This is a genomic window from Kitasatospora sp. NPDC001119 (genome assembly GCF_053598475.1).
Genome location: NZ_JBSFKI010000010.1, coordinates 1 through 55463 on the forward strand (window position 1 = coordinate 1; position 55463 = coordinate 55463).

Consider the following 55463-nt stretch of genomic DNA (forward strand, 5'->3'; position numbering starts at 1 on the left):
ACTGCAGGACCGTGACCATCGCCAGCAGGGCCGGCGAGATCCCGGGCCGTCCCAGGTCCGCGTACATCTCCTCGAACTCACCCGTGGTGAAGTCCACGTCACTGAACAACGGACCCAGCGCGTCCCGAACCCGCATCTCGTCCGTCCCCCGCGGATGGACCCGGCGAGCCAGCGCCACCGTCTCCGCCGGAATCCCCGACACACCACCAGGACGCAACACGACCCACCCCCACAGACAGCCAATCCGCCCCGACCAGCAGACACTTACTGTCCCACGCCCAACCCAACCGACTTCGCCAGCAGAGTCACCTGACGACTTCCTGCGCAGCCGGACGCAGTGCCCCCTGCCACCTCGCCTCCTGAGCCGCACCCCCGCACGGCCTGCCCCGCACCCCCCTTGCCCCCTTGCCGCCTGACCTGCGTCACTGACCCGGACCCCGTACCGCGCGTAGGAAGTCGGCCCGCCCGACTTCCTGCGCAGTTGCACACGACACCCCTTCTGCGGAGAAATCTGTAGACCGGTCGCCATATTCGCCACACGGGAACCGGGGGTGGCCCGCGCGAGAAGTCGGCCCGGCCGACTTCCTGTGCGCGATCGGGCCAGCCAGGTCGAGGTTCACCAGGTGCTGCATAGGAAGTCGGCGGAGTCGACTTCTCGTGCGCAGAGGGGCGAGGCCGGCGGCGATCTATGTAGTCCGACCGTCATATCCCTCGCGCGTGCATTGGACTGGCTCGCATGAGAAGTCGGCTGGGCCGACTTCTTGCGCGTTTACGAGCGGGTGGGCCTGGCTGTGCCCAGAACTATGTAGACCGGCCGTCATATTTTCCCAGGTCCTGCACAGGAAGTCGGCGGGGCCGACTTTTCGTGCGCAGGGTGGGGTGCGGGTCGGCAGGATCTGTAGACCGGTCTGCATATTTCTCCCAGGGGTGCATGGAAGGTCGGGCTGATCGACTTCTCGTGCGCGGAGGGGCGGGGGCGGCGGCAGGCTATGTGGCCTGGTCTTCGCCCGCGTTGGAGGAGCTCGCGTGAGAAGTCGGCTGGGCCGACTTCCTGTGCGCTTTCGGGCTGGCCGGCCCTGGGTGTACCTGGGGCCAGGTAGGCCGGCCGTCGCATTTATCCGGGTTCTGCATAGGAAGTCGGCGGGGGCGACTTTTCGTGCGCGGGGGAGGTGTGGGGCGTCCCCCAGGGGTGCATGGAAGGTCGGGCTGATCGACTTCTCGTGCGCAGAGGGGTGGGGTCGGCGGCAGAGGGAGCTACGCCAGAAGTCGGCGGGGTCGACTTTTCGTGCAGGGGTGTGGGTCAGCAAGGGTGTGCAGGCCGGTCGTCGCATTCATCGCAGGGGGAGGCGCAGGAAGTCGGCCGGGCCGACTTCCTGTGCGGGGCGGGCGGCAGGGGCGGGGGCGTAGGGTCGCGGGTCGGGCAGGGTCGGGGTCGGGGAGGGCCGGATGATTTCGCGGGCGCAGGCGGTGGAGGCGGGGCAGCGGTGGATCAACGGGGATCTGCCGCAGGGGGCCGGAGTGGTGCGGCGGGTGTGCACCCATGAGTTCGAGCTCGGCTGGGTGGTGTGGGCGGAGCCCGCCCGGGTGGTGGTCGACCCGCGGACGGGGGAGCGGCGGGCGCCCGAGGAGGTGGGGGCGGCCTGCGCCGTGGTGGACCGGGAGAGCGGGCGGTTCACGGTGTGGCCCTCGGTGCCGGTGGACGAAGTGGTGGGGCTGTACCGGGACTTCGTCGGCGCGGGCGGCTACGACCCGACGCTCCCGCCGGCGACCGGCCGGGGCGCCAGGGCCGAGCTGACCTACCGGGACGGCACCGGCGAGGAGCGGTCGCTGGCCCTGCGGTCCGCGGCGGGCCTGCCGCACCCGGCACTGCGCGGCTGGTGGTGGCTGCGCGAGCAGGGCGTCGCCGCCGAGGACGTGCTGGCCGTCCGGACCGACCTGCGGCCGAGCGCCCTGCCCGGCGGCTACTGGTCGTACGCGCTGGCCGCCGAACTGCCGGACGTCCGGGTCGACTTCGAGCTTCCGTACGGCCCGCGCTTCGACCACCGGGCGGCCGCCGTACGGGCGCTGCCCGCGCCGCCGGACGGTCCGGCCCGCAACCGGGTGCCCTTTCCCCGCGCGGTGCGCGACGCGTCCGGCGGTCCCGGCACATCCGGCGAGCCCGACGCCGTGCTCGCCGCCCGGCTCGCGGAGCGGTTCGGCCCGGCGGGTGTCCAGCGCTTCGAGCCGGCCGACGTCGCCCGCGCCGAACTGCCCGGGGACGCGGCCGCGCTGCTGCTGGCGGTGGGCGTCCCGGTGGCCGTGCCGGGGTTCTTCGCGCTGCACCACCCGGGCGCGGAGGCGATCGCCGACGGCACCCGCCAGGGCACCGTCCTGCCCCCGCTCGCCGCGCACCTGGCCGGACTCGGCCGCGGCACCCGGGTGGCCGAGCGGGAGCGCCTGGCGCTCGCCGGGCAGCTGGTGCTGGGGACGGACGGCTGGGCGCTGCTGGCCCTCGACCCGGTGGACGGCGCCGTCCGGGCGGTGGACCCGGACTACGCGACCGCCCGCCACTGCAACGCGGACCTGCGCGCCTTCGTCCGCTGCCTGGAGGTGTTCGCCGGCTGGTGGCCGGCTCTGCGCGGGCTCGACCCGGTGGCCGCGGGCGGGGCGGTGGACGCCCTGCAGCACGCGCTGGCGGCCGTGGACGGCACGGTCTTCACCGACCCGGAGAACTGGTGGGCCGTCATCGTCGAGCAGCTGTGGGACGGCCTCCTCTGACGGACGGCGGGCCGCCGGAAGACCGGCCCGCCCACCGGCCCGCCCACCGGCCCACCCACCGGCCCGCGGACCGGTTCCGGACCGGCGCGAATACCGCCGCACCCCCTCTCACCAGGGCCCGGATCGCGTAGCGTGGAGAGTTATGCGACTCGGTGTGCTCGACGTAGGTTCCAACACGGTCCACTTCCTCGTGGTGGACGCCCATCCGGGCGCTGCTCCGCTGCCCGCGTACTCGCACAAGGCCGAGCTGCGTCTGGCGGAGCTGCTGGACGAGGACGGTGCGATAAGCGAGGCCGGGGTCGAGCGGCTGGTCGGCCACGTCGCGTCCTCGCTGCGGGTCGCCGAGGACAAGGGCGTCGTCGACATCCTCCCGTTCGCGACCTCCGCCGTGCGCGAGGCCGCCAACGGGGAGGAGGTGCTGCGTCGGGTGGCCGCCGAGACCGGCGTCGAGCTGCGCGTGCTCTCCGGGCAGGACGAGGCCCGGCTCACCTTCCTGGCCGTCCGCCGCTGGTTCGGCTGGTCCTCGGGCCGGCTGCTCAACCTGGACATCGGCGGCGGTTCGCTGGAGATCGCCTGCGGCCTGGACGAGCAGCCGGACGTCGCCTGCTCGCTGCCGCTGGGCGCCGGCCGGCTGACCGCCCGCTGGCTGCCGGGGGACGTCGCCGATCCGGAGGGGCTGCGCGAGCTGAGACGCCACATCCGGGCCGAGCTCGCCACCGTGGTCGGCGAGATCACCCGGCTCGGCCCGGCCCGGCACGCGGTCGCCACCTCCAAGACCTTCAAGCAGCTGGCCCGGATGACCGGCGCCGCCCCCGCCGACGCCGGTCCGTACACCGACCGCCGGCTCACCCGCAGCGGGCTGGCCGCCTGGCTGCCCCGGCTGTCGGCGATGACCGTCGCCGAGCGCGCCCGGATCCCGGGCGTCTCCGAGGGCCGGGCCAAGCAGCTGCTGGCCGGCGCGCTGGTCGCCGACGCCGCGATGGACCTGTTCGGGCTGGAGGAGCTGGACGTCTGCCCGTGGGCGCTGCGCGAGGGCATCATCCTGCGCCGCCTGGACACCATGGACAGCCCGGCCGACCGCCGCCGCCCGGCGCTCACCCCGTAAGCCGGGCGCGGACCCCGGGGCGCGCACGCGGGCGGCCGCCCGGACAGTCGTCCGGACCCGTCCCGACCGACCGCCGACCGACCGCCCCGGGGCAACGTGCCGATGGTCACTGCGCCGGTCATCCCGCCCCGTTCGCCGCGTGCTCCGCATACGCTGTCTCCCGTGGTGCAACCAGCGGGCGAGGACGGAACGCAGGAGGACCGCACTCCCGGGAGCGGGCAGTCGCGGCCGGACGGCCCGCGCCGCAGGCTCGGCAAGGCGGTCACGGGCGCCACCGCCGCCCAGGCCGCCAAGCAGGCCTCGAAGGCGGTCAAGGCCGCCCAGCGCACCGCGAAGACCGCCGCGGCGAAGACCAGCGCGGCGAAGACGGCGCGAACGGCGAAGACGGCGAAGACGCCCACCGCGAAGCAGCCCGCCCCGGAGACGAAGCAGCCCGCCGCCAAGGCCGCCCCGAAGGAGACCCGCACCGCCCGGGCCGCCGGCGCCGCCAAGGCCGCCGTCCAGTCCGTCCGCTCGGTCAAGGCCGCCAAGCGGGACGCCGCCCGCCCGCCGCTGCTGCGCACCACCGACCGGCTGGTGCTGCCCCGGCACCCGGCCCTGCACATCCCGGACACCAAGGTGGCGCTGTCCACCGCCTCGGTGTACCCGGCGAGCACCGCCGTCGCCTTCGAGCTGGCCGCCAAGCTCGGCTACGACGGGGTCGAGGTGATGGTCTGGAACGACCCGGTCAGCCAGGACATCGACGCCCTGCGCCGGCTCTCCGACGCCCACCGGCTGCCCATCCTGGCCGTGCACGCGCCCTGCCTGCTGATCACCCAGCGGGTGTGGAGCACCGACCCGTGGACCAAGCTGGTCCGGGCCCGGGCGGCGGCCGAGAAGCTCGGCGCGAGCGCCGTGGTCGTCCACCCGCCGTTCCGCTGGCAGCGCCAGTACGCCCGGGAGTTCGTCGAGGGGATTCACCGGATGGCGGGCGAGACCGACGTCCGCTTCGCCGTCGAGAACATGTACCCGTGGCGCTACCGCGACCGCGAGATGCTCGCGTACGCCCCCGGCTGGGACGTCACCGACGAGGAGTACCGGCACTTCACCATCGACCTCTCGCACGCGGCCACCTCCCGGATCGACACCTTCGCCATGGTCGAGCGGATGGGCGACCGGCTCGCCCACGTCCACCTGGCCGACGGCAGCGGCTCCGGCAAGGACGAGCACCTGATCCCCGGCCGCGGCAAGCAGCCCTGCGCCGAGCTGCTGGAGCACCTCGCCCGGACCGGCTTCGACGGCCACGTGGTGCTGGAGGTCAACACCCGCCGCTCGGCCTCCCCCGCCGAACGCGAGGCCGACCTGGCCGAGGCCCTCGCTTTTACCCGCTTGCACCTGGCCACCCCCTCGCGCGTACGCTGAGCCGTCCGGTCCGCCCGGGCGTCAACTGCCGTACGAAGGGGGACGCATGACGGAGAGTCGGAACTACCGCGAGGCCGCCGCGAGCTTCGGCGGGGTCGCCGCCGAGTACGAGCAGGGCCGCCCCGGCTATCCCGACGAGCTGTTCGACGCGCTGGAGCGGCTCTGGGGCCGCGGCCTCGCCGGTGCCCGGGTCCTGGACGTCGGCGCCGGGACGGGCATCGCCACCCGGCTGCTGGCCGCGCGCGGCGCGGAGGTCGTCGCCGTCGAGCCCAGCCCCGGCATGGCCGCCCGGTTCCTGGCCTCCTCGCCGGGCCTGCCGCTGGTCCGGGGCACCGGTGACGACCTGCCCTTCCACGACGGGTCCGTCGACCTGGTCGCCTACGCCCAGGCCTTCCACTGGACGTACCCCGAGAAGTCCGTCCCCGAGGCGGTCCGGGTGCTGCGGCCCGGGGGCGCCGTCGCCGCCTGGTGGAACGTGTACGACGAGACCGTGCCGTGGATCCGGGCCAGGAGCGAGCGGATGGCCGCCGCCCTCCCCGGCCGCTTCCACGGCTACGGCGGGATCAGCGGCCACGTCGGGCACTTCGCCCCGGCCGGCCTCGTGGTCGAACGGACGGCACTGCGCTGGGAGCGGCGGGTCACCGTCGAGCACGTGCTCACCGACCTCACCTCCCGCTCCTACCTGGCCTCGCTCAGCCCCGAGGAGCGCGCGCCGGTGCTGGCCGCCGAACGGGAGGCCATGGTCGCCGCGTTCCCGGACGGCGTCGTGGTCGAGCCGTTCAGTCTGGACCTCACTGTGGCCGTCAAGCCCGGCTGACGCCCGGACCCCGCCGCCTGCCCGCACCGCCGTCCGCCAGTGCCTCCGCCTGCCCGCATCGCGGACGGACCGTCCGCCGGCCGGACGGCGGGCGTAGGCTCGGTACCCACAGCGGCCCCCGAACCCTCCCAGCAGCGGGGTGCCCGCGAGAGCCCCGAAGGAGTGGAGCACAGTGCCCGAGCTGAGGTCCCGTACGGTCACCCACGGTCGCAACATGGCAGGCGCCCGGGCGCTTCTCCGGGCGGCCGGCGTAGCCCGCGAGGACTTCGGCAAGCCGATCATCGCGGTGGCCAACTCCTTCACCGAGTTCGTCCCCGGGCACACCCACCTCCAGCCGGTCGGCCGGATCGTCTCCGAGGCGATCAAGCAGGCGGGCGGCATCCCGCGCGAGTTCAACACCATCGCCGTGGACGACGGCATCGCGATGGGCCACGGCGGCATGCTCTACTCGCTGCCCTCGCGCGACCTGATCGCCGACTCGGTCGAGTACATGGTCAACGCGCACTGCGCCGACGCCCTGATCTGCATCTCCAACTGCGACAAGATCACCCCGGGCATGCTGATGGCCGCGCTGCGCCTCAACATCCCGACCGTCTTCGTCTCCGGCGGCCCGATGGAGGCCGGCAAGGCCACCCTGGTCGACGGCACCGTGCGCAAGCTCGACCTGGTCGACGCGATCTCCCAGGCGGTCAACGAGAACGTCTCCGACGAGGACATCGCGATCATCGAGGAGAACGCCTGTCCCACCTGCGGCTCGTGCTCCGGCATGTTCACCGCCAACTCGATGAACTGCCTGACCGAGGCGATCGGCCTCTCGCTGCCGGGCAACGGCTCGGTGCTCGCCACCCACACCGCCCGCCGGGCCCTGTACGAGCGGGCCGGGCAGAACGTCGTCGAGATCGCGAACCGCTACTACGGCGGTGACGACGCCTCGGTGCTGCCCCGGGCGATCGCCACCCGCGCCGCCTTCGAGAACGCCATGGCCCTGGACATCGCCATGGGCGGCTCGACCAACACCATCCTGCACCTGCTCGCCGCCGCCCAGGAGGCCGAGCTGGACTTCGACATGCGGGCCATCGACGCGATCTCCCGCAAGGTGCCCTGCCTGTCCAAGGTCGCGCCGAACGGCTCGTACTACATGGAGGACGTGCACCGGGCCGGCGGCATCCCGGCCATCCTCGGCGAGCTGTACCGGGCCGGGCTGCTCAACGAGGACGTCCACACCGTGCACGCCGACTCGCTCGCCGAGTGGCTCAAGACCTGGGACGTGCGCGGCGGTTCGCCGTCCGCCGAGGCCGTCGAGCTGTGGCACGCCGCCCCCGGCTGCGTCCGCTCCGCCGAGGCCTTCTCGCAGTCCGAGCGCTGGGAGTCGCTGGACACCGACTCGGCCAAGGGCTGCATCCGCAGCGCCGAGCACGCCTACTCGGTCGAGGGCGGCCTGGCCGTGCTGTACGGCAACCTCGCCGAGGACGGCTGCATCGTGAAGACCGCCGGCGTGGACGAGTCGATCTGGACCTTCAGCGGCCCGGCCGTCGTGGTCGAGTCCCAGGAGGACGCGGTCGAGGCGATCCTCGCCAAGCGGGTCAAGGAGGGCGACGTCGTCGTCATCCGCTACGAGGGCCCCAGGGGCGGCCCGGGCATGCAGGAGATGCTCTACCCGACCTCCTTCCTGAAGGGCCGGGGCCTGGGCAAGGCCTGCGCGCTGGTCACCGACGGCCGCTTCTCCGGCGGCACCTCGGGCCTGTCCATCGGCCACGCCTCCCCGGAGGCGGCCTCCGGCGGCACCATCGCGCTGGTCGAGGACGGCGACACCATCGCCATCGACATCCCCGGCCGCCGGATCTCCCTGGAGGTCCCGGACGAGGTGCTGGCCGAGCGCCGCCGCGTCCTGGAGGCCACGGGCGGCTACCGGCCGAAGAACCGCGAGCGCCAGGTCAGCCAGGCCCTGCGGGCCTACGCCGCGATGGCCACCTCCGCCGACAAGGGCGCCGTCCGCGACGTGTCCAAGCTCGGCTGAGCCCGAGGCGAACACCGGGCCCGTACGGAAACGGAACGCCGGGCCCGCACCGAACCGGAACACCGGGCCGTACGGAACCGGAACGCCGGGCCCGCACCGAACGAGGAGGAGCCGTCCCACCGGCCGGGACGGCTCCTCCGCCGTGTGCGGCGGTCGGGTGATAATCGACGGCGTGAGCGAGCAGCCCCCCACCCCCGCCCCCACTCCCGCCGGCGCCCCCGAGCCGGAGCCGATCCGCTTCTTCGGCACGTCCTGGCTCAACCGGGACAACGGCTACTGGCCGCGCCGGGTCGGTGTCTCGGTCGGTGCCCTGGCCGCGACCGCCGCCGCCGTGCTGGTGCTGCGCTTCGGCATCGAGGGCATCGCGCTCTCCGAGGACGGCACCTTCCTCAACGGGCTGCTGACCGCCGCCATCGCGGTCTGCTCGATGATGGCCGTACGGCGCACCTGGAAGGTGCTCACCGAGGGCCGGGACCAGCTGACCGGCTGGATGGCCGAGGACAAGTCGCTCGGCGCGGTCTGGCTGATCGGCGGGGCCGGCAGCCTGGCCGCCTACTTCGTCCGCAGCCTGGTCGAGGCTCCCGGCGAGGCGGTCCGGCGGGCCGCCCACGAGCGGGCCGTCGCCCAGTACGAGAAGCGCCAGGCGGGCCGCGGCCGCCGGCCCGACACCAAGGCGCCGGGCCGGGCCAAGCGCAAGCGCTGACGTCGGTCAGGTCCGGCTGGCGGAGCCGCAGTTCCCGGTGCCCGGCGGCACCCGGTCCCGGTCGTACGGGTCCGCGGTCGGCCCGGTCGGTACCGGGCCGGGCCGGGTGGACCGGTCGAACTCCGGGTGCAGGAAGCCGTCGTAGCGGCCGCAGGTGCTGTTGCCGAAGCTCTCCACGGTCTCGTCGATCGCGAGCTTCCCCGGATCGACCTGGTACTTGGCCGGGTCGTAGAAGTGGAAGGTGTCCACCTGCCGGACGATGGTCCGGACCGTCTCCGCGAGGTCCGCGGAGCCGTTCGCCGAGGCCGCCTGGTCGGCCGTCTTCGGGCCGGGGCGCAGCGCGTACACGTAGCTGACGTCGGCCCGCATCAGGACGCCGTTCTCCCCGTCGGCCGTGACGTCGATCCGGCCCCGCACCTTGACCACGTCGGTGACCGGGACGGCCTCCCGCGGGTCGAAGCGGGTGAACCAGGCGGTGGGGTCACTGGTCGCCGAGGGGTGGTCCAGCGACGCGGCCGCGGCCTCCCGGGTGCGGCCGTCGAGCATCGCCAGCGCGGCGTCCGGGCGGCCGCCGGACACCACCTTCGGGTCCAGGTGGGCCGCCGCCAGGTAGGCCCGCACCGACTGCAGCCGGGCGGCCACCTCGTCGGCACCGAACGCGCCGGTGGCCCGGGGGGTCTTCGGCAGCTCGATCCCGTCCGTGCCGGCGGCCCAGTCCTCGGCGGGGGAGCCGGCCCACGGGTGGTCGGGGGTCGGCTGCCGTCCGTCGCGCTCCGCCGCCGGGCTCGCGGAGACCGGGTGGTCGGAGGCGTAGCCGAAGTGGGTGGAGTACCAGAACTTCAGCCCGTCGATGTTCAGTGCCACGAGCAGCACGGCGACGGTCAGCAGGACGTAGAGCGGCGTGCGCCACTCCAGGCGGCGGCGCGGACGCGGGTCGCCCCACGCGTCGACCGCCCGCGCCGGGCGGACGGGCTTGCGGCGGAAGCGGCGCCCGCGCGCCGCGGGGCCGTCGTTGACCGAGCGGCGGCCGCCCGGATCGACCGGCGGGGTGTGCTTCCAGCGGGCGGACAGCATGCGGGTGCGCCCGCTCTGCTCCTTGACGGTGGCGCTGCGGACGAACTCCTCGTCCAGGACGAGGTCGGCGAACGGGTCCTTCCGGCCCGCCCCGGACGGGTCGGACCCGTTCGGCTCGTCGCCCCCGGCGGGGCGCGGTTCCGGTTCTTCGGCGATCGGCATCGCGCCAGTATGCCGACGGGGTCTGACGATCCGTCGATCGGGGGCACATCGTGTGGTGAACACCTGTGCGTCGTCCGCGGGACCGGTGCCGTTCGTCCGGAAGCGCGCCGGTGCGGGCGCCCGCTCAGTCCTTGCCGCGGGCCTGCTTGACCGAGCCGACCACCCCGGCGATCGCCAGGAGCAGGCCGGCCGGCAGCAGCGAGATGAAGAAGGCGCCGAACAGGCCTTCGTCGCCGAGGAACAGCTGGGCCAGCGTGTTCAGGACCAGCAGCCCGCCGGCGGCCGGGAGCGCCGACTGCCAGGGGTGCTCGTTCGCCCAGCGGCGCAGCCTCCGGTCGGTGGTGTCGCGCCGCAGCCGGCCGCCGACGGTGCCGACCAGGAAGAAGAAGAACAGGCCCCAGCCGGCCGGTGAGGCCAGCATGCTCAGCGACCAGTCCCCGGTGATCGCATCGATCCCCAGGGCCGTCGCCCCCACCACCGCACCGACCCCCGCGGCGGTCCGCCACGGGCCCACGGTCGCCGAGGCGACGGCGAGTTGCCGGTTCTCACGTCGGGACATTTCGTCGTGTGCCATGGCTCCACGGTGCGCCCGCGGGAGCCGGGAGGCCATAGGGGAAACCCCCGAGATTTCTCCCTAGGGGCCTGTCCTCCGCCAGGCGGCCGCGCGGGCGGCGACCACGGAGCCGATGGTCCCCGCGCGGGCCGCGACCACGGAGCGGACGGTCCCCGCGCGGGCCGCCGGGCGGTGCGAGGATGGCGGCAGTACCGAGGCAAGGAGCGGGAGCGGACCATGGGCAGCAGCGGAGCACACGGACAGAAGATCGCCTTCCTGGGCACCGGCAAGATCGGCGAGGCCCTGCTCTCCGGTCTGCTGCGGGCCGGCAAGGACCCGGCCGACGTCCTGGTGACCGCCCGCCGTCCCGAGCGGGCGGCCGAACTCGCCGACCGCTACGGCGTGGTGGCCGTCTCCAACGCCGAGGCCGCCAAGCTCGCCGACACCCTGATCCTCGCGGTCAAGCCGCAGGACATGGGCGCCCTGCTGGAGGAGCTGGCCCCGCACGTCGGCGCGGACCGGCTGGTGATCTCGGCCGCGGCCGGCGTTCCCACCGCCTGGTTCGAGGAGCGGCTCGCGGCGGGCACCCCGGTGGTCCGGGTGATGCCCAACACCCCGGTCCTGGTGGACGAGGGGATGAGCGTCATCTCGGCGGGCTCGCACGCGGGCGAGGAGCACCTGGCGCGGGCCGAGGAGATCTTCAGCTCGGTCGGCAAGGCGCTGCGGCTGCCCGAGTCCCAGCAGGACGCGGCCACCGCGCTGTCCGGCTCCGGGCCGGCCTACTTCTACTTCCTGGTGGAGGCGATGACCGACGCCGGCATCCTGCTCGGGTTGCCCCGGCAGGTGGCGCACGACCTGATCGTGCAGTCCGCGATCGGCGCCTCGGTGATGCTGCGGGACTCCGGCGAGCACCCGGTGAAGCTGCGCGAGGCGGTCACCTCCCCGGCCGGCACGACCATCGCGGCGATCCGCGAGCTGGAGAACCACGGGGTGCGGGCCGCCCTGCTCGGCGCCCTGGAGGCGGCCCGGGACCGCTCCCGGGAGCTGGCCTCGGGCGGGAAATGACCGCTGCGCGACCCCTCCCGTAATCGCGGCGCACCCCCTACGCTCTCGCCAACATCGTCCTACCGGCCGGTAGCGCGGTTCGTGTGGAGTCCGCCTGGAGGTCCGCTTGAGTGCCGCCCCGCCCGTGGTCCCGCCCGTTCCGCCCGCCGCGTCGCCGTCCCCGGTGGCGCCCGGTCTGCGCACCGGGCGGGCCGCGCTCGCCGCCGCCTTCCTGCTCCAGGGCGTCACCTTCGCCCTGCTGGTCACCTGCATCCCGGAGATCCAGCACCGGTACGGGCTGAGCGACGGGCTGCTGCCGGTCTTCCTGGCCGCGGTGCCGGTGCTGGCCGGGGCCGGGTCGATCGCCTCCGAGCAGCTGGTGAAGCGCACCGGCGCGCGGGTCGTGCTGCGGGTGGTCCAGCCCGCCGTCTGCCTGAGCCTGGCGGCCGCCGGACTGGGCGGGGCACTGTGGCAACTCGCCCTGGCGCTGGGCGCGTTCGGACTGCTGGTGGGTGCGCTGGACGCCAGTATGAACATGCTCGGGGTGGGGCTCCAGCACCGCTACGGCCGCTCGATCATGATCGGTTTCCATGCCGCGTTCAGCCTCGGCGGCATCCTCGGCGCGGCCCTCGCGGGCCTCGGCTCGCACTACGACCTCGGGCTGCCGCTGCTGTTCGGCACGGCCGCCGCCGTGATCGCCCCGCTCGCCCTGCTGGCCGGCGCCTTCTTCGCCGGTCCGGCCGAACTCGGCGACGCCGTCCGGGAGGCCGCCGAGGCCGCCGCCCGGTCCGTCCCCTGGCGTCCGCTGCTGCCGCTCTGCCTGGCGATGGCCTTCGCGTACATCGCGGACTCCTCGGTCTCCAACTACAGCGTCAAGTACCTCACCGACGGGCTGGGCAGCCGGGAGGACCTCGCCAAGCTCTCCTACCTGGGCTACATGGTCGCGATGCTGCTCGGCCGGGCCCTGGGCGACCGCGCGGTGCAGCGCTTCGGCGCCGTCCCGGTGGTCCGCGTCGGTGCCGCGCTGGCGGCGCTCGGTTTCGGCCTCGCCGCGGTCGCGCCCGCCGCCTGGGCGGGCATCGCCGGCTTCACCGTGCTGGGCTTCGGCATCTGCGCGATCATCCCGCAGGTGTTCGCGGCCGGCGGCCGGCTCTTCCCGGCCGACTCGGACGCCGCGGTGGCCCGGCTCAACCTCTTCAACTACGTGGGCTTCCTGGTCGGTTCGCCGCTGGTCGGGGCGATCGCGGACGCGAGCTCGTACCGCTGGGCGCTGCTCGCCCCGATGCTGCTGGTGCTCGCCGTCCTGCCGCTGGCCGACCGCTTCGCCCCGGCGCCGGCGCAGGCGCAGGCGGTGGCCCCCGCCGCCGGGTGACGGTCCCGGCCCCCGCCGCCGGGTGACGGCGGGGGCGGTCGGCGGGGCGGGGGTCAGCTGATCACGGTCTGCAGGCCGGGCATGCCGTCGAGGAAGGGGCCGCTCCTGGTCTTGACGACCGGGTAGCCGTACTCGGCGTAGACGTACGGGGCCCAGTTCAGTGTGTACGACCCGGTCCAGGGCGGCGTGGAGGTGATCTTGACGGTGGCCGTGACGGTGCGGGTGGCGCCCGGCGCGATCGGCACCGTGGGATGGAAGTTGACGGAGTTGCCGCCGAACACGCAGTCCACCTGGTCCCCGCCGCAGCCGGTGAAGGTGAACGCGCCGGTCAGCTGGTTGGAGGGGAAGCTCGGCCCGATCCACTCGTACGCGAAGGTGATGGGGGCGGATTCGGTGTTGGTGAGGGAGAGGGTCAGGGTCAGTTCATCGCCCGGTGCCGCCGTCTTCTTGTCGACGGAGGCCGAGACGCCGGTGATCACGCCGTCGTCGCGGGTGGTGGCGGAGGCCGGCTGGGCGGCGAAGATCAGGCCAAGTCCCAGTACCGTGGCGAGAATTACCCCGACGCGTTGCACGCTGAATGGCTTCATGGCGGATGAGAATAGGGAGTTGTGAAGGCCGCGTCTGCGGCTCCTTCACGCCATCTTCAACCGTTGCCGGAAAGCCCTTGCCCCCGCCGTCGGGTGACGGCGGGGGCGTTCGACGGGACGGGGGTCAGCTGATCACGGTCTGGAGCGAGGGCACCCCGAAGGTCCAGGTCTGGTCCTTGGCGGTACCGGTGGTGCCCACCTGGCCGAACTCGTAGTAGACGTACGGCGCCCAGTTCAGCGTGTACGGGGCGGTGCCCCACGCCGGGGTGTCGGTGATCTTGACGGTGAGCGTGACGCTCTTCGTCGCGCCGGGTGCGATCGGCGCGTTGAAGTGGAAGTTGGCGCTGTTCCCGGTGAACGCGCAGTCGGAGGTGTCACCGGTGCAGCCGGTGATGGTGAACGCTCCGGCCTGCGTGTTGGCCGGCCAGGTCGGCTGGACGGCCTCGTAGGCGAAGTAGATGGGACTGTTCTCACTGTTGGTGAGCGACAGCGTCAGGGTCAGCTGGTCTCCCGCCTTCGCCGTCGACTTGTCGACCGCGAAGGTGGTGCCGCTGACCGCGGCGGAGGCCGGCTGGGCGGCAAAGAACACGCCAAAACCCAGTATTGCAGCGAGAATTACCCCAAGGCGTTGCACGCTGAATGGCTTCATGGCGGAGAGGATATGGAGTCGCAAAGCTTTTGTCTGCACCGCCTCAACACCCGCCTCCACAGTCGCCCCACAACTTCCGTAGTTTCATCGCGCACCTGCCGCCCGGCCGTCCCCACGAGCGCCGCCCCGGCGCGCCCTGACGGCGGCCCGGCCACCGTCACCCGCTACGGTGGAGGCCATGCCCGAAGCCGAGCGTGACACCCCCTGCGGCCTGCACCTCTTCTGGGACGAGGCCGTCACCGCCTACGACTTCGGCCCCGGCCACCCGATGGACCCGACCCGGCTGGCCCTCACCATGCGCCTGGTCGAGGCCCTCGGACTGGACACCGGCCCCGGGGTGACCGTCCGCTCCGCTCCGCCCGCCGGCGACTCCACCCTCCGGCTGGTGCACACCCGGGAGTACGTCGAGGCGGTCCGGAACGCCGCCGCCCACCCCGACCGCTCCGACCCGCTGCACGGACTCGGCACCGACGACAACTGGTCCTTCCCGGCGATCCACTCGGCCTCCGCGCTGATCGCCGGCCAGTCGGTGGCCGCCGCCGAGGCGGTCTGGCGCGGCGAGACCCCGCACGCCGTCAACTTCGCCGGCGGACTGCACCACGCGATGCCCGGCAAGGCCTCCGGCTTCTGCGTCTACAACGACCCGGCGCTGGCCATCGCCCGGCTGCTCGAACTCGGCGCCGAGCGGGTCGCCTACGTCGACGTGGACGTCCACCACGGCGACGGCGTCCAGGCGGCCTTCTGGAACGACCCCCGGGTGCTCACCGTCTCGCTGCACGAGCACCCCGCCACGCTCTTCCCGCAGAGCGGCTGGTCGATCGAGACCGGCGGCGAGGACGCCCCCGGCTCCGCCGCCAACCTGCCGCTGCCCGCGGGCACCGGCGACGCGGGCTGGCTGCGCGCCTTCCACGCCCTGGTGCCCGAACTGCTCGACGCCTTCCGGCCGCAGGTCCTGGTCACCCAGCACGGCGCCGACACCCACCTGGAGGACCCGCTCGCCCACCTCGCCGTCACCGTGGACGCCCAGCGGCTGATCGCCGAGGCGCTGCACGACCTCGCCCACCAGCACGCCGGCGGCCGCTGGGTGGCCACCGGCGGGGGCGGCTACGCGGTGGTGGACGTCGTCCCGCGCACCTGGACCCACCTGGTCGCCACCGCCGCCGCCCGGCCCGTCGACCCGGCCACCGAGACCCCCGAGTCCTGGCGCGCCGAGGTCTACCGCCGCACCCGCCGCCCGGCCCCGCTGCGGATGACCGACGGCGCCCGCCCGGCCTGGCGCGACTTCGACTCGGGTTACGATCCGGCCGACCGACTCGATCAGGCCATCCTCGCCACCCGCCGCGCGGTGTTCCCCCACCACGGACTGCTGGCCTGAACCCGCCGTCCCGGAAGTGCCCAGCCCGGGAGGTGCGTACGCCGGGCGGTGCCATCCGCAGAGCGGCGACGTACTGCAACCGTCCTATCTCCCACCGTACGAGGACTGCACTTCCCCTCTTCCCACTGGTACCACCCATAACTACTCTGGGGATACACGTGTGCCGGTGGAGTCACCGGAGGGGAAGCCGGTGCCTTGCACACGGGTAAGGGTCGGGTGATGGTCATGAGTTCCGTCGAGCGCCCCCTTCAGGAAGTCGTCTTCCTGACCGTGGCGGAGGTCGCCGCGGTCATGCGGGTGTCCAAGATGACGGTGTACCGGCTGGTGCACAGCGGAGAGCTGCCGGCCATCCGGGTCGGACGGTCCTTCCGGGTGCCCCAGCAGGCGGTGCACGAGTACCTCAAGGAGTCCTACGTGCGGCTCGAGAGCGCGTAGCGGCGGCGCGCGGGTGCGGGTCCACGACCGTTGGACCCGCCCCCGTTCGCCGTGGATTTCCCGCGAGTTTCCCGGTCCCGGGGAACACGATTACGGCCTTCGCACCATCGACGGTAGGCTAGGCCCTCACGTCAGTCGTATGGACTCCGTCTCTCACGGGCGAGAGTCTCAGTGAGCGAGGGTTGTTCCGTGGGCTCTGTCATCAAGAAGCGTCGCAAGCGTATGGCCAAGAAGAAGCACCGCAAGCTTCTGAAGCGGACTCGCGTTCAGCGTCGTAACAAGAAGTAAGCGGCCCCGGCCGCGCCTAGCGCGCCCAGCGCTTCCACCGCCCGTCCAGGCCCGTCGTGGCCTGGGCGGGCGGTGTCGTTTCACGGCCCCGTGGGGCGGCGCGGTACGGTGCACGCAGGCCGCTCGGGCCGAGGGAACGGGGGTGCAGCACCGTGGGCGTGGTCGTGCTCGTCACCGGCGTGGCGCGCCGGCTCGGTGCCCGCTTCGCCGCCGAGGTCCGCCGCCGGCCGGGCGTCGACCTGGTGGTCGGCGTGGACGTGCAGCCGCCCCGGCTGCCGCCCGAGGAGCCGTCCGGCCCGGCCGCCCCGTACCGCTTCCACCAGCTCGACCTGCGCCGTCCGGCGCTCTCCCGGGTGCTCGCCGAGCACCGGGTGGACACCGTGGTGCACCTCAGCGTCAGCGCCACCGGCCTGGGCTCCACCAACCGCTCCGCGGTGAAGGAGTCCAACGTGATCGGCACCATGCAGCTGCTCGGCGCCTGCCAGAAGGCCCCCGGGGTGCGCCGGCTGGTGGTGAAGTCCACCACCGGCGTCTACGGCTCCGCGCCCCGCGACCCGGCGGTGTTCAGCGAGCGGATGCAGCCCAAGGACCCGCCCGGCGGCGGCTTCGCCAAGGACGCGGCGGAGGTCGAGGGCTACGTCCGCGGCTTCGCCCGGCGCCGCCCGGACGTCGCGGTGACGGTGCTGCGCTTCGCCAACATCGTCGGCCCGAACGCGGACACCCCGCTCAGCGAGTACTTCGCGCTGCCCGTGCTGCCGACCGTGCTCGGCTACGACCCGCGGCTGCAGTTCGTGCACGAGGACGACGCCGTCGCGGTGCTCTGCCGGGCCGCCGACGAGCCCGTGCCGGGCACCGTCAACACCGGGACCTTCAACGTGGCGGGGGAGGGCGTCCTGCTGCTCTCCCAGTGCGCCCGCCGGCTCGGCCGGCCCACCCTGCCGCTGCTGCTGCCCGCGGTCAGCTGGATGGCCGTGCTGGCCCGGCAGACCCGGCTGGTGGACGTCTCGCCCGAGCAGCTGCGGCTGCTCACCCACGGCCGGGTGGTGGACACCGCGCGGCTGCGCGACACCTTCGGCTACCGTCCGGCGTTCAGTACTCCGGAGGCCTTCGCCGACTTCGCCGCCGCCGGAGGGCCGGGCCTGCTGCCGCCCGAGCGGCTGGCCGCCGTCACCGACCGGCTGACCGCCCTGCTCGGCCCGGAAGCCGCCGGGCCCGCCGGGCCGGGCGCCGGTCCGGACGCCGTACCGAACCGCCCCCGCCGACCGAGGAGCTGAACCCGCGATGAGTGCCGCAGCCGAGAACGCGCCGGGCGAGGCCAAGGTCATCCCGATCGAGACGGCCCCCAGCTGGACGTCGCCCGAGGGGCCAAATCCGGCCGACCGGCTCGCCGAGGCCGTCGGCGGGGCGCTGGCCGGCCCGCTCGGCCCGGTCGCCACCCGGCTGTTCGGCAAGGGCTGGGAGGGCCGCGCCGCCGAGCGGCTGGCCTTCCTGCGCCGCCGGGTGACCGGCGACTACGAGGTGGACGAGTTCGGCTTCGACCGGGAGCTCACCGAGGAGGTGCTGCTCTCGCTGCTGCGCCCGCTGGCCGAGAAGTACTTCCGGATCGACGTCCAGGGCGCGGAGCACATCCCGGCCGAGGGCGGCGCGCTGATCGTCGCCAACCACTCCGGGACGATCCCGCTCGACGCCCTGATGACCCAGGTGGCCGTCCACGACCACCACCCCGCCCGGCGGCACCTGCGGATGCTCGCCGCGGACCTGGTCTTCGTGCTGCCCGGCGTCAACGAGCTGGCCCGCAAGGCCGGCCACACCCTGGCCTGCAACGAGGACGCCCAGGCCCTGCTGGAGCGCGGCGAACTGGTCGGGGTCTGGCCGGAGGGCTTCAAGGGCATCGGCAAGCCGTTCTCCGAGCGCTACAAGCTCCAGCGGTTCGGCCGCGGCGGCTTCGTCTCCTCGGCGCTGCGGGCGCGGGTGCCGATCGTGCCCTGCTCGATCGTCGGGGCGGAGGAGACCTACCCGATGATCGGCAACGTGAAGACGCTGGCCCGGCTGCTGGGCCTGCCGTACGTGCCGATCACCCCGACCTTCCCGTGGCTGGGCCCGCTCGGGGCGCTGCCGCTGCCGACCAAGTGGACGATCCGCTTCGGCGAGCCGATCGCCACCGACACCTACCCGGCGGAGGCGGCGGACGACCCGATGCTGGTCTTCGACCTGGCCGACGAGGTGCGCGAGACCATCCAGCACACCCTCTACGAGCTGCTGGTGCAGCGGCGTTCGGTGTTCTTCTAGGAGAACCCGAGGGATCCCGGGGGTTCCCCGGGGACGGCGAGGGCCCGGCGGATATCGCACTCCGCCGGGCCCCCACCGCCCTGCTGTCAGCCGCCCAGGATGCGCAGCCCGGGCAGCAGGTCCGGAAGCAGCGGGGGAACCTCGACGCCCTGCGGCTGGGCCGCGTTCGGGGCGCTGGGCGAGGCCTGCTGCGGTCCCTGCGCCGGGGCCGCGTCGGCGCTCGGCGAGGGCTTGGTGCCGGTGAGCCCGCTGGTGAGACCGCCGACCAGGCCGTTGACGGCGTCCGGGGCGCTGCTGGGCAGGGTGTCCGGCAGGACGCCGCCCTTGCCGCCGTTGCCGGAGGCACCGGCGCCGGGGTAGGCCGGGGCGTGCTCGGTGGCGCCGGGGCGGTTGCCGGCGGCGCCGGAGCCCGGGGCCTGGTCGGTGCCGGCCGAGGTGCCGGAGCCGGCCGCCGGGGAGCCGGCCGGGGAACCACCGGTCGAGTGGGACGAACCGTCGCCCGCTCCGTCGCCGGCCGCGCCACCGCTCTGAGCGGGGGGCAGGACCAGGCGCAGGGGCGCGACGTCCTCGCTTATGTCGTCGAAGAGCCGGTTCACCAGGTCGGCCTGCTGGGTGAGCTGGACGGGCAGCCGGCCCTGCAGCTCGCTCCACCGGCCGTCCTCGTCGTGGGCGAAGCCCGCGAGGGCCCGCATCGGGTCGAGCGAGCCGTTGCTGCGGTAGACCGAGCGCAGCAGCTCGCGGCCCTTGAGGGCGTCGGCGTGCATGTCGTCCAGGGCGCGGCGGACCTGTTCGACGGTGGCCGGGCTGAGCGCGCCGGCCTGGTCGGTGCGGCCGACCAGGGTCTTGGCCTCGCCGAGCCGGGTGGCCGCGTTGTCGAGCAGCATCTCGCCGCGTTCGGAGTCGGAGCCCGCGAAGTCGAGCCGGAGTCCTTCCAAGCCGCGTTTGAGGCCGTACAGACTGTCCCCGGGGAGGGCGTTGGAGCTGGCCGCGGCGACGCCGGCCAGGCTGCCGACGGCGAGCCCGGCGACCAGCCCGCCGATCGCGAACCGGCGGCTCCAGCGGCCGCGCGGCGCTGTCCGGATCGCCCGGTGGCGGCGCTGGCGGGGCACCGGGGTGCCCGTCCCGCCGGCGAAGGCCTGCTCGAACGCGGCCATCAGCTGGGCGCGTTGGACCGTATGGACCTCCCGGTCCAGCACCGGCCCGGGCAGTGCCCCCAGTGCGTCGGCCAGTCCGACCAGCCCGGCCATCGCGGCCGAACCCGCGCCGGTGGCAGCGGTGTTGTCCGATTCGGCGTTGGCCGCAGCGCGTTGCTCCGCCTGGTGGGCCTCCAGCGCCTCGGCGAAGGCCTTCGCCCGCCGGTGCTCAAGCACGTTTGCCGTCACGGGCCACACCTCCCTTCGTCGTTGTCGACAGCCCGGCCCGCCGGACGGTTGCCCCGGCTGGCCAAAGCCACTCCATCGGGTGATAGGCCGCAATTCGACTTGACCGTACGCCTGGTGGGGGCTTGCACGTTGGCCAACGAGCGGTGCGGGCGGTCGGTTACGCACGGCAGATCATCGGACCTACCGTTCACCCTGACGTGTCGGCCGGGCGCGAACGATGACGGCCGGCCGGACCGTACGGTGCCGGACCGCACGGAGCCGGTGCCGTCCTCGGCGCGGCTCATCGCGCGTCGGGCGGGAGCAGCCGGGCCAGGGTGCGGACGGCGCGGTACTGGAGGGTCTTGATGGCGCCCTCGTTCTTGCCCATGATCCGGGCCGTCTCGGCCACCGACAGCCCCTGCAGGAAGCGCAGGGTGACGCACTCCTGCTGCTGCGGGTTGAGCCGGCGCACCGCGTCCAGCAGGGCGGCGTTGGAGAGCGACTCCAGCACCGACTCCTCGGGGCTGCGCTCGCACTCGTTGGAGTCGAGCATCTCGCCGGTGGTGACCTCCAGCCGGAAGCGGCTGGACTTGAAGTGGTCGGCGACCAGGTTGCGGGCGATGGTGACCAGCCAGGCGCCGAAGTCCCGGCCCTGCCAGGTGAAGGTGCCGATCCGGCGCAGGGCGCGCAGGAAGGTCTCGCTGGTGAGGTCCTCGGCGGTGGCCCGGCTGCCGACCCGGTAGTAGATGTAGCGGTAGACGGTGTCCGCGTAGTGGTCGTAGAGCCGGCCGAAGGCCTCGCTCTCGCCGGCCTGGGCCCGTTCGACCAGCTCCATGACCGGGTTGTGCTCGGTCTCGTAGCCGGGGCTGGGCGCGGTCCGGGTGCGGCCCCGGCCGGCGCTGCCGGTGCGGCCGCGCGAGCCGGTGCCGGTCGAGCCGGCGGCGGTGGTGCGCAGTGCCAGGCCGGGCGGCTGCGGCTGCGGCTGGACGAACGGTCCGCCGGCGAGCGCGAGTTGGGGCGTGGCGGCGAACTGGCTGCGGAGCAGGGTGCGCAACAGGGTCAGGCCCGTGGAGATCTGCCGCTCGGCGGTCGGCCGGTCGCGGAGGCCGGTGCGGGGACGCAGGGGCGCGGACGACGGGCGGGAGGGTGCAGGCGCGTCGTTCCGGACGGGTGGGTACACGGGACTCCCAGAGGCAGAACTGTGGACGGATCACCTCCGCCTGCGCGGAGAGCACTCCCCGAAGCGTCCGTTCGAGCGGGACGCGTGGTGACGTGCATCCAGGAGAGAATAACGCTTTGTGCAATGACAGCTACACCGTGTGGTCGAAGTGGTCGTTTGGGATCCATTTGTTGCGCATGTTCGGCTGACATTGACCGGAGCTGTCATCGTTCATCCGGCTTAACGTGATCGAACGGGCGCTCAGGGTGACCAATTTGGCGGCCTGGGGGGCGGTTTCCCAGCCTTGGGGCTCGGCAACCCCTGACTTTCCCGGCCTGGCGAACGATCAGAACCGGTCACCGGGCGACAGGTTCGAGCAGGTGACGCGGACTGCCGTGTGACGGCGGGGAGTTCGCCCGTAAGAGGGGCCAGGTCAGAGGCCTTGTTGACGACCGCTCACCCGTCGGGGCGAGCCCGACCGGGCGGCCTCCGAACGGCCCCGGAGAGCCCCGGAGCGCCTCGGAGAGTCTCCGGAAAGCTTCCGGAAAGCCTCCGGCGGCCCGGACGGCCGTCCGGCACGAGGTTCGGGGCCGGGGTTCCGGGCCGGGGTTCGGGCGGGTGGTTCAGGCCCGGTGGCGGCGCCGGTTCAGCGCCACCCCGGCCGCCGCCGCGCCGGCCAGCACCCCGAGCGCGGCCGCCGCCGGCAGCCCCACCCGGGCCGCCTTGCGCCCGGTCCGGAAGTCCCGCACCCGCCAGCCCTGGGCCCGGGCGTGGCGCCGCAGCGCGCCGTCCGGGTTCACCACGTACGGGTGGCCGACCAGCGAGAGCATCGGGATGTCGTTGGCCGAGTCGCTGTAGGCGGCGCAGCGGTCGAGGTCGAGGCGCTCGCGCCGGGCCAGGGCCCGGACGGCGGCGGCCTTGGCCGGGCCGTGCAGCAGGTCGCCGACCAGTCGGCCGGTGTAGCGGCCGTCCCTGGCCTCGGCGACGGTGCCCAGCGCGCCGGTCATGCCGAGCCGCCGGGCGATGATCCGGGCCACCTCCAGCGGGGCGGCGGTGACCAGCCAGACCCGCTGGCCGGCGTCCAGGTGCATCTGGACCAGGGCGCGGGTGCCCGGCCAGATCTTGTCCGCCACGACCTCCTCGAAGATCTCCTCGCAGATCGCCTCCAGGTCGGCGGTGGGCTTGCCGGCCACGATGCCGAGGGCGGACTGCTTGGCGTCCGAGATGTGGTCCGGGTCCTCGGTGCCGTGCAGCCGGAACCAGGCCTGCTGCCAGGCGAAGCGGGCGATGTCGCGGCGGGTGAGGAAGCCGCGGCGGTAGAGGCCGACGCCGAGGTAGAAGATCGCGGCGCCGCGCAGGATGGTGTTGTCGCAGTCGAAGAAGGCGGCGGCGCGGGGGTCGTCCGGGTCCGGGGTGTGGTTCTCGGCGGGGGCCTTGGGGGTCCGTCCGGGTTTGGCCGCGGCCGGTGCGTCCGGCCCGGCGGCGTCCCCGGGGCCGGTGCTGCCCCCTGGTCCGGCGGTGTCCCGGGGCCCGGCGTCGGGTGCCGGCTCGGCCCGCAGCGCGGCCTCGGCCGCCTCGGCTGCGGCTTCGCCGGCCAGGGCGCTCCGCTCGCTGCTGGAACGCCTTGCCTGGGTGAGCCTTCTGAGCACGGCCATGTCATCGAGGATAGCCAGCCGGGCGCCCGGCGGCCGTGACGCAGCCGTGCCCGCGGGGTGAACAGCTCCACCGGGCGCGGGCCCCGGGGGCGGGTGGGCGCCATGGCGGAGAATGGGGTGGTGAGCCCACTGCTGCGACGTAAGAGCCCCGAGCCCGCGGGCCGGACCGTGACCCTGGTCGGCAAGCCCGGCTGCCACCTGTGCGACGAGGCCCGCGAGGTGATCCTCCGGGTGACGGGGGAGTTGGGCGCGTCCTTCGAGGAGCGGGACATCACCCGGGACGAGGAGCTGTACCGCCGTTACTGGGAGCAGATTCCGGTCACCCTGATCGACGGTCGCCAGCACGACTTCTGGCGGGTCGACGAGCGCCGGCTGCGCACCGCCCTCGGCGGCTGAGCGTGCGGCCGGGCGCGGCCGGGCGGCGGCTGAGCGGGGTCTGACCGCGCGTTCGTCCGCGCACCTGCCCCCCGCCGATCGGCGGGGGCGGTTCGCCGAATCGTTGCCAAAGACACTCCGTTCCGGCTTGGGACGGGGCGGGTTGGTCGGCTTACGATCGAACGCGTTTGCGCCCGTGGGGGGCTGAGCACACGAGGAGTGCGCCATGCTTCCCGGTCCTGTCCCTGGGGCCCCCGGAGCCCCGGAGTTCCGGACGGCCCCCCGGGGCTTCGCCGTGGTGGACGTGGAGGCGACCGGCCGCAGCCCGTGGCGGCACCGGGTGGTCGAGGTCGCGGTGGTGCTGCTCGACGAGCGGCTCCGCGCCGAGGGGGAGTTCGCCACCCTGCTGGACCCGCTGGGCCCGGTCGGCCCGACCCATGTGCACCGGATACGCCAGTGCGACGTCGAGGGCGCCCCGCGCTTCCGCGAGATCGCCCCGTGGCTGCTGGAGCTGCTGGCCGGCCGGGTGCTGGTCGGTCACCACGTCAGCTGTGACCACGCGTTCCTGGATCGCGAGTTCGCCCGGATCGGGGTGCCGCTGCCGCCCGTCCCGCTGCTGTGCACGATGCGGCTGGCCCGCGCCCACCTGCCGGAGGCCCGGAGCCACGGCCTGGCGGCCTGCGTGGAGGCGGCGGACCTCGGCTGGTACCCGGCGCACACCGCGTTGGGCGACGCCCGGGTGACCGCCGAGCTGCTGCGGTACTGCCTGGACGCCCCGTCCTGTCCGTCGGACGACTGGACCGGCCCGCTGCGGGAGGCCGCCCGGCTGCCCTGGCCCCGGCTCGGCCGGGCCCGTTCCCGCCCGTCCGGCGCCGCCGTCCCGCTGCTGCGCCGGGAGGCGTCGTACGGCCCGTGGCTGCCCGATTCCCAGGCCCCGGAGGTCGTGCTGACCCAGGCCGGTGCTATGCGTTCGATGGCGTGATGCGCATCACTGTGCGGGGACAAAACGGACACCATCTTTGTGCACACGTTCACAAACACATAGCCTGGCTGCCTAAGCCCAGCTTCACCCACAGGAGCACCGTGGCAATCGGCCGATCACCACAGAGCAGTTCGCAGACGCCCGACCAGGGCGCCGCGCGCCGACCCTCGCGTGCCCGGGGCATCCCGGAGGCGACGGTCGCCCGCCTGCCCCTCTATCTGCGGGCCCTCACCGCGCTCTCCGAGCGCTCGGTGCCGACCGTCTCCTCCGAGGAGCTGGCCGCCGCCGCCGGCGTGAACTCGGCCAAGCTGCGCAAGGACTTCTCCTACCTCGGCTCCTACGGCACCCGCGGCGTCGGCTACGACGTCGAGTACCTCGTCTACCAGATCTCCCGAGAGCTCGGCCTGACCCAGGACTGGCCGGTCGTCATCGTCGGCATCGGGAACCTCGGCCACGCGCTCGCCAACTACGGCGGGTTCGCCTCCCGCGGCTTCCGGGTGGCCGCCCTGTTGGACGCCGATCCCCACGTGGTCGGTTCCACCGCGGCCGGACTGCCGGTGCGGCACATGGACGAGCTGGAGTCGATCGTCGAGAGCCAGCACGTCTCCATCGGCGTGATCACCACCCCGCCCGGCGCCGCCCAGCAGGTGTGCGACCGGCTGGTGGAGGCCGGCGTCACCAGCATCCTGAACTTCGCCCCGACCGTGCTGTCCGTCCCGGACGGCGTGGACGTGCGCAAGGTGGACCTCTCCATCGAGCTCCAGATCCTGGCCTTCCACGAGCAGCGCAAGGCCGGCGAGGAGCCGGACGACCGCGCCGAGTCGGTGCTGGACCGCGCCCCCGGTCCGGTCCGGGCGGCCGCCGCGAAGCTGCGCCGCGCGGCCGGCGGCAGCGGCAAGGGCCGGGGCGCCGCCGAGCCGGCGGCCAAGGACCAGGCCGAGCAGGCCAAGGGAAAGTCCGCCAAGGGCGGCGACGGGGATCTCTCCGCGGTGATGCCCGCATGAACACCGAGAGCTGTGGGGGGCGGGCATGAGCCTTCTCGTCGTAGGGCTGAGCCATCGCACGGCCCCGGTCGGGGTACTGGAGCGCGCCGCGCTGACCGGTGACGTGCCGACCCGGCTGCTGCACGACGCGGCCGCCACCGCGACGGTCGGCGAGGCCGCGCTGCTGAACACCTGCAACCGGATCGAGCTGTACGCGGACGTGGACAAGTTCCACGCCGGCGTCGCCGAGCTGTCGCTGCTGCTGGCCCACCACAGCGGGGTGGACCTGGAGGAGCTGACCTCCCACCTGTACGTCCACTACGAGGACCGCGCCGTCCACCACCTCTTCTCGGTGGCCTGCGGCCTGGACTCGATGGTCGTCGGCGAGGGCCAGATCCTCGGTCAGCTGCGCGACGCGCTGGCCAAGGCCCAGGAGGAGCACACCGCCGGGCGCGGCCTGAACGAGCTGTTCCAGCAGGCGCTGCGGGTCGGCAAGCGGGCGCACAGCGAGACCGGCATCGACAAGGCCGGCCAGTCGCTGGTCACCTTCGGCCTGGAGCAGGTCGCGGCGGGCGCGGGCGAGATCGCCGGCAAGCGCGCGCTGGTGGTCGGGGCCGGCTCGATGAGCTCGCTGGCCGCCGCCACCCTGGTCCGCTCCGGCGTGACCGACCTGCTGATCGCCAACCGGACCCCGGCCCGGGCCGAGCGGCTGGTCGAGATCCTCGGCCCGGACGTGGCCCGGGTGCTGGACCTCGCCAAGGTGCCGGAGGCGCTCGCCGACGTGGACCTGGTGATCTCCTGCACCGGCGCGGCCGGTGTGGTGGTCCGGGCCGAGGACGTGGCCGCCGCCGTCGCCTCCCGCAGGTCCCCCGAGCCGCTCGCCCTGCTGGACCTGGCCATGCCGCGCGACGTCGACCACGCCGTGCACGAGCTGCCCGGCGCCCTGCTGGTCGACCTGGAGAGCCTCTCCCACGCGCACGCCGCCAGCCCCGGCGCCGGCGACGTCGACCAGGTGACCCGGATCGTCTCCGACGAGGTGACGGCCTTCGGCGCCGCCCAGCGGGCCGCCCGGATCGCGCCGACCGTGGTCGCGCTGCGCTCGATGGCCTCCGACGTGGTCGCCGCCGAGCTCGGCCGGCTGGACTCCCGGCTGCCCGACCTGGACGAGCGCTCGCGCGCCGAGATCACCCAGACCGTCCGCCGCGTCGTCGACAAGCTGCTGCACGCCCCGACCGTCCGGGTGAAGCAGCTGGCCGCCGAGCCCGGCGGCGCCTCCTACGCGGAGGCGCTGCGGGAACTGTTCGACCTCGACCCGGCGGCCGTGCACGCCGTGTCGGGCACGCCCGTCGGCGGCGCGCCCCAGCCCTCGGCCGGGGGCACCAGATGAACCGTCAGCCATCCCACGAGTACCACCGGGACGATCACCTCATGAATGGTCAACCGATCACGGAGCAGCCCTCGGCCACCGCGGCCCTGCGGCTCGGCACCCGGCGCAGCGCCCTCGCCATGGCGCAGTCGGGCATGGTGGCCCGCGAGGTGACCAGGGTCACCGGGCGCCCCGTCGAGCTGGTCGAGATCACCACGTACGGCGACACCTCCCGGGAGTCGCTGGCCCAGATCGGCGGCACCGGCGTGTTCGTCTCCGCGCTGCGCGACGCGCTGCTGGAGGGCCGGATCGACTTCGCCGTGCACTCGCTCAAGGACCTGCCCACCGCCGCCCCCGAGGGCCTGGCGCTGGCCGCCGTCCCCGAGCGCGAGGACGTCCGGGACGCCCTGGTCGCCGCCGAGGGCCTGGCCCTGGAGGAGCTGGTCGAGAAGCTCGCCGGCGCCGGCCGCCCGGCCCGGATCGGCACCGGTTCGCCGCGCCGGATGGCGCAGCTGAACGCCTGGGCCAGGGCCCGCGGCGCCCAGCTGGAGACCGTCGCGATCCGCGGCAACGTGGACACCCGGATCGGCTTCGTGACCAGCGGCGAGCTGGACGCGGTGGTGCTGGCCACGGCCGGCCTGAACCGGCTCGGCCGCAGCGCCGAGATATCCCAGCACCTCGACACCGAGGTGATGATCCCGGCCCCCGGCCAGGGTGCGCTCGCGATCGAGTGCACCACCGCCGACGAGGAGCTGACCGCCGCGCTCGCCGCGCTGGACCACGCCCCCACCCGGGTCGCCGTGGCCGCCGAGCGCGCCCTGCTGGCCACCCTGGAGGCCGGCTGCTCGGCACCGGTGGCCGCGCTGGCCACCTGGGGCCGGGAGAACGAGCTGCGGCTGGACGGCGTGGTCGGCGACCCCGACGGAACCGCCCTGCTGAAGATGTCCGCCAACGGTCCGATCGTCCTCGACGAGACCGCCGAGCAGCGGGCGGCGGCCCTCGGCCGCACGCTGGCTGACCGGCTGCTCGCCGCGGGCGCGGCCGCCCTGATGGGGGAGCGAGCCCGATGAGCCCCACCACCGCCGCCACCGACGCCCTGTTCCCGGCGGGACAGCCCGCCACCGGACGGTGCACCTTCCTGGGCGCGGGCCCCGGGGACCCGGGGCTGCTGACCCTGCGCGCGGTCGAGGTGCTGTCCACCGCCGACGTGCTGGTCGCCGACCCGCTGACCGCCGCCGCCGTGCGCAGCCACTGTCCGGCCGGCGTGCAGGTGCACGCCCCCGCCGCCGAGGGCGCCGACTTCGACCTGGCCAAGGTGGTCGCCGAGGCCGTCCGCTCCGGCAAGCACGTGGTGCGCACCGTCGACGGCGACCCCGGCCTGGACGGCTGCGCCGCCGAGGAGATGCTCAGCTGCGCGGGCGACGGGATCCCGTTCGAGGTGATCCCGGGCGTCGCCCAGTCGGTCGGCGTCCCGGCGTACGCGGGTGTCCCGCTGCGCGCCGGTTCCGGTACCGACGTGCGCTTCGTGGACGGCGCCGCGCTGCTGGCCGGCAGCCCGGTCGACCTGGGCGCGCCGGAGACCACCCTGGTGGTCCGCACCACCCTGGGCCAGCTGCCCGCCACCGCCGCCGCGCTGGTCGCGGGCGGCCGCAAGCCGGAGTCGGCGCTGAGCGCCACGCTCTCCGGCACCACCACCCGCCAGCGGACCTTCACCTCCTCGCTGTCCGGCATCGCGGCGGACCTGAAGGCCGCCCGGGTGCTGCCCTCGCCGGTCTCCGCCCCGGTCGACCCGGCCACCTCGGTGATAGCCGTGGTGGGCGAGCAGGTCGCCCACCGGGCCTCGCACTCGTGGTTCGAGACCAAGCCGCTGTTCGGCTGGAACGTCCTCGTGCCGCGCACCAAGGAGCAGGCCACCGGCCTGTCCGAGCAGCTGCGCTCGTACGGCGCGGTGCCGCAGGAGGTGCCGACCATCGCGGTCGAGCCGCCGCGCACCCCGCAGCAGATGGAGCGGGCCATCAAGGGCTTGGTCACCGGCCGCTACGAGTGGATCGCCTTCACCTCGGTGAACGCGGTGCGCGCCGTCCGGGAGAAGTTCGAGGAGTACGGCCTGGACGCCCGCGCGTTCGCCGGGATCAAGGTCGCGGCGGTCGGCGAGACCACCGCGCAGGCCCTGGTGGACTTCGGCGTGAAGCCGGACCTGGTGCCCTCCGGCGAGCAGTCCGCGGCCGGGCTCCTGGAGGACTGGCCGCCGTACGACCCGGTCTTCGACCCGATCGACCGGGTGCTGCTGCCGCGCGCCGACATCGCCACCGAGACCCTGGTGGCCGGCCTGGTCGAGCTGGGCTGGGAGGTCGACGACGTGACGGCGTACCGGACGGTGCGCGCCTCGCCGCCGCCGGCCGAGACCCGCGAGGCGATCAAGGGCGGCGGCTTCGACGCGGTGCTGTTCACCTCGTCCTCGACCGTCCGGAACCTGGTCGGCATCGCGGGCAAGCCGCACAACGTCACGGTCATCGCCTGCATCGGCCCGGCGACCGCCAAGACCGCCGAGGAGCACGGCCTGCGGGTCGACGTGATGGCCCCGGCGCCGTCGGCGGCCGCGCTGGCCCAGGCGCTGGCGGACTTCGGTGCCAAGCGCCGGGACACCGCGACGGCCGCCGGTGAGCCGGTCTACCGGCCCAGCGAGCGCCGCCCCGGCTCGCGTCGCAAGGCCCGCTGAGGATTCTTAACTATGCTGCCGGGGGCGGCCGTTCGTCGCCCCCGGCACTGCACAACCGTTCGGAGAGAGAAGCCGTGTCCGCTGAATTCCCGTACGTTCGCCCCCGCCGGCTGCGCCAGAGCCCGGCGATGCGCCGGCTGGTGGCCGAGACCCGGCTGCACCCGGCGGAGCTGATCCTGCCGCTGTTCGTCCGCGAGGGCGTCAGCGAGCCCGTCCCGGTGACGTCGATGCCGGGCGTGGTCCAGCACACCCGGGACACCCTGCGCAAGGCCGCGGTGGAGGCGGCCGAGGCGGGCCTGGGCGGCCTCATGCTGTTCGGCGTCCCGGAGGTGCAGGACGCCGTCGGCAGCGAGGGCACCAACCCGGACGGCATCCTCCAGCAGGCGATCCGGGACGTGGTCTCCGAGGTCGGCGACTCCCTGGTGGTCATGTCGGACCTCTGCCTGGACGAGTACACCGACCACGGCCACTGCGGCGTGCTGGCCGCCGACGGCAGCGTCGACAACGACGCCACCCTGGAGCGCTACGCCGAGATGGCCCGGGTGCAGGCCGACGCCGGCGTCCACCTGGTCGGCCCGTCCGGCATGATGGACGGCCAGATCGCCGTGGTCCGGCGGGCGCTGGACGAGGCCGGGCACCAGGACGTGGGCATCCTCGCCTACACCGCCAAGTACGCCTCGGCCTTCTACGGCCCGTTCCGCGAGGCCGTCGGCTCCTCGCTCAAGGGCGACCGCAAGTCCTACCAGCAGGACCCGGCCAACGCCCGCGAGGCGCTGCGCGAGCTGGAGCAGGACCTCGCCGAGGGCGCCGACATGGTGATGGTCAAGCCGGCCATGGCCTACCTGGACATCCTGCGCCAGGTCGCCGACGCCTCCCCGGTGCCGGTCTCCGCGTACCAGGTGTCCGGCGAGTACGCGATGGTCGAGGCGGCCGCCGCGAACGGCTGGATCGACCGGGAGCGGATGATCATGGAGACGCTCACCTCGATCCGCCGCGCGGGCGCCGAGCAGATCCTCACCTACTGGGCGCTCGAAGCCGCCGCGCTGCTCAAGTAGCGGACCCCGTACGGCGGAAGGCCGGGCCGCTCCCGTGGGGGAGCGGCCCGGCCTTCCCGGTTCCCGCTAGGCCGTGTCCGGCAGGCCTCAGAAGCCCACGTCGCCGGCGTGCCCGAAGCCCGCGCCGCCGCCGACCAGGTCGGTCGAGGTGGCGGCGCCGCCGCCGAAGCCGCCGGCGGCGGTGTCCCCGGCGTGGGCGAGGCCGAAGCCCCCGCCGGCCAGGAACGGCTGGTCGGCGGAGGCGACGAGCTCGCCGCCGCCGACGAAGCCCACGTGGGCGAAGGCCGGGGTGGCGGCACCGGCGAGCGCCAGTGCGGCGGCGGCGGTCAGGGCGGCCTTGGCCAGCTTGCTCTTCATGGAACTGCCCTCTCTCTGGGAGCGCCCCCGCGGGCGCTCTGACACGTGTTCACATCCGGCGGTCCGGACCGGCCCGCCGCTCACCCGGCCGGACCGCGCTGCGGCGGTCGGCCGGACACTTCGTCCGCACAGCCCGGAGGGCCCGGGGAGGTGTTCCTCCCCGGGCCCTCCGACCGTGCCGTGCCCCGTGATCAGCCGATCAGGTGCGAGACACCCGCGTCGCCCGTGGACTGGGTGTTCTGGCCGACGTTGCAGATCTGCTTCGGCTGGTTGTTCAGGACCGGGACCTCGACCGGAACCGCGATGCCGATGACGGCGACCGCGATGTTGTGGACCTCCGGCAGGCAGATGTTCGGGTTGTCCAGAACGTGGCTGTTCGGGCTGCCGTTGCCGGCGGTGCCGGTGTGGTTGGTGCCGCCGTTGCCCTGGACGGAGGTGGCGGCGCCGTCCGAGTCGACGATGGCGGAGGCCGAGCCGGCGGACATCGCGAGGGCGGCGGCGGCCAGGCCGGCGGCGGCGAGGGACTTCTTGATCATTTCTGGTTTTCCTCTCGGGGTGAATCGGGGGGCGATTCGAAGGTGGAACAGCGGGTGGTGCAGGGAGATCAGGGCGGCGACCGATCAGCCGATCAGGTGGGACACGCCGCCGTCGCCCTGGCTCTGGGTGCCCTGGCCGACGGTGCAGTACTGCCGACCGCCGTTGTTGGCGATCGGGACCTCGACCGGGACTGCCACACCGAGCACGCCGACGGCGATGTTGTGGATCTCCGGCAGGCAGATGTTCGGGTTGTCCAGGAAGTGGAAGTTCGGGCTGTTGTTCCCGACCGTGCCCGTGAAGTTGGTGCCGCCGTTGCCCTCGATCGAGGCGGCGGCGCCGTCCGCGTCACCGATGGCCGAGGCCGGGCCGGCGGCACCGGCCAGCGCGGCGACGGCCAGGCCGGCGGCGGCGAAGGACTTCTGGATCATGGGAGATCCCTCTCTGAAATGCTCTTTGGATTCCTTGCGTACGGCGCTGAGAACGCTCAGACCCGGTCGGCAGTCACTGACGTTCAGATCAAAGAATGACGGCACGGAAGGTTACGGGGATTCTGGAAAAGAGTCCCGGAGGCGCGACGGTCAACGGAATCCGGTCGGATTATTAAGCCGAACCGGTTAACGGCCGCAATCCGAGCTCCCGGTCACTCGTTGAGCAGAACGCTTTCCGGCTGCGCCCCCGCAGCCGCTCCCAGTGATCCCCAGTACGGACAGCAGAACGGTGAAAAGCATGAAGTTCTCCAAGCGGGCCGGCGTGATGCTGCTGGCGGTCGGTGCCGGTGTGCTCGCCTCCCAGGGGGCGGCCTCTGCCGCCGCCCCGATCGGCCCCGACCAGGTGGGTGCCCTGGAGGACTCGCTGGCCACCCAGCAGGTCCCCGCGGACATCCCGCTCGCCCCACTGGGCAGCCGCCTCACGGCCGGCATCCCGACCTCGCTGCTCATGCCGCCGGCGCCCGGCCGGACCACCAGCTCCGACGGGGCGCTGCTCCCGGAGCAGATCGTCCCCCAGCTGACCACCGGCAAGGTTGGTCCGAGCGCCAAGGCCGAGCTGCCGCTCCCGCTGGTCGACCAGGGCGCCGACCTCGGCAAGGTGCTGCTGGACGCCCCGGCCGCGCCGCTGCACGCCAAGACCCCCGGGCTCACCCTCGGGCAGCCGCTCTCGCTCGCCCGGGACGGCGCCGGCCAGCTCGCCGACGGCCGGCTGAAGGTGGACGAGATCGACCCGCGGCTGGTCTCCGGCGCGGTGCAGGTGATCCCCGGGGCCAAGGCCAGCCTCGGCGGCGACGACAGCCGGCTCTCGCTCACCGACACGGCGGGCGCCCTGGCCGGGACCACCACCACGACCGCCACCACCGTGGTGGGGCAGACCGGCCTGACCGACCTGACCCAGCTCTGACCCGGCTCTGACCCCGGGATCCCATCCGGTACGAGAGCCCGGCACCCCGGCCGCGCGGCGGGATGCCGGGCTCTCGCGCGCCCGGTGGGGCGCTCAGCCCGGCAGGACGCCGGTCAGCCCGCCGACCAGCGGGAGGTCCTTGACGCCGCCGCCGGCGCTCAGCGGGCCGGTGAGCGTCCCGGTGCCGATCGCGGGCAGGCCCTGGTCCGGCTGGAGGGCCGCGCCGTTGTTGAGGAAGTCGGCCGAGGAGTTCGCCCACGGGTCCAGCCGCAGGCTCTTGATCGGCGCGACGCCGTAGCCGAGGCCGGTGGTCGTCCCGCCCAGCGCCTGGCCCAGGTCGGTCTTGGTCAGCTTGGCCGGGCCGGCCGGGGCCTCACCCGGGGCGGTGGCGGCCTGCGCCGAACCGGCGCCGAGCAGCACCGCGGCACCCACGGCGGCGGCCAGGCCGGCCGCGCTCTTCTTCGAAACCATCGTGATCACCCTTCGGTGGATCGGAGGTACCGGACGGTTGTCCGGAGACGCCGAACTGCCCCCCGGCCGACTGGTCGGGGGGCAGGACGGCCGGTACGCGTGCCGATCGGGATCAGCAGTCGTCCGCGGGCTGCGGGACGGCCTCGACGTTGGCGCAGGCGTTGCCGAAGGCCGGGTTCAGCAGGCCGACGACGTTGATGCTGTTGCCGCACAGGTTGATCGGCACGTGCACCGGGATCTGGATCTGGTTGCCCGAGACGACACCGGGGGAGTTGGCGGCCACGCCCTCGGCGCCGGCGCTGGCGGCGGCGGAGCCCGCCGCGCCCAGCACCAGGCCGGCGGCGGCGGCGGAGAGGACGGCGGCCTTCTTCATGTTCTGCATGGGGGGTTGATCTCCTCGATCACACACGGGTGGAGCGTGCCGCGCCCCGGCGCTGCGGGGCGCGGCACGGGCTCGGGTGAATCAGCTGTCGCCGACGTGGCGACCGCGGGTTCAGCCGACGTTGGCGCACTGGTTGCCGAAGGCCGGGTTCAGCAGGCCGATGATGTCGATGCTGTTGCCGCACAGGTTGATCGGGATGTGGATCGGGATCTGGATCTGGTTGCCGGAGAGCACACCGGGGGAACCGGCGGCGACGCCCTCGGCACCGGAGCTGGCGACCGCACCGCCGGCGGCGCCGAGCACCAGGCCGCTGGCGGCCAGCGACAGGACGGCGGCCTTCTTGAAGTTGCGCATGTCATTCCTCCGATTTCTGCCCGACGGAAGGGAAATGTCGGGAGTCGGGCGAGCACGAATACTCACCCGAAGGCTGTAGGGATTTCCGTGATTGTCACTCGGGCGGCGCACACCGGCGTGTTCCGCCCATGGCTCGGGCGTGGCCGCGGCCGCCGTGTCGCGGTGCCCCGCGAAGCGATTCCCGCACGGCCGGGAAAGGCTTCGGACAAAGGCGCGACGGTTGGAATTCCGGTCAGGCGTTCCGGCACGGATTGCCGGACGCCGGGTAGGGGAGGCCCGCCGCGCCGACCGAGCCGCCGGTGGCCGCGATGCCGAGGACGGCGTGGGCGTGCTTGCGCATGGGCGGTACTCGATTCGTGCGTAGGGGCCGGTGGAGACCGGGTTCCATCAGGGAGAACGAGGCACCGCGGGCGGGGAAACGGTCGGACCCTCCGATCACCCGAATGCCCGGTCCGCGGCGCCGTTGCGCCGGATGGGTGACAGTGCGGGGAGCGTCGCAACCGGTCCGGTGGGGTCTCGTTCTAGATGTCGCACTCCCCGTGCATATCTGTCGAACAGTCAGGAGGCTCGTATGAGCATCAAGAAGACCGCCGCTGTCGGCGCGGCCGTGGTGGGCATCGTTGCCACCGGCGCCGGTACCGCGATGGCCAGCTCCGGCGCCCAGGGCGTTGCCGCCGGTTCCCCCGGTGTCATCTCGGGCAACCAGATCCAGGTCCCGGTGCACGTTCCGGTCAACGTCTGCGGCAACACCATCGACATCATCGGCCTGCTGAACCCGGCCTTCGGCAACAAGTGCGCCAACGTGGGCTGAGCCCGCACCCGGTTCGGCCGGTGCGAGCCGCCGTTCCGCGCTTCCCTCCTGGGGCGTGGGGCGGCGGCTCTTCGTCGTGCCGGGGCGGCGACGCCCCGTCAGTTCCCGGTGGTGTCACAAGCCTTGTTGCGTTACTTGTCAGTACCTAGAATGCGAGACCTGCTCACCTTTCCTGCTCCTCTCTTGCTCCGCGCCGCTCGGCGCCCCGCCCGGGCGGCCCCCCACCCCCGCAAGGAGACGCGTGTGACCAGGTCCCCACGGTCGGCGGCGCGGCGGACACGCACCGGGTCCTCCCGGTGCGCCGCACTGCTCGCCACCGGAACCCTCCTCGCCACCCTCGGCCTGGCCGGCGCCCCCGCCGCCCTGGCCGACCCCGCCCCGGCCGCGCCCGCGGCCACCCGGCCGGCCGCGGTCGTCGCCCTCGGCGACAGCGCCATCTCCGGGGAGGGCGCCGGCACCGACACCAACGACGGCTACTTCCCGGAGACGGACAGCCCCACCAACTACTGCCACCGCCACCCCAAGTCGGAGATCTTCGTCACCGACATCCCCGGGGTCACCCCGATCGACCTCGCCTGTTCCGGAGCCCAGACCGGCGACCTGGTCAGCGACCCGGAGCTGGCGAAGGTCACCGGCCCCGGCAGCGGCGACTTCGGCGAGCCCAAGCAGGACGTCAAGCTGGCCGACACGGCGGCGAAGTACGACGTCAAGATGGTCGTCGTCACGATCGGCGCCAACGACGACTTCGACTTCAGCGGCATCATGATGCACTGCCTCGCGCAGTACTTCCCGATCCCCAAGGACCAGGGCTGCCGGGACACCATCGGCAGCGACGAGATCCGCCGGCGCGCCAAGGGCGTCCAGCCCAAGGTGGTCGCGGCGCTCCAGAACATCCGTCAGACCATGCGCCGGGCCGGCTACGCCGACTCCTCGTACCAGCTGGTCTACCAGTCGTACTTCAACCCGATCACCCCGGACATCCGGCGCAACGACTACCTCGGCAAGGTCGCCGACGGCTGCCCGGCCTTCCCCGAGGACCTCGCCTGGGGCCACAACTGGGTGGTGCCGACGCTCAGCGACGCGCTGCGCGGCGCGGCCGAGCAGGTGCCCGGCGTCCGGTACCTCGACCAGCGGCGGGTCGCCTTCGGCCACGAGGTCTGCGCGGAGTGGACGAGCTCCCCGTACGAGTACACCAACGGGGACGTCATCAACCTCTCCGAGTGGGTGCGCAACGGCTGCGACTCGCAGATCGGCATCCCCGGGCTGTGCATGAACATGGTCCGCCAGTCGTACCACCTGCGGGTGGCCGGCTACCGCGGCGAGGGCGTCTGCCTCGGCCAGTTCTACGCCCGGCCGGAGCTGGCGCAGGCGTACTGCACCCTCAACCAGCAGAACACCACCTCGATCCAGCCGCTCACGCCCGGACAGCCGTTCGGCGACGTCCCCGAGGACGGCGCCTGGTACCAGCTGACCAACGCGGCCAGCGGCAACGCGCTCGACCTCACCGGCGGCGGCAGCTACGGCGACTCGACCAACGGCCGGGCCGCGATCACCTATCCGGCCACCGGCGGGCTCAACCAGTCCTTCGTCCTGGAGGCCAAGGCCGGCGGCAGCTACGAGCTCGACTTCAGCGGCAACCGGAACATGTGCCTGGACGCCAACGCCGCCTCCACCGCCCCCGGCACCCGGATCCAGCAGTGGGGCTGCACCGGCGGCGGCAACCAGCACTGGGTGTTCAAGCCGGCCGGCAACGGCCGCTACAAGATCGCCGACTCCCAGGACCAGGGCAAGGTCCTGGCCGCCGGCGCCACCCTCGACGCCAAGGGCAACCCGTACGTCGAACTCGCCGCCGACACCGGCGCCGCCGACCAGCTCTGGCAGCTCACCAAGCTCGGCATCGTCTACGTCCACGGCTGATCCGCCCCGCACGTCCTGAGGCCCCGGCCGCCGCCGCCCCCACCCGGGCGGCGGCGGCCGCGTGCACGACCGGGCCGGTGTGGTGCTCGGCACGGGTGGCGTGGTGCTGCGCGCCGGTCCGGAGGGCGCCAGGGGCCGTCGGTTCGGGGTCGTGCCGTAGGCTCACGGGAAAATCGTTGCGCCGGAGCCGCGCGGACCACGAGCGGGGCGGGGAGTACCCAGACCAGATGAGCACGGCATCGAGCACCGAGTCGTCCAGCACCCAGCCCGGAGCGCCCGGGGCGGCGCCCGCGGAGGCCCCCGAGGAACGGACGGGCCCGGCGTCCGGACGGTTCGGGGCACTGGTGGACCGCTTCGCGCCCGCGCTGGGCGCGTACGCGGTGGTCAAGGCCATCGGCCTGACCGTCTTCCTGCTGCTGCTCTCGCACACCGGCGACTACCTGAAGAAGCAGCCGGGCCGCGGCGGCGGCGCCCACGCCTGGGACGTGCTGGGCACCTGGGACGGCATCTGGTACCAGCGGATCGCCGAGAACGGGTACAACCCGCAGCTGATCCCGCTGCACGGCTTCCCGCTGGCCACCTACTACGAGAACTCGGCCGCCTTCTTCCCGCTCTACCCCTGGCTGATGCGGCTGGTCGGCGCCGTCACCGGGCTCGGCCCGTACGGCTCCGGGATCGTCGTCTCGGTGATCGCCTCGCTGGTCGCCGCGGCCGGGATCTTCGCGGTCGCCGAGCGGCTGGGCGGCTTCCGGGCGGGCGTGATCGCCGCGGTGCTCTGGGGCCTGTTCCCGGGCTCCGGCGTGGAGTGGGCGGTCTACTCGGACTCGCTGTTCGTCGCGCTGTCCGCCTGGGCCTGCTACTGCGTGATGACCCGCCGCTGGGTGGCGGCCGGCCTGCTGGCGCTGGTGGCGGGCCTCAACCGGCCGACCGCCGCCGCGCTGATCGCCGCCGTCTCGATCGCCGCGCTGGTCGCGCTGGTCCGCCGCACCGACGGGGTGGCCCGCCCGCTGACCGCGATGCTGATCACCCCGTGGGGCCTGATCGGCTACGTCGCCTGGGTCGGCTGGAAGATGGGCGACTGGGGCGGCTACTTCAAGCTCCAGCAGGGCGCCTGGAACCGCTACTTCGACGGCGGCGCCTCCACCCTGCGCACGATCATGGACGTGATCACCGGCCACTGGGACTTCTGGCAGTCCAACCCCGTCCCGGACCTGATCGCGATCGCCCTGCTGATCGCCCTGCCCGGCTTGCTGGTGCTGCTCTGGCGCACCCGGCCGCCGCTGGTGCTGTGGGTCTACACCGCGCTCACCATCATCACCGCGCTGAGCAGCAACCAGATCTTCGGCAACATCTCGCGCTACCTGCTGCCCGCCTTCCCGCTCTGCATCGGCCTGGCGGTGGCGCTGCGCAAGCTGCGGACCTCCTCGCTGGCCGGGCTGCTGGCCATGCCGGTCCTCGCGGCGGGCTGGTACGCGGGCTATGCGCTGTTCGAGTTGGGCATCCCGTAGACCCGGCGTTGGTTGGCAACGGGATCATCCGGCAGCAGACGGGCCGTTGCTAACCTCGGACGTATGACGACGACCCCGCCGCCCGTGCGCCAGATCCGCGACATCTCCGGGCTGATGGACCACGCGAGCCACGTGCTGGCCACCCGGATGGCGGCCGCCTTCACCGAGCTCGGGATCACCCCGCGCGCCTACTGCGTGCTGTTCCACGCGCGGGCGGGCGAGCGCACCCAGATCCAGCTGGCCGAGCTGGCGGACCTGGACAAGACGACCATGGTGGTCACCGTCGACGAGCTGGAGAAGGCGGGCCTGGCCGAGCGCCGCCCGTCCGCGACCGACCGGCGGGCCCGGATCGTCTCGGTCACCGAGGCGGGCGAGCGGGCCGTGGTGCGGGGCAGCGCGATCGCCGACCGGGTGCACCGCGAGCTGCTGGAGTCGCTGCCGCAGCCCGAGCGCGAGGTGTTCCTCTCGGCCTTGACCCACCTGGTGGACGGCCACCTCGCGGAGCCCGTCGAGGTCGAACGCACCGTCCGCCGCGCCCGCCGCTCCCGGGGATAGTCGTCGGCCGCCCGCCCCGGACCGCTTCCGCGGGCTCGCCGCCACCGTCCCGTGGTCGACCGGGTGCGAGAACTGACCGTCCGTCAACTCGCTTGAATGCGACCGGTGTTCGAAGGGTCAGCCTGGATCCGGCCCGCGTTCGAACGGCGGACCGGACCCCGGGGTGCTACGGCCAGACCAGGCAGTACAGCTGGTGCCCGGCCTCGTGCAGCCGGTTGGCGAAGTCCTGCCACTCGTGCAGCATGCTGTAGATCACGAACGCGTCCCGCGGCCCGCGCCGGTCCGGCACGGTGGACCAGATGAAGGCGGCGGCGCCGAGCTCGGTCTCGTCGGCCTTGCGCAGCGGCTCGACGACGTTGTGGGGGAGCTGGACGACGGCGTAGTCGGGGTGCAGCACCACCAGTTCCAGCGGCGGCACCTGGTGCAGCGGGACGCCCTGGATGCCGGTGAGCACCATGGCGCTCATCGTCTCCGGTTTGATCTTGGTGGAGAGGTGGCCGGTGGGGGAGCCGCTGGTCTCCATCAGGTCGCCGAGGCGGCCCAGTGCGCCGAGCTCGCCGGCCTCCAGGCCGAGCCCGCCCGGCCCGAGGGCGGTGGGGACTCTGGCGGCCGTCGCGCGGTCCGGGGCTCCGAAGTACTTGTAGGTCACCCCCACGCGTCCCTCACCCCGCCTCTCACCGCCGCGACGACCACGACCCGTACCCGCTCCCGTACCCCCGCGTGCGGTCTCGGCGGGCCTGCGGGAGCCCCCCGCGGCCTCGTCGTAACCGTCCTGCGCCTCGGACACTCGGACCATCCTCACCGGAATTCGCCGGAATCGACAGACCCCCGCACGTCCGGCGCCCACCGGACGTGCTCCTTACCCGTCATGCGCCGCCGTACCCATTCGCGGTACGCGGCAGTCCTCTCCACACCCCTGCACACAGACCGGAGGTCCTGTGCACTCTGTGTACACAGTCTGACTGGTCCCCGGTCCGGTGAAGTCAGCGGCCCCTGCTGTACGGACAACCGTACAGACAACGGTGCCCGGATCATCGTTCCAGATGATCGGGTCGGACATGCAGAGCGTGAGGACACGATTTGAGACCATGTCTTTTGTGAGCTACCCCTACGAAGCCCCCCAGTCCCAGTCGCTGTTCGACCGCGCCTCCGTGGTGACGCCCGGCGGCGTCAACTCCCCGGTGCGCGCCTTCCGCGCGGTCGGCGGCACGCCGCGCTTCATGGTGTCCGGCACCGGTCCCTACCTCACCGACGCCGACGGCCGCGAGTACGTCGACCTGGTGTGCTCGTGGGGTCCGATGATCCTCGGCCACGCGCACCCCGCGGTGATCGACGCCGTCCAGCGGGCCGTCTCCCGCGGCACCTCCTTCGGCACCCCCGGCGAGGGCGAGGTCGAGCTGGCCGAGGAGATCGTCGCCCGGGTCGCCCCGGTCGAGCAGGTCCGCCTGGTCTCCTCCGGCACCGAGGCCACCATGTCCGCGATCCGGCTGGCCCGCGGCTTCACCGGCCGCGCGAAGGTGGTGAAGTTCGCCGGCTGCTACCACGGTCACGTGGACGCGCTGCTGGCCGCCGCCGGTTCCGGCGTGGCCACCTTCGGCCTGCCGGACACCCCGGGCGTCACCGGCGCCCAGGCCGGCGACACCATCGTGCTGCCGTACAACGACCTGGCCGCCGTCGAGCAGGCGTTCGCCGCCCACCCGGGCGAGATCGCCTGCGTGATCACCGAGGCCTCGCCCGGCAACATGGGCGTCGTCCCGCCGCTGCCCGGCTTCAACGGCGGCCTGGCCCGGCTCTGCCGGGAGAACGGCGCGCTGTTCATCTCCGACGAGGTGATGACCGGCTTCCGCGTCTCCAAGGCCGGCTGGTACGGCCTGGAGGCGGCGCACGAGGGCTGGGCGCCGGACCTGCTGACCTTCGGCAAGGTCATGGGCGGCGGCTTCCCGGCCGCGGCCTTCGGCGGCCGCGCCGACGTGATGGCGCACCTGGCCCCGGCCGGCCCGGTCTACCAGGCGGGCACCCTGTCCGGGAACCCGGTCGCCACCGCGGCGGGCCTGGCCCAGCTGCGCGGCTGCACCGACGAGGCGTACGCGACGGTGGACAAGGTCGCCGCCGAGGTCTCCGGCCTGGTCGCCGACGCGCTCGCCAAGGAGGGCGTCGCGCACCGGCTGCAGACCGCCGGGAACATGTTCTCGGTGTTCTTCACCGAGGCCCCGGTCACCAACTATGACGAGGCCAGGACCCAGGAGGCGTACCGTTTCACCGCCTTCTTCCACGCGATGCTGGCCGAGGGCGTCTACCTGCCGCCGTCCGCCTTCGAGTCCTGGTTCGTCTCGGCGGCCCACGACGAGCGGGCGATCGAGCGGATCGCCGCCGCCCTGCCGGCCGCCGCGCGCGCCGCTGCCGCCGCCACGGCCTGACCGCCGCGGCCCGTACCCCGATTCCCAGGAGTAGTCGAGAAGTGAGCGCCAAAGAGATCACCGTCGTCCACGTGATGCGGCACGGCGAGGTGCACAACCCGGAGGGCGTCCTGTACGGGCGCCTGCCGGACTACCACCTGTCCGAGCTGGGCCGGAAGATGGCCGAGCGGGTCGCCGAGGACCTGGCCGACCGGGACGTCACCCACGTGGTGGCCTCCCCGCTGGAGCGGGCCCAGGAGACCGCCGCGCCGATCGCCGAGGCGCACGGCCTGGACATCGCGGTGGACACGCGGCTGATCGAGGCGGAGAACGTCTTCGAGGGCAAGACCTTCGGGGTCGGCGACGGTTCGCTGCGGAACCCGGGCTACTGGAAGTACCTCACCAACCCGTTCAAGCCGTCCTGGGGCGAGCCGTACCTCGACCAGGCGGTGCGGATGATGGGCGCGATCGGCGCGGCCCGGGACGCCGCGCGCGGGCACGAGGCGGTCTGCGTCAGCCACCAGCTGCCGATCTGGATCCTCCGCTCCTTCGCCGAGCGCCGCCGGCTCTGGCACGACCCGCGCAACCGGCAGTGCTCGCTGGCCTCGCTGACCAGCTTCACCTTCGAGGGCGACCGGATCGTCTCGGTCGGCTACCGCGAGCCGGCCCGCGACCTGCTGCCCGCGCACCTGGTGGGCAAGGGCCGCAAGGGCGACAAGCCGGTGGGCAAGAGCTTCGGCGCCTAGCCTCCCGTAAGCGGCGTGTAAGTATGACTTCGGGTCACCCGGCGACTGCCGGGTGACCCGATTTCGTCGCAGGTCAGAAGGGGTGCGACGCGCAAGGGAGGACCCCGGCGAACCGGCCCGGAACTCCATGCGAAACTTTTCACATGTCTGCCATGACGCGCCCCCGTCCCCGTGTCGCCGCAGCAGCCGCCGCCACCGTCGCCGCCGCTGCGCTCGCCCTCACCGGCTGTTCCTCCTCGGGCTCGTCGGGCGGCGGCGAGGGCCAGGTCGGCTTCGTCACGGTCAAGGGCACCAACCTGTCGAAGGCGGACGCCGGGAAGCGCGGGGACGCGCCGGACATCTCCGGGGACACCCTGGAGGGCACCCCGGCCAAGCTCTCCGACTACCGGGGCAAGGTCGTCGTGCTGAACGTCTGGGGCTCCTGGTGCGGCCCGTGCCGGGCCGAGGCCAAGAGCCTCCAGAACGTCTCGGAGAAGTACAAGGACCAGGGCGTCCAGTTCCTCGGCATCAACACCCGGGACACCGAGAAGCAGAACGCCGTCCGCTTCGAGCAGGAGCAGGGCGTCACCTACCCGAGCCTCTTCGACCCGGCCGGCACCCAGCTGCTCAAGTTCCCCAAGGGCAGCCTCAACCCGCAGTCCATCCCGACCACCCTGATCGTCGACCGGGACGGCAAGCTGGCCGCCCGCGCCGTCGGCGGCACCACCGAGGACGCGCTGGAGTCGATCCTCCAGCCGGTGGTCGCGGAGCAGAAGCAGTGAGCCTGCCGCAACAACTCGCCGACAACACCGGGACCCTCCAGAGCGGAGCGCTGCTGGTCGCCGCGCCGATCGCGCTGGCGGCCGGACTGGTGTCGTTCTTCTCGCCCTGCGTGCTGCCGCTCGTTCCCGGCTACCTGTCGTACGTGACCGGCTTCTCCGCCGCCGACCTCGCGGACGCGCGCGGCGCGCGGCGCGGCCGGATGCTGCTCGGGGCGACGCTGTTCATCCTCGGCTTCACCGCCGTGTTCGTCTCGGGCGGGGCGCTGTTCGGGCAGTTCGGCGACACCCTCCAGGAGCACAAGCGGGTCATCTCGATCGTGCTCGGGGCGGTGACGATCGTGATGGGCCTCGCCTTCATGGGCCTCGTCCCCGGTCTGAGCATGCGCGAGGTGCGCTCCCACCGCCGGCCGTCGGTCGGCCTGCTCGGCGCGCCGCTGCTGGGCGTGGTCTTCGGCGTCGGCTGGACCCCCTGCATCGGCCCGACCCTGGCGACCGTCCAGAACCTCGCCCTGAACCAGGCCGACGCCGCGCGCGGCGCCCTGCTGATGACCTTCTACTGCCTGGGCCTCGGCGTACCGTTCATCGTGGCCGCGCTGGCCTTCCGCCGGGCGCTGGGCGCCTTCGGCTGGGTCAAGCGGCACTACCCGCTCGTCATGAGGATCGGCGGCGGCATGCTCGTCGCGGTCGGTCTGCTGCTCGTCACCGGGATCTGGGACTCGATGCTGAGCCAGCTGCAGTCCTGGACCGCCGACTTCCAGATCGGAATCTGACCGTGAGCAACACCACGACCGAGACCGAGCAGCCCCCGGCGCCGGACGACGTCGCCGCCGAGCGGCTCAGCACCGCGCCGGTCGAGTCCGACGGACCGACCGGCATAGGGGCGTTCGGCTGGGCGCGCTGGATGTGGCGCCAGCTGACCTCGATGCGGGTCGCCCTGATCCTGCTCTTCCTGCTGTCGCTGGCCGCCATCCCCGGCTCGCTGATCCCGCAGTACCAGAACGGCCAGGGCCAGCTGAAGGTCGAGGCCTGGAAGGCGCAGCACGCCACGGTCGCGCCGATCTACGAGAAGCTCCAGCTGTTCGACGTCTACAGCTCGGTCTGGTTCTCCGCGATCTACATCCTGCTGTTCGTGTCGCTGGCCGGCTGCATCGTCCCGCGCACCTGGCAGTTCGTCGGCGTGCTGCGCTCCCAGCCGCCGGCCGCGCCGCGCAACCTGACCCGGATGCCGGTCCACGCGGCCTGGCGCACCGAGGCGGACGCCGACGCGGTGAACGCCGCCGCGCACCGGCTGCTGCGCAAGCGCGGCTTCCGCGCCCACCTGTCCGGCGGCGCGGTGGCGGCCGAGAAGGGCTACCTGCGCGAGGTCGGCAACCTGCTGTTCCACCTGTCGCTGTTCGCGCTGCTCGGCGGCTTCGCCTGGGCCAGCCTGGCCTCGGGCACCGGCGGCAAGCTGATGGTCCAGGGCGAGGGCTACTCCAACACCATCACCCAGCTCGACGACTTCAACGGCACCCGGTTCTACGGCAACCAGGACCTCGACCCCTTCTACCTGAAGCTGGACAGCTTCACCTCGAAGTTCCAGACCAAGGGCGACCAGATCGGCGCCGCCCGGCAGTTCACCGCGAACGTCGAGTACTACGAGGGCAGCGACCAGTCGAAGCTGAAGAAGTCGACGATCGAGGTCAACCACCCGCTGGAGATCGGCGGCAGCAAGGTCTACCTGATCGGCCACGGCTACGCCCCGTTCGTCAGCGTCAAGAACGGCAAGGGCGAGGTCGTCTACCGCGGCGCCGTCCCGTTCCTGCCGCAGGACGGCAACCTGACCTCCACCGGTGTCGTGAAGGTCTCCGACTACGGCGTGGGCCCCGACGGCAACAAGACCCAGATGGGCTTCTCCGGCTTCTTCCTGCCGACCGCCCCGCTGAGCTTCGAGGGCACCGGCCCGGTCTCGCTGTTCCCCGGTGACGCCGAGCCCGAACTCGTGCTGAACGCCTTCGCCGGCGACCTCGGCACCGACTCCGGCCTGCCGCAGAACGTCTACCAGCTCAACACCCGCAAGCTCACCCAGCTCACCCAGGACGGCCAGCCGGCCAGGGCCCGGCTCAAGCCCGGCGAGGCCTGGGACCTGCCCGACGGCTACGGCTCGGTGACCTTCGAGGGCTACAAGCAGTGGGCCAGCTTCAACATCTCGCACCGTCCGGGCAACGCGATCGCCCTGAGCGGCGGCGTGCTCGCGATCCTCGGCCTGATCGGCTCGCTGTTCATCCAGCGCCGCCGGATCTGGGTGCGGGCGGTCGCCCTGCCGGGCGGCGGCACCCAGGTGGAGCTGGCCGGCCTGGCCCGCAGCGAGTCGGCGAAGATCGCCGAGGAGCTGGCGGAGCTCGCGGTCGACCTCCAGGACGACGCTCCCGCCTCCGAGGACGAGGAGGACGACGCCCCGGCCTCCGCGGGCGAGGACGCCGACACCGAAACGGACGTACCCGAGGAGACCGGGACCCCCACAGTCCCGGCGGCCTCCCCGGAACCCGCAGTCCCTGCCGACCAGAACTCCAAGGAGTAGACGGTGCATCTCGCCTCGGCGGTCGACCCACAGCTGGCCGACCTCTCCAACAAGCTGATCTATTCGGCGATGGTGGTCTACACCCTCGCCATGTTCGCCCACATGATCGAGTGGACCTTCGGCAGCAAGGGCGCCGTCGCCGTCCGCTCGACCGAACAGGCGGGCAGCCTGGGCGAGACCGTCGCCGCGGCGGACAAGAAGGCCGCGAAGAAGGTCACCGTCACGGTGGCCGGGGCCGGCGGCGGCACCACGACGCTCACCCGCACCGCGATCGCGGGCGAGGGCGCGACGGTGGTCACCACCGGGCGCGGCGCCGAGGAGGAGGACGGCCCGGGCGCGGCCGGCACCAGCGTGCGGGCCGACCTGGCCGGCCGGATCGCCGTCTCGCTCACCGTGCTGGCGCTGGCGCTGCACGGCGGCGGCATCATCACCCGCGGCCTGTCGGTCTCCCGCTGGCCGTGGGGCAACATGTACGAGTTCTCCTGCGCCTTCGCCTTCGCGATGACGGCCGCGTACCTGGTGCTGCTGGCCGCGAAGAAGAAGGTCCGCTGGCTCGGCCTGCCGGTCGTCCTCGCGGTGCTGCTGACCCTCGGCATCGCCACCACGGTGCTGTACACCGACTCCGAGCAGCTCGTCCCGGCGCTGCACTCGCCGTGGCTGGCGATCCACGTCTCCACCGCGATCTTCTGCGGCGGCGCCTTCTACGCGGCGTTCATCGCCACGCTGCTGTACCTCGGCAAGGAGTCCTTCGAGAAGCGGACGGCGGCCGGCCTCACCACCGGCCCGCTGGGCACCTCGGCCTCGATCTGGCGCCGGCTGCCCGCCGCGTCCACCTTCGACAAGCTGTCCTACCGGATCAACGCCCTGGTCTTCCCGCTGTGGACGTTCACCATCATCGCGGGCGCGATCTGGGCCGAGGCGGCCTGGGGCAAGTACTGGGAGTGGGACCCGAAGGAGACCTGGTCGTTCATCACCTGGGTCGCCTACGCCTGCTACCTGCACGCCCGTGCGACGGCCGGCTGGAAGGGCCGCAAGGCCGCCTACCTGGCGCTGGCGGCGTTCGCCTGCTGGCTCTTCAACTACTACGGGGTGAACATCTTCGTCACCGGAAAGCACTCCTACGCGGGGATCTGACCGGGGCACACGATCACCCACCGGCCCGGCTCTCTCCCACAGGTAGCCGGGCCGATGTGTGAAACGGGGTAGTGCGCGCCGGCCGCCGGCCGGTGCGAGAGGGAACTGAGGAGGAAATCGCGCAATGGAGTGCGACGAGGTCATGCTGACCGTCCGAATCACCGCCGCCGAGCGCACGCTGCTCCGCAGGCTCGCCCAGGGACACCGGAGCGACGTGTCGGAGGTGGTGTCCGACGCGCTGCTGGACATCATCCCGACGCTCAGCGCGCCGGGGGACGCCTACCGGTTGCTGGGGGCGCTGGCCGTGCCCGCGCCGTGCGCCCTGACGGTGTGGCTGCCGACCCCGCTGGCCGATCTGCTGGTGCCGGGCGCGGCCCGGATCGCGCAGATCACCGACGTCCGGGTCGAGTCGGCCAGCGCGGCCCTGGGTGCCGCGCTGCGGCTCTGGCTGTCCCAGGACCCGGTCCGGCTGGCGACCAACCTCAGCGTGATGCACGCGGGCCGGCCGGCCGCCCTGGTGGCCGCCTGACGGGCCCGGGGCGTCCCTAACTCGCCAGCGGCAGCCGGGCGCCCCCGAGGCCCGGCAGGGGAGGGCCGGGTACGGCGGGGCCCGGGGCGGTGGGGCGGCCGTCGTAGGCGTCCCGCCGGACCGGCACCCCCGGGCCCTCGGCCGGTCCGTCCACCGGCACGGTGAGCAGCAGGCACTCGGCCGCCGTCCGGCCGTCCTGGAGCAGCTCGACCCGTACCGCGAGCCGCCCGTCCGCCGCGGCCGGCCCCTCGGCCGGCCCGGGGGCCGGTTCGGGGGCGGCCCGGACGAAGCAGGGCCGGTCCAGCTCGATGTAGTGGTCGAAGGAGGTCACCAGCTCGACCGGGACCACCGGCTCGGGGTGGCGCAGCCGCTGGGCGGCCTGCCGGGCGGCCTCCAGCACCAGCATCCCGGGCACGTGGTCCAGCTCGTGGTCGAACAGCACCGGGTGGGTGGCGTCGGCGCGCAGCAGCCAGGTGTCCGGCGCCAGGGTCGGGCTGAGCACCACGTCCGCGGGCTGTGCGCGGCCGACCAGCTCGGGCGCGGCGGGTGCCGGCGGGCGCGGCGGGAGGGTGCGCCGCGCGGGGCCGCGCAGCCGGGCGTACGAGGCGGGGGAGACCACCCGCAGCCGTCCGCTGCCGCGGCCGATCGGCCGGCCGTCCCGGGTGACGTCGACGCAGACCCGGAGCGAGGCGAGCTCGCCGTGCCGCATCCGGACGTCCTCGCAGCCGACGGCCAGCATCAGCGAGGCGGGGCCGGCGGTGACGGCGAGGCCCGGCAGGCCGGTCCCGTCGAGCGCGTAGGAGAGGTCCTCCATCATGAAGTGGTGGCCGCGCGGAACCCCGAACCCGGCGTGGCCGATCAGCAGCCCGGTCTGCCGGATCGTTTCGGCCAGCAGCACCGGGTCGTGGTAGCGGTCCCCGGGCAGCCGGTAGAAGCCGTGCAGCCGGGGCCACTGGGCGCCGAGCAGGAAGTCGTACGGGCCGGTGGCCTGCCAGCCGGTGAGGAACACCTCGGACACCGAGGCGCGGTGCACCAGGTGCCGGGAGACGGTCCGGTCGTGGAAGTCGTAGCCGGTGGCGGGGCCGTGGTGGAAGTCGTAGCCGGTGGCGGGGCCGTCGTGGAACCCGAAGCCGCCGGCGCTGCCCGGGCCGGGGTGGGCGTACGGATCGTGCGGGTCCGGCTCTACGATCGATGGCATGACGGGCCCCCGCTTCAGGGTGTCGGTCGGAGCGGCCGCCACGGCCGTCCGAGCAAAACATACATACCACCCGGTTTGTGTTCGGCGGCTGGGGTGCCCAGGTCGAACGCTCCGGCCCGGCCACGCTACCTGCCCCCTGGGCTGCGGGAATGCCCGTTCGGGAGGCCTCGGACCATCGGTGGGGGGCCGTCCCCGCTGGACGGCGGGGGCGAAGCAAGCGCTAGATTAGATACCAACCATGCGGTTTCGGAGGGTGCCGTCCGCATGCGAGCGCCGCCCCCGCAGGGGCCGCGCCGACAGCAGCCGGGTGGGGCGGGGATCGCGCCCGGCCGAGTCCGGAGGGGGCCAGTGGTCAAGCAGGAGCGGGCTGGGCGGACCCGGCGGGCCGTACTGCTCGCCGCCGCGGAGACCTTCGCGCGGGTGGGCTTCGAGGCCGCCAGCCTGGTCGACATCAGCCGCCGGGCCGGGGTGAGCAAGGGGGCCCTCTACTTCCACTTCGTGTCCAAGCAGGCCCTCGCCGACGGGGTGCGCCGCGCCTCCGGGCGGGAGGTCGGCTCGGCCGCGCTGCGCGCGCTGCGGGCCGACGGCCCGGCCCTCCAGGGGCTGATCGACTTCTCGCACGAGCTGGCCCGGATGCTGCGCGAGGACGTGGTGGTGCGGGCCGGCGTCCGGCTCGGCCGCCAGGGCCCGCGCCGGGACGGCGCCCAGGAGGGGCCGGACGGCCCGCCCGTGGCCTCCGACGTCGCCTGGCGCAGCCTCACCGCCGTCGTCCACCGGCTGCTGGAGCGCGCCGCCGAGGCCGGCGAGCTGCGCCCCGGGGTGGACCGGCGGGCCGCCGCCGAACTGCTCACCGCGGTGGCGGCCGGCCAGGTGCTGCTCGCGGGCGAGGAGACCGGCCGGCCCGGTCCTGAGGCGGTGAGCCGGCTCTGGACGGCCGCGCTGCCGGCCCTGGTGACGGCGGAGCACCGGGCGGGCTACCGGGTCTGACCGGCCCCGGCCCCGGGGCTCCCGGAGTCGGGGCTCAGGCGCGCTCGGCGACGCTCAGCCGGGCGAGCGCGTGCGGCTGGACCAGGCCGGGCAGCAGCAGCGTCCAGAGGTCGGACAGCCGCTGGATCAGGTCCTGCCGGTCGGCCAGCACCTGGGAGCTCAGCTGGATGCCGGTGACGGCCCCGGTGATCACCCCGGCGGCCGCGGTCAGGTCGACCCCCGGGTGGAGGTCGCCGGCCTCCCGGGCGTGCTCCAGCAGGACGCGGACGGTGTCCATCCAGCCCTGGTAGGCCGCGAGCTGCGGCTGGGTGAAGCTGCCGTGCTCGATCGTCAGCCGGATGCTGCCGCGCACCAGCGGGTCGGTCTGGAGCGCGCGGGCGAAGGCGTACCCGAGGTCGATCAGGTTCTGCACCGGGCTGTCCGAGGCCGGTGTCCAGCCGGAGATGAAGACGCCCTGTCCCTCGATGACGGCGAGCGCCAGCTCCTCCTTGGAGCGGAAGTGGAAGTACAGCGCGCCCTTGGTGACGCCGGCGCGGTCCAGGATCTCGGACATCGTGGCGGCGGCGTAGCCCCGCTCGTCGAACACCTCGGCCGCCGCGACGAGTACCGTCTGGCGGGTCGCCAGCGCGCGGGCCTGCCTGGCCATCGCAGCCTCCCTGGAAAGTTCTGGTCTCGGCAGCGGCCGATCCTATGGGGGCGGACGGGGCGGCGGACGCATACCGTCCAGTAGGCATCCTACCGAGCCCGCCGCGGGCCCCTCCGGCCCCGGCCGACCGGGCGGGAGCACCGCCGACGCGGCCCCGGACCAGCGCCGACGCGGCTCCGGACGAAGCCTGACGCGGCCCCGGACGAAGCCCGAGGCGGCCCGGGCAACGCCGGACGGCCGGTCACCCGAGCGGGGTGACCGGCCGTCGGCACGGGCCGTGGGCCGTCAGGCCGCCTGCTGCCAGCTGAACGGCGAGTAGTACGCCGGGCGGCGCTCCAGGCGCTGCCAGTTGGCGATCGGCTCGATCGGCGCGGCGGCGGCGGCCTGCTGCGCGACGGCGGCGCGCGCGGCGAGGACGGCGGTCAGGGCGGCGAGTTCCTCGTCGGTGAGGCTGCCGCGGACGATGCGGACGAGGGGTTCGGCGGAAGCGGTCATGTCCTGGTTTCTCCCCCGGGTGGCTGCGGTCTGAGGTGGTGGCGCGTCGGTGCGGGCTGCTGCTGAGGTGCGGGCTGTCGCGGCGGTGCGCGCCACTACATCGGCGGGTTGCCGTGCTTGCGGCTGGGCAGGTCGGCGTGCTTGGTGCGGAGCATGGCCAGGGCGGAAGCGATCACCTGGCGGGTCTCGGCCGGGTCGATGACGTCGTCCACGAGGCCGCGCTCGGCCGCGTAGTACGGGTGCATCAGCTCGTTCTTGTATTCCTTGATCTTCTGGGCGCGCATGGCGTCCGGGTCCTCGGCGGCGTTGATCTCGCGCCGGAAGATGACGTTGGCCGCGCCCTCGGCGCCCATCACGGCGATCTCGTTGGTCGGCCAGGCGTACGACAGGTCGGCGCCGATCGAGCGGGAGTCCATCACGATGTACGCGCCGCCGTAGGCCTTGCGCAGGATCAGCGAGATGCGCGGCACGGTGGCGTTGCAGTACGCGTACAGCAGCTTGGCGCCGTGGCGGATGATGCCGCCGTGCTCCTGGTCGACGCCGGGCAGGAAGCCGGGGACGTCGAGCAGGGTGACCAGCGGGATGTTGAAGGCGTCGCACATCTGGACGAAGCGGGCGGCCTTCTCGCTCGCGTTGATGTCCAGCACGCCGGCCAGCGACTGCGGCTGGTTGGCGATGATGCCGACGACGTGGCCGTCGATCCGGGCGAGCACGCAGAGCACGTTGGTGGCCCAGCGCTCGTGGACCTCCAGGTACTCGCCGTGGTCGACGATCTCCTCGATCACCTTTCGCATGTCGTACGGGCGGTTGCCGTCGGCGGGCACCAGGTCCAGCAGGCTGTCGTTGCGGCGCTGGACCGGGTCCTCGGTCACCACGGACGGCGGCATCTCGCGGTTGTTCTGCGGCAGCAGCGACAGGAGGTAGCGGACCTCCTCGATGCAGGACTGCTCGTCGTCGTAGACGAAGTGCGAGACGCCGGAGACGCCAGCGTGCACGTCGGCGCCGCCGAGGCCGTTCTGGCTGATCTTCTCGCCGGTGACCGCCTGGACCACGTCCGGGCCGGTGATGAACATCTGCGAGGTCTCGCGGACCATGAAGACGAAGTCGGTCAGCGCGGGGGAGTACGCGGCGCCGCCGGCGCACGGGCCGAGCATCACCGAGATCTGCGGGATGACGCCGGACGCCTTGGTGTTGCGCTGGAAGATGCCGCCGTAGCCGGCCAGGGCGGTGACGCCCTCCTGGATGCGGGCGCCGGCGCCGTCGTTCAGCGAGACCAGCGGGGCACCGGCCGCGATGGCCATGTCCATGATCTTGTGGATCTTCTGGGCGTGGGCCTCGCCCAGCGCGCCGCCGAAGATCCGGAAGTCGTGCGCGTACGTGAAGACGGTGCGCCCGTGGACGGTGCCCCAGCCGACGATCACGCCGTCGGTGTGCGGCTTCTTGGCCTCCAGGCCGAAGCCCTGGGCGCGGTGCCGGCGAAACGGCTCGACCTCCTGGAAGGAGCCCTCGTCCAGCAGCAGCTCGATGCGCTCGCGCGCGGTCAGCTTGCCCTTGGCGTGCTGGGCCTCGGTGGCCTTGTCGCTGGGGCCGCGGCGGACCTTCTCGCGCAGCTCGTGCAGCTCGGCGACCCGCCCGCGGGCGTCGGCCGGGACCTCGGGGACCTCGCCGTCGACCGGCGCCTCATGCACAACCGTCATCTCGAACCACTCCAAGGGTGAGGGAACTGTCCGACAGCCAACGTCTGCTGTGCCCCCGGCTGCGAATCACTTTCTTCACTTATGACTGTACGAGGGGCCGTGCGCTGGTTTCGGCGTCGATTCCGTACAAGGTCGAGTTCGTTTAGCTGTCAGGCCTGGACAGAAGCGGTCGGATCGTTGACTGAGCGCTCGGTGTTCATTCGGATACCGGGGGTTGTCGGACAGATGATGGTCCGATGATCTGAGCATGAAGGAAAGCGCAGGTCAGGGCCGTCTCCCAGTACTGTAGGCCGGTCCTCTTGGGCTCCGCTCAAGGTCCGCTCAAGCCCGGCGGGCAGGGGGTCGCCGTCCGGGTTAGGGGTTGCGCAGTCGTAGGGAAGCACCAAAAATGCCGCAGCCCACCCCGCATGGTGGGGGTGGGCTGTCCGGGCGAGCGGGCGGACCCGCTCCGATCAGCTCTTCCTGCCGTCCTCGGGCTCGTCGCGGTCGCGCAGCTCCCGCTCGCGACGGCGCAGATCGGCCTCCCACTGCTTGAGCATGGACTCGTGGTCTTTGTCGTCCTTCTTCAACGAGGCGAGGAACTCGGGGTCGTCGTCCGGCGCCAGCGGGCGCCCGCCGCGCGCGGCGGGACGGCCCGCCCGGTCGTCGGCCGGGTACCCCGGGTGGGCCCCGGCGGACGCGGCCCGCAGGAAGCCGCGCTGCTTGCCGGCGATCAGCCAGGCGATCGGGCCCAGCGGCGGGAAGAGCAGCACGATCAGCACCCAGACCACCTTGGGCAGGTGCTTCACCTCGTCCTCGGGCGTGGTCAGGCAGTCCACGAACGCCCAGACCCAGAGCGCGAGCGGAAGGATGATGGTCAGAAGAATCCTCGGCACGGCTGGGATCTCCCCCCGGGCGGCGATGGTGGCGGGCGCCTTCCAGGGGCCCTTGACCCGGCCAGGCTATCGGGTGGCGGATACTGACAGGCATGGCATACGACGATCTCCGCTCGTTTCTCCGGGCCCTCGACCGTGAGGGCGACCTCAAGCGCATCAAGGCGGAGGTGGACCCGCACCTGGAGATCGGCGAGATCGTCGACCGGGTGCAGAAGGCCAAGGGCCCGGCGCTGCTCTTCGAGAACGTCAAGGGCTCGTCGATGCCCCTGGCGATGAACGTCTTCGGCACCGAGCGGCGGCTGGCCAAGGCGCTCGGCCTCAAGGGCCCGGACGACATCTCCGAGAAGATCGCCGGCCTGCTCAAGCCCGAGCTGCCGCAGGGCTTCACCGGCTTCCGGGACGCCTTCGGCAAGCTCGCCTCGATGGCGCACGTCCCGCCCCGGCACGTGAAGCCGGGTGACGCCCCGGTGCAGGAGGTCGTGCTCACCGGCGACGACGTCGACCTGGACGACCTGCCCGCGCTCTTCACCTGGCCGCAGGACGGCGGCTCCTTCTTCAACCTGGGCCTGACCCACACCAAGGACCCGGACAGCGGCATCCGCAACCTGGGCCTCTACCGGCTCCAGCGGCACGACCGCCGCACCATCGGCATGCACTGGCAGATCCACAAGGACAGCCGCAACCACGCCGCGGTGGCGGCCAAGCGCGGTGAGCGCCTCCCGGTCGCGATCGCCTTCGGCTGCCCCCCGGCCGTCACCTACGCGGCCACCGCGCCGCTGCCCGGGGACATCGACGAGTACCTCTTCGCCGGCTTCGTCGCCGGGGAGCGGGTCCGGATGGTCGACTGCAAGACGGTGCCGCTCCAGGTCCCGGCCGACGCCGAGGTGGTCCTGGAGGGCTGGCTGGAGCCCGGCGAGATGCTGCCCGAGGGCCCGTTCGGCGACCACACCGGCTTCTACACCCCGCAGGAGCCGTTCCCGGCGCTGAAGATCGACTGCGTGACGATGCGCCGCCGCCCGATCCTCCAGTCCATCGTGGTCGGCCGCCCGCCGACGGAGGACGGCCCGCTGGGCAAGTTCACCGAGCGGTTCTTCCTGCCGCTGCTGAAGATCATCATCCCGGACATCGTCGACTACGACCTGCCCGAGGCCGGCGGCTTCCACAACTGCGTGATCGTCTCGATCGACAAGAAGTACCCCAAGCACGCCCAGAAGACGATGCACGCGATCTGGGGCGCGCACATGATGTCGCTGACCAAGCTGATCATCGTGGTGGACGCCGACTGCGACGTGCACGACTACCAGGAGGTCGCCTGGCGGGCCTTCGGCAACGTCGACTACAGCCGGGACCTGACCGTGGTCGAAGGCCCGGTGGACCACCTGGACCACGCCTCGTACCAGCAGTTCTGGGGCGGCAAGGCGGGCATCGACGCGACCCGCAAGCTGCCGGAGGAGGGGTACACCCGGGACGGCGGCTGGCCGGAGATGGTGTCCTCCGACCCGGCCACCGCCGAACTGGTGTCGCGTCGCTGGAAGGAATACGGACTGTGAGCACGGCCGCTGTCGAGACGCCGGGGCGCACCAGGGCGTTCCTCCGCCTGGTGATGATCGAGCACTCGGTCTTCGCGCTCCCGTTCGCGTACATCGCCGCGCTGACGGCCATGTTCCTCGCGGACAAGCGGGTGCACTGGGGCGAGCTGTTCGTCGTCACCGTGTGCATGGTGGGGCTGCGCACCTTCGCCATGGCGGCGAACCGGATCATCGACCGGGAGATCGACGCCCGCAACCCGCGCACGGCCACGCGTGAACTGGTCACCGGAGCGGTGTCGTTGAAGACCGCGTACGTCGGCTCGGCCGTCGCGCTGGTGGTCTTCCTCGGCGCGGCCGCGATGCTCAACCCGCTCTGCCTGGCGCTCGCGCCGGTCGCCGTGGTGCCGATGGTGGTCTACCCGTACGGCAAGCGGTTCACGAACTTCCCGCAGGCGATCCTGGGCATCGCCCAGGCGATGGGGCCGGTCGGCGCCTGGCTCGCGGTCACGGGCAGCTGGTCGTGGGAGGCGGTCGTGCTGGGCGTGGCCGTCGGCATCTGGATCGGCGGCTTCGACCTCGTCTACGCCTGCCAGGACGTCGAGTCCGACCGCGAGCACGGGGTCCGTTCGGTGCCCGCGCGGTACGGCGTGCCGGCGGCCATCCGGGGCGCGCGGGTGTGCCACGTCCTGACGACGCTCCTGCTGGGCTGGTTCGCGCTCCTGACGGACGCCGGAGCGGCGTTCTGGATCGGCCTCGTGGTCGTCGCGGGGGCCTTCGTGTACGAGCACACCATCGTGCGGCCGAACGATCTGTCGAAGCTCAACCGGGCGTTCTTCCAGACCAACAGCTTCGTGGGGATCTCGCTGTTCTTCTTCGCGCTGGTGGACCTGGTCGTCCGGGGGCTCGGGATCTGATCCGCGCGTCCGCCGGCGGGCTCACGGGGCGCTCCTCCCGCCTCGTCCGGGCCCGCCCGCCGCTCGTGGACCGGCTCAGCGGAACAGGGCCGCGTGGTCCCTCGCCCAGGCGTGGAAGCTGCGAGCCGGGTGGCCGGTGACGTCCTGGACGGTGCTGGTGGCCGGCTCGGGGGCGGTGAGGCGGGCGTGGACGAGGTCCAGGGCGCCGTCGACGGCGGCCGACGGGCGGCCGGCGGCGGACAACCGGTGGCGGGCGGTCTTGCGGGAGACCTCCTGCCAGGTGGCCGGGCGGCCCGCGGCCGCGCCGATGATCTCCACCTGCTCCGCCTGGGTCGGCGACTCCGGGCCGGTGAGGACGTACCGGGCGCCGTCGTGGCCGTCCTCCACCAGGGCCCGGACGGCCACCGCCGCGACGTCCCGCTCGTCCAC

55 protein-coding genes (1 of these 55 running past the window's edge) are annotated in these 55463 nt (G+C 73.2%); 35 read left to right on the forward strand and 20 right to left on the reverse strand.

The features are described 5' to 3' along the window. Positions 1-1446 precede the first annotated feature (1446 nt). The 6 genes from ACWDD9_RS14380 (at position 1447) to ACWDD9_RS14405 (ending at position 8800) form a co-directional block, all read left to right on the forward strand. Positions 1447-2757: an SUKH-4 family immunity protein gene (locus ACWDD9_RS14380; RefSeq protein ID WP_449811761.1), complete on the forward strand. Its 1311-nt coding sequence runs from the start codon at positions 1447-1449 to the stop codon at positions 2755-2757. Positions 2758-2899: 142 nt separating this feature from the next. Then, complete coding sequence (locus tag ACWDD9_RS14385; RefSeq protein ID WP_049652204.1) at positions 2900-3862, forward strand: Ppx/GppA phosphatase family protein; 963 nt, start codon at positions 2900-2902, stop codon at positions 3860-3862. 573 nt (positions 3863-4435) lie between these two features. Further along, positions 4436-5263 carry a sugar phosphate isomerase/epimerase family protein gene (locus ACWDD9_RS14390; protein ID WP_079272395.1) on the forward strand — a complete coding sequence of 276 codons (828 nt, stop codon included), beginning with the start codon at positions 4436-4438 and terminating at the stop codon, positions 5261-5263. Positions 5264-5309: 46 nt separating this feature from the next. Then, positions 5310-6080, forward strand: a complete 771-nt coding sequence (locus tag ACWDD9_RS14395) for a class I SAM-dependent methyltransferase (protein WP_074004028.1) — start codon at positions 5310-5312, stop codon at positions 6078-6080. Positions 6081-6252: 172 nt separating this feature from the next. Further along, on the forward strand, positions 6253-8097 hold the full coding sequence (gene ilvD / locus ACWDD9_RS14400) for a dihydroxy-acid dehydratase (RefSeq protein WP_049652202.1): 1845 nt from the start codon (positions 6253-6255) through the stop codon (positions 8095-8097). A gap of 172 nt (positions 8098-8269) precedes the next feature. Next, positions 8270-8800, forward strand: coding sequence for a hypothetical protein (locus ACWDD9_RS14405; protein ID WP_107418827.1), 531 nt, complete (start codon positions 8270-8272; stop codon positions 8798-8800). Between the two features lie 6 nt (positions 8801-8806). On the opposite strand, the gene ACWDD9_RS14410 is transcribed toward ACWDD9_RS14405, so the two are convergent. Together ACWDD9_RS14410 and ACWDD9_RS14415 are read right to left on the reverse strand one after the other, a co-directional pair. Continuing rightward, positions 8807-10036 (reverse strand): SCO2583/SCO2584 N-terminal domain-containing protein, encoded by a 1230-nt coding sequence (locus ACWDD9_RS14410; protein WP_449811762.1) that lies wholly within the window; start codon positions 10034-10036, stop codon positions 8807-8809. 124 nt (positions 10037-10160) lie between these two features. Further along, a complete protein-coding gene (locus tag ACWDD9_RS14415) occupies positions 10161-10610 on the reverse strand; it encodes a hypothetical protein (RefSeq protein ID WP_147409126.1) in 450 nt (149 codons plus the stop codon). Positions 10611-10826: 216 nt separating this feature from the next. Between ACWDD9_RS14415 and proC the strand changes: the two genes are divergently transcribed. Next, positions 10827-11654 (forward strand): pyrroline-5-carboxylate reductase, encoded by an 828-nt coding sequence (gene proC, locus ACWDD9_RS14420; RefSeq protein WP_049652199.1) that lies wholly within the window; start codon positions 10827-10829, stop codon positions 11652-11654. 175 nt (positions 11655-11829) lie between these two features. Next, the gene (locus ACWDD9_RS14425) at positions 11830-13005 is read left to right on the forward strand and encodes an MFS transporter (protein WP_449811810.1); all 1176 of its coding nucleotides are present in this window, start codon (positions 11830-11832) and stop codon (positions 13003-13005) included. 53 nt (positions 13006-13058) lie between these two features. Here ACWDD9_RS14425 and ACWDD9_RS14430 read toward each other — a convergent pair whose 3' ends face one another. Together ACWDD9_RS14430 and ACWDD9_RS14435 are read right to left on the reverse strand one after the other, a co-directional pair. Continuing rightward, positions 13059-13592, reverse strand: a complete 534-nt coding sequence (locus ACWDD9_RS14430; RefSeq protein WP_380739280.1) for a hypothetical protein — start codon at positions 13590-13592, stop codon at positions 13059-13061. Positions 13593-13716: 124 nt separating this feature from the next. Further along, a complete protein-coding gene (locus ACWDD9_RS14435) occupies positions 13717-14181 on the reverse strand; it encodes a DUF11 domain-containing protein (protein WP_049652197.1) in 465 nt (154 codons plus the stop codon). Positions 14182-14419: 238 nt separating this feature from the next. Here ACWDD9_RS14435 and ACWDD9_RS14440 point away from each other — a divergent pair, with 238 nt between their 5' ends. The 5 genes from ACWDD9_RS14440 (at position 14420) to ACWDD9_RS14460 (ending at position 18628) form a co-directional block, all read left to right on the forward strand. After that, entirely contained in the window at positions 14420-15616 is a 1197-nt protein-coding gene (locus tag ACWDD9_RS14440) for an acetoin utilization protein AcuC (RefSeq protein WP_049652196.1), read from the forward strand. Between the two features lie 225 nt (positions 15617-15841). Then, positions 15842-16051, forward strand: coding sequence for a helix-turn-helix domain-containing protein (locus ACWDD9_RS14445; protein WP_045699258.1), 210 nt, complete (start codon positions 15842-15844; stop codon positions 16049-16051). Between the two features lie 189 nt (positions 16052-16240). Then, positions 16241-16339, forward strand: coding sequence for a 30S ribosomal protein bS22 (locus ACWDD9_RS14450; RefSeq protein WP_003948845.1), 99 nt, complete (start codon positions 16241-16243; stop codon positions 16337-16339). 152 nt (positions 16340-16491) lie between these two features. Beyond that, positions 16492-17613 carry an NAD-dependent epimerase/dehydratase family protein gene (locus tag ACWDD9_RS14455; RefSeq protein ID WP_388044910.1) on the forward strand — a complete coding sequence of 374 codons (1122 nt, stop codon included), beginning with the start codon at positions 16492-16494 and terminating at the stop codon, positions 17611-17613. A gap of 7 nt (positions 17614-17620) precedes the next feature. After that, entirely contained in the window at positions 17621-18628 is a 1008-nt protein-coding gene (locus ACWDD9_RS14460) for a lysophospholipid acyltransferase family protein (RefSeq protein ID WP_375877604.1), read from the forward strand. 86 nt (positions 18629-18714) lie between these two features. On the opposite strand, the gene ACWDD9_RS14465 is transcribed toward ACWDD9_RS14460, so the two are convergent. From ACWDD9_RS14465 to ACWDD9_RS14475, 3 genes are all read right to left on the reverse strand, one after another. Beyond that, positions 18715-20010, reverse strand: a complete 1296-nt coding sequence (locus ACWDD9_RS14465; RefSeq protein ID WP_074004022.1) for a DUF5667 domain-containing protein — start codon at positions 20008-20010, stop codon at positions 18715-18717. Positions 20011-20290: 280 nt separating this feature from the next. Continuing rightward, positions 20291-21112 (reverse strand): ECF subfamily RNA polymerase sigma factor, BldN family, encoded by an 822-nt coding sequence (locus ACWDD9_RS14470; protein WP_449811811.1) that lies wholly within the window; start codon positions 21110-21112, stop codon positions 20291-20293. 659 nt (positions 21113-21771) lie between these two features. Next, entirely contained in the window at positions 21772-22803 is a 1032-nt protein-coding gene (locus tag ACWDD9_RS14475; protein WP_074004021.1) for an HAD family hydrolase, read from the reverse strand. A gap of 102 nt (positions 22804-22905) precedes the next feature. Between ACWDD9_RS14475 and ACWDD9_RS14480 the strand changes: the two genes are divergently transcribed. The 7 genes from ACWDD9_RS14480 (at position 22906) to hemB (ending at position 30283) form a co-directional block, all read left to right on the forward strand. Beyond that, positions 22906-23199, forward strand: coding sequence for a glutaredoxin family protein (locus tag ACWDD9_RS14480; RefSeq protein WP_049650473.1), 294 nt, complete (start codon positions 22906-22908; stop codon positions 23197-23199). A gap of 205 nt (positions 23200-23404) precedes the next feature. After that, positions 23405-24160 carry a 3'-5' exonuclease gene (locus ACWDD9_RS14485; protein WP_380739288.1) on the forward strand — a complete coding sequence of 252 codons (756 nt, stop codon included), beginning with the start codon at positions 23405-23407 and terminating at the stop codon, positions 24158-24160. 107 nt (positions 24161-24267) lie between these two features. Further along, positions 24268-25164 (forward strand): redox-sensing transcriptional repressor Rex, encoded by an 897-nt coding sequence (locus ACWDD9_RS14490; RefSeq protein ID WP_049650497.1) that lies wholly within the window; start codon positions 24268-24270, stop codon positions 25162-25164. A 25-nt stretch (positions 25165-25189) separates the two neighbouring features. Beyond that, positions 25190-26530 carry a glutamyl-tRNA reductase gene (locus ACWDD9_RS14495; protein WP_375877607.1) on the forward strand — a complete coding sequence of 447 codons (1341 nt, stop codon included), beginning with the start codon at positions 25190-25192 and terminating at the stop codon, positions 26528-26530. Between the two features lie 41 nt (positions 26531-26571). After that, the gene (gene hemC, locus ACWDD9_RS14500; RefSeq protein ID WP_049650476.1) at positions 26572-27579 is read left to right on the forward strand and encodes a hydroxymethylbilane synthase; all 1008 of its coding nucleotides are present in this window, start codon (positions 26572-26574) and stop codon (positions 27577-27579) included. Next, complete coding sequence (locus tag ACWDD9_RS14505; RefSeq protein WP_049650477.1) at positions 27576-29228, forward strand: bifunctional uroporphyrinogen-III C-methyltransferase/uroporphyrinogen-III synthase; 1653 nt, start codon at positions 27576-27578, stop codon at positions 29226-29228. The genes hemC and ACWDD9_RS14505 overlap by 4 nt, the downstream gene beginning before the upstream one ends. Positions 29229-29302: 74 nt before the next feature. Next, positions 29303-30283, forward strand: coding sequence for a porphobilinogen synthase (gene hemB, locus ACWDD9_RS14510; protein ID WP_117488311.1), 981 nt, complete (start codon positions 29303-29305; stop codon positions 30281-30283). A gap of 87 nt (positions 30284-30370) precedes the next feature. Here the strand turns inward: hemB and ACWDD9_RS14515 are convergent, their stop codons facing one another. The 3 genes from ACWDD9_RS14515 to ACWDD9_RS14525 all read right to left on the reverse strand — a co-directional run bounded on the left by ACWDD9_RS14515 (position 30371) and on the right by ACWDD9_RS14525 (position 31605). Further along, on the reverse strand, positions 30371-30640 hold the full coding sequence (locus ACWDD9_RS14515; RefSeq protein WP_049650479.1) for a hypothetical protein: 270 nt from the start codon (positions 30638-30640) through the stop codon (positions 30371-30373). Positions 30641-30831: 191 nt separating this feature from the next. Beyond that, positions 30832-31176 (reverse strand): rodlet layer protein, encoded by a 345-nt coding sequence (locus ACWDD9_RS14520; protein ID WP_074004017.1) that lies wholly within the window; start codon positions 31174-31176, stop codon positions 30832-30834. An 84-nt stretch (positions 31177-31260) separates the two neighbouring features. Next, on the reverse strand, positions 31261-31605 hold the full coding sequence (locus ACWDD9_RS14525; RefSeq protein ID WP_049650481.1) for a hypothetical protein: 345 nt from the start codon (positions 31603-31605) through the stop codon (positions 31261-31263). 298 nt (positions 31606-31903) lie between these two features. On the opposite strand from ACWDD9_RS14525, the gene ACWDD9_RS14530 reads away from it, so the two are divergent. Further along, a complete protein-coding gene (locus tag ACWDD9_RS14530; RefSeq protein WP_049650482.1) occupies positions 31904-32569 on the forward strand; it encodes a hypothetical protein in 666 nt (221 codons plus the stop codon). 93 nt (positions 32570-32662) lie between these two features. On the opposite strand, the gene ACWDD9_RS14535 is transcribed toward ACWDD9_RS14530, so the two are convergent. From ACWDD9_RS14535 to ACWDD9_RS14545, 3 genes are all read right to left on the reverse strand, one after another. Further along, positions 32663-33040, reverse strand: a complete 378-nt coding sequence (locus ACWDD9_RS14535; protein ID WP_147409124.1) for a hypothetical protein — start codon at positions 33038-33040, stop codon at positions 32663-32665. 112 nt (positions 33041-33152) lie between these two features. Then, positions 33153-33422, reverse strand: a complete 270-nt coding sequence (locus ACWDD9_RS14540) for a chaplin (protein WP_117488309.1) — start codon at positions 33420-33422, stop codon at positions 33153-33155. A 111-nt stretch (positions 33423-33533) separates the two neighbouring features. Then, on the reverse strand, positions 33534-33776 hold the full coding sequence (locus tag ACWDD9_RS14545; RefSeq protein ID WP_049650485.1) for a chaplin: 243 nt from the start codon (positions 33774-33776) through the stop codon (positions 33534-33536). Positions 33777-34347: 571 nt separating this feature from the next. Between ACWDD9_RS14545 and ACWDD9_RS14550 the strand changes: the two genes are divergently transcribed. The 4 genes from ACWDD9_RS14550 to ACWDD9_RS14565 all read left to right on the forward strand — a co-directional run bounded on the left by ACWDD9_RS14550 (position 34348) and on the right by ACWDD9_RS14565 (position 38567). Next, positions 34348-34587: a chaplin gene (locus tag ACWDD9_RS14550; RefSeq protein WP_049650486.1), complete on the forward strand. Its 240-nt coding sequence runs from the start codon at positions 34348-34350 to the stop codon at positions 34585-34587. A 243-nt stretch (positions 34588-34830) separates the two neighbouring features. Then, positions 34831-36504, forward strand: a complete 1674-nt coding sequence (locus ACWDD9_RS14555; RefSeq protein WP_234348284.1) for an RICIN domain-containing protein — start codon at positions 34831-34833, stop codon at positions 36502-36504. Between the two features lie 227 nt (positions 36505-36731). After that, complete coding sequence (locus ACWDD9_RS14560; protein WP_049650487.1) at positions 36732-38012, forward strand: glycosyltransferase family 39 protein; 1281 nt, start codon at positions 36732-36734, stop codon at positions 38010-38012. 63 nt (positions 38013-38075) lie between these two features. Beyond that, positions 38076-38567 carry a MarR family winged helix-turn-helix transcriptional regulator gene (locus tag ACWDD9_RS14565; RefSeq protein WP_049650488.1) on the forward strand — a complete coding sequence of 164 codons (492 nt, stop codon included), beginning with the start codon at positions 38076-38078 and terminating at the stop codon, positions 38565-38567. Positions 38568-38733: 166 nt separating this feature from the next. On the opposite strand, the gene ACWDD9_RS14570 is transcribed toward ACWDD9_RS14565, so the two are convergent. Continuing rightward, positions 38734-39216: a hypothetical protein gene (locus tag ACWDD9_RS14570; RefSeq protein ID WP_074004012.1), complete on the reverse strand. Its 483-nt coding sequence runs from the start codon at positions 39214-39216 to the stop codon at positions 38734-38736. 439 nt (positions 39217-39655) lie between these two features. On the opposite strand from ACWDD9_RS14570, the gene hemL reads away from it, so the two are divergent. The 7 genes from hemL (at position 39656) to ACWDD9_RS14605 (ending at position 46693) form a co-directional block, all read left to right on the forward strand. After that, positions 39656-40984, forward strand: coding sequence for a glutamate-1-semialdehyde 2,1-aminomutase (gene hemL / locus ACWDD9_RS14575; RefSeq protein WP_063780097.1), 1329 nt, complete (start codon positions 39656-39658; stop codon positions 40982-40984). A 74-nt stretch (positions 40985-41058) separates the two neighbouring features. Continuing rightward, positions 41059-41709, forward strand: a complete 651-nt coding sequence (locus ACWDD9_RS14580; protein WP_449811812.1) for a histidine phosphatase family protein — start codon at positions 41059-41061, stop codon at positions 41707-41709. A gap of 143 nt (positions 41710-41852) precedes the next feature. Then, positions 41853-42470 (forward strand): TlpA family protein disulfide reductase, encoded by a 618-nt coding sequence (locus ACWDD9_RS14585; protein WP_049650491.1) that lies wholly within the window; start codon positions 41853-41855, stop codon positions 42468-42470. Further along, a complete protein-coding gene (locus tag ACWDD9_RS14590) occupies positions 42467-43240 on the forward strand; it encodes a cytochrome c biogenesis CcdA family protein (protein ID WP_234348286.1) in 774 nt (257 codons plus the stop codon). Before ACWDD9_RS14585 ends, ACWDD9_RS14590 begins: the two co-directional genes overlap by 4 nt. A 2-nt stretch (positions 43241-43242) precedes the next feature. Further along, entirely contained in the window at positions 43243-45030 is a 1788-nt protein-coding gene (resB, locus tag ACWDD9_RS14595; protein WP_449811763.1) for a cytochrome c biogenesis protein ResB, read from the forward strand. 3 nt (positions 45031-45033) lie between these two features. Then, positions 45034-46164 (forward strand): c-type cytochrome biogenesis protein CcsB, encoded by a 1131-nt coding sequence (gene ccsB / locus ACWDD9_RS14600; RefSeq protein ID WP_049650493.1) that lies wholly within the window; start codon positions 45034-45036, stop codon positions 46162-46164. A 142-nt stretch (positions 46165-46306) separates the two neighbouring features. Continuing rightward, positions 46307-46693, forward strand: coding sequence for a hypothetical protein (locus ACWDD9_RS14605; RefSeq protein WP_143204614.1), 387 nt, complete (start codon positions 46307-46309; stop codon positions 46691-46693). A gap of 16 nt (positions 46694-46709) precedes the next feature. Here the strand turns inward: ACWDD9_RS14605 and ACWDD9_RS14610 are convergent, their stop codons facing one another. Further along, the gene (locus ACWDD9_RS14610; protein WP_449811764.1) at positions 46710-47891 is read right to left on the reverse strand and encodes a ScbA/BarX family gamma-butyrolactone biosynthesis protein; all 1182 of its coding nucleotides are present in this window, start codon (positions 47889-47891) and stop codon (positions 46710-46712) included. Between the two features lie 348 nt (positions 47892-48239). Here ACWDD9_RS14610 and ACWDD9_RS14615 point away from each other — a divergent pair, with 348 nt between their 5' ends. Continuing rightward, a complete protein-coding gene (locus ACWDD9_RS14615; protein WP_449811765.1) occupies positions 48240-48878 on the forward strand; it encodes a ScbR family autoregulator-binding transcription factor in 639 nt (212 codons plus the stop codon). Between the two features lie 34 nt (positions 48879-48912). Here ACWDD9_RS14615 and ACWDD9_RS14620 read toward each other — a convergent pair whose 3' ends face one another. The 4 genes from ACWDD9_RS14620 to ACWDD9_RS14635 all read right to left on the reverse strand — a co-directional run bounded on the left by ACWDD9_RS14620 (position 48913) and on the right by ACWDD9_RS14635 (position 52591). Then, positions 48913-49524, reverse strand: coding sequence for a ScbR family autoregulator-binding transcription factor (locus ACWDD9_RS14620; protein ID WP_049661418.1), 612 nt, complete (start codon positions 49522-49524; stop codon positions 48913-48915). A 285-nt stretch (positions 49525-49809) separates the two neighbouring features. After that, the gene (locus ACWDD9_RS14625) at positions 49810-50019 is read right to left on the reverse strand and encodes an acyl-CoA carboxylase epsilon subunit (RefSeq protein WP_049651530.1); all 210 of its coding nucleotides are present in this window, start codon (positions 50017-50019) and stop codon (positions 49810-49812) included. A gap of 95 nt (positions 50020-50114) precedes the next feature. Then, positions 50115-51716: an acyl-CoA carboxylase subunit beta gene (locus ACWDD9_RS14630; protein WP_049651531.1), complete on the reverse strand. Its 1602-nt coding sequence runs from the start codon at positions 51714-51716 to the stop codon at positions 50115-50117. A gap of 452 nt (positions 51717-52168) precedes the next feature. Beyond that, entirely contained in the window at positions 52169-52591 is a 423-nt protein-coding gene (locus tag ACWDD9_RS14635; RefSeq protein WP_375876948.1) for a PLD nuclease N-terminal domain-containing protein, read from the reverse strand. A 92-nt stretch (positions 52592-52683) separates the two neighbouring features. Between ACWDD9_RS14635 and ACWDD9_RS14640 the strand changes: the two genes are divergently transcribed. Continuing rightward, on the forward strand, positions 52684-54141 hold the full coding sequence (locus ACWDD9_RS14640; RefSeq protein ID WP_049651533.1) for a menaquinone biosynthesis decarboxylase: 1458 nt from the start codon (positions 52684-52686) through the stop codon (positions 54139-54141). Further along, a complete protein-coding gene (gene mqnP, locus ACWDD9_RS14645) occupies positions 54138-55034 on the forward strand; it encodes a menaquinone biosynthesis prenyltransferase MqnP (RefSeq protein WP_369808292.1) in 897 nt (298 codons plus the stop codon). Before ACWDD9_RS14640 ends, mqnP begins: the two co-directional genes overlap by 4 nt. Before the next feature lie 75 nt (positions 55035-55109). Here mqnP and ACWDD9_RS14650 read toward each other — a convergent pair whose 3' ends face one another. After that, positions 55110-55463, reverse strand: the final stretch of a protein-coding gene (locus ACWDD9_RS14650) for a hypothetical protein (RefSeq protein ID WP_449811766.1). The gene runs 441 nt beyond the window's last position; only the last 354 of its 795 coding nucleotides appear in the window; its start codon lies off the right edge, out of view — the gene reads right to left on this strand; the stop codon is at positions 55110-55112.

Bases quoted from the DNA above. Each gene is read 5' to 3' on its own strand.
- ACWDD9_RS14380 (WP_449811761.1), top strand. From the start codon at position 1,447: ATGATTTCGCGGGCGCAGGCGGTGGAGGCGGGGCAGCGGTGGATCAAC.
- ACWDD9_RS14385 (WP_049652204.1), top strand. From the start codon at position 2,900: ATGCGACTCGGTGTGCTCGACGTAGGTTCCAACACGGTCCACTTCCTC.
- ACWDD9_RS14395 (WP_074004028.1), top strand. From the start codon at position 5,310: ATGACGGAGAGTCGGAACTACCGCGAGGCCGCCGCGAGCTTCGGCGGG.
- ACWDD9_RS14410 (WP_449811762.1), bottom strand. From the start codon at position 10,036: ATGCCGATCGCCGAAGAACCGGAACCGCGCCCCGCCGGGGGCGACGAG.
- ACWDD9_RS14415 (WP_147409126.1), bottom strand. From the start codon at position 10,610: ATGGCACACGACGAAATGTCCCGACGTGAGAACCGGCAACTCGCCGTC.
- proC (WP_049652199.1), top strand. From the start codon at position 10,827: ATGGGCAGCAGCGGAGCACACGGACAGAAGATCGCCTTCCTGGGCACC.
- ACWDD9_RS14430 (WP_380739280.1), bottom strand. From the start codon at position 13,592: ATGAAGCCATTCAGCGTGCAACGCGTCGGGGTAATTCTCGCCACGGTA.
- ACWDD9_RS14440 (WP_049652196.1), top strand. From the start codon at position 14,420: ATGCCCGAAGCCGAGCGTGACACCCCCTGCGGCCTGCACCTCTTCTGG.
- ACWDD9_RS14445 (WP_045699258.1), top strand. From the start codon at position 15,842: ATGAGTTCCGTCGAGCGCCCCCTTCAGGAAGTCGTCTTCCTGACCGTG.
- ACWDD9_RS14460 (WP_375877604.1), top strand. From the start codon at position 17,621: ATGAGTGCCGCAGCCGAGAACGCGCCGGGCGAGGCCAAGGTCATCCCG.
- ACWDD9_RS14475 (WP_074004021.1), bottom strand. From the start codon at position 22,803: ATGGCCGTGCTCAGAAGGCTCACCCAGGCAAGGCGTTCCAGCAGCGAG.
- ACWDD9_RS14480 (WP_049650473.1), top strand. From the start codon at position 22,906: ATGGCGGAGAATGGGGTGGTGAGCCCACTGCTGCGACGTAAGAGCCCC.
- ACWDD9_RS14485 (WP_380739288.1), top strand. From the start codon at position 23,405: ATGCTTCCCGGTCCTGTCCCTGGGGCCCCCGGAGCCCCGGAGTTCCGG.
- ACWDD9_RS14495 (WP_375877607.1), top strand. From the start codon at position 25,190: ATGAGCCTTCTCGTCGTAGGGCTGAGCCATCGCACGGCCCCGGTCGGG.
- hemC (WP_049650476.1), top strand. From the start codon at position 26,572: ATGAATGGTCAACCGATCACGGAGCAGCCCTCGGCCACCGCGGCCCTG.
- ACWDD9_RS14505 (WP_049650477.1), top strand. From the start codon at position 27,576: ATGAGCCCCACCACCGCCGCCACCGACGCCCTGTTCCCGGCGGGACAG.
- ACWDD9_RS14515 (WP_049650479.1), bottom strand. From the start codon at position 30,640: ATGAAGAGCAAGCTGGCCAAGGCCGCCCTGACCGCCGCCGCCGCACTG.
- ACWDD9_RS14520 (WP_074004017.1), bottom strand. From the start codon at position 31,176: ATGATCAAGAAGTCCCTCGCCGCCGCCGGCCTGGCCGCCGCCGCCCTC.
- ACWDD9_RS14525 (WP_049650481.1), bottom strand. From the start codon at position 31,605: ATGATCCAGAAGTCCTTCGCCGCCGCCGGCCTGGCCGTCGCCGCGCTG.
- ACWDD9_RS14530 (WP_049650482.1), top strand. From the start codon at position 31,904: ATGAAGTTCTCCAAGCGGGCCGGCGTGATGCTGCTGGCGGTCGGTGCC.
- ACWDD9_RS14535 (WP_147409124.1), bottom strand. From the start codon at position 33,040: ATGGTTTCGAAGAAGAGCGCGGCCGGCCTGGCCGCCGCCGTGGGTGCC.
- ACWDD9_RS14540 (WP_117488309.1), bottom strand. From the start codon at position 33,422: ATGCAGAACATGAAGAAGGCCGCCGTCCTCTCCGCCGCCGCCGCCGGC.
- ACWDD9_RS14545 (WP_049650485.1), bottom strand. From the start codon at position 33,776: ATGCGCAACTTCAAGAAGGCCGCCGTCCTGTCGCTGGCCGCCAGCGGC.
- ACWDD9_RS14550 (WP_049650486.1), top strand. From the start codon at position 34,348: ATGAGCATCAAGAAGACCGCCGCTGTCGGCGCGGCCGTGGTGGGCATC.
- ACWDD9_RS14560 (WP_049650487.1), top strand. From the start codon at position 36,732: ATGAGCACGGCATCGAGCACCGAGTCGTCCAGCACCCAGCCCGGAGCG.
- ACWDD9_RS14565 (WP_049650488.1), top strand. From the start codon at position 38,076: ATGACGACGACCCCGCCGCCCGTGCGCCAGATCCGCGACATCTCCGGG.
- hemL (WP_063780097.1), top strand. From the start codon at position 39,656: ATGTCTTTTGTGAGCTACCCCTACGAAGCCCCCCAGTCCCAGTCGCTG.
- ACWDD9_RS14580 (WP_449811812.1), top strand. From the start codon at position 41,059: ATGCGGCACGGCGAGGTGCACAACCCGGAGGGCGTCCTGTACGGGCGC.
- ACWDD9_RS14585 (WP_049650491.1), top strand. From the start codon at position 41,853: ATGTCTGCCATGACGCGCCCCCGTCCCCGTGTCGCCGCAGCAGCCGCC.
- ACWDD9_RS14605 (WP_143204614.1), top strand. From the start codon at position 46,307: ATGCTGACCGTCCGAATCACCGCCGCCGAGCGCACGCTGCTCCGCAGG.
- ACWDD9_RS14610 (WP_449811764.1), bottom strand. From the start codon at position 47,891: ATGCCATCGATCGTAGAGCCGGACCCGCACGATCCGTACGCCCACCCC.
- ACWDD9_RS14620 (WP_049661418.1), bottom strand. From the start codon at position 49,524: ATGGCCAGGCAGGCCCGCGCGCTGGCGACCCGCCAGACGGTACTCGTC.
- ACWDD9_RS14625 (WP_049651530.1), bottom strand. From the start codon at position 50,019: ATGACCGCTTCCGCCGAACCCCTCGTCCGCATCGTCCGCGGCAGCCTC.
- ACWDD9_RS14630 (WP_049651531.1), bottom strand. From the start codon at position 51,716: ATGACGGTTGTGCATGAGGCGCCGGTCGACGGCGAGGTCCCCGAGGTC.
- ACWDD9_RS14640 (WP_049651533.1), top strand. From the start codon at position 52,684: ATGGCATACGACGATCTCCGCTCGTTTCTCCGGGCCCTCGACCGTGAG.